The organism is Actinomadura sp. NPDC047616 (genome assembly GCF_040642915.1).
GTDB lineage: Bacteria > Actinomycetota > Actinomycetes > Streptosporangiales > Streptosporangiaceae > Spirillospora > Spirillospora miaoliensis.
Window position 1 is genome coordinate 57,672 of sequence record NZ_JBEYTB010000020.1, and the last position, 53,035, is coordinate 110,706.

The window sequence follows — 53,035 nt, forward strand, 5'->3', positions numbered from 1 at the left end:
GCCACGACGTCTCCCTCAACGGCCAGGAGCTGTTCTTCTCCCAGGTTCACCTGCACGGCGGCCCCGCCCCGGTGCGCCGGTTCCTGCCCGAGCTGATCGACCTGATCTGGCAGCGGAAGATCGATCCCGGCAGGGTCTTCGACCTCACCCTCCCGTTGGACCAGGCCGCCGAGGCCTACAGGGCCATGGACGAACGCCGCGCCATCAAGGCGCTCCTGACTCCCTGACCCCCGGCCGAAAAGAGAACTGCTTCGCGGATTACGGCTTGGCGAAGCCAGTGGAGCAGAAGTCCCAGATCTCGTCGGCGGTGATGGGATGCGCGGTCCCGTCCTCGGGAGCACCGCTGGACTGGGCGGTGAACATCACCGTCTGCATCGTCAGCGCGGCGGCGCGTCGCGGCGTGGTGCCCGAGCGCAGTTTCCCGGCGGCCTCGACATGGGTCATCAGCTCGGTGAACAGCGCCAGCAGCGGCGCGTGCGCGACCTTCACCTCGGCGGGGTGGGAGACCAGCAGCGGCGGCGCGAAGTCGGTGAACAGCGGGCGCTGCGCGGCCGGGTCGGGGCGGCACAGTTCGAACAGCGACTGGACGGCGACCTTGAGCCGTTCCACCGGGTCGGACGCGCCGGACGCGGCGGCGCGCAACTGGTCGGCCGTGCGGCGCAGGGCGTCCTCGAACAGCGCAAGCAGCAGTTCGTGCTTGCCGTCGAAGTGCTGGTAGAAGCTGCGCAGCGACTGGCGGGACCGGTCGACGACCTCCTGCACGGTGAAGTCGGTGGTGCCCTTCTCCGTGATGATCGCCTGCGCCGCGTCCAGGAACCGCTCCACCCGCTGCTCGGCGCGCAGCTTGGCGGCCCTGGTGGAGCGCTCGACCGCGCGCTGCTTCCAGGCCGGCTCCTCGCTGGGGGCGGCCACGGTCGGATCGGTCTCGTGCGCCATGTGTAGAACCTTACTGCACGTCAGTGGTAGTCCACCGTACCGCGATGTGCATGCGACGAACGGATTTGAGATCCGCACTCACATCTCACAAGAACCCAGCTTCCGAAAGTGACCCTAGTCACCCGGGTGTTCGCCGAGTACATCGCCTCGCTCTCCCAGCAGCCTGCGCCGTCCCCCGACGCCGACCCGGACACGCCCTGAGGCATCGGCTGGTCGCGATCGCGCCGACCATGGCGGAGGTGGTGCGGTACGCGGGAGGCCGGCTTTTCGACCGGGGGATGGCCGGGTGGGAGGTCACCGTCCTCACCGCGGCCCGCCCCGGCTGCCGGGCGGCGCGCATTCTCGGCGCCCGCGTCGTCGAGCTGGAGGCGGCGCCGGCCCGTCCGGTGCGCGGGCCGCGGCCGCGGACACTCGCGGTGTGCACGGGCCTGTACGCCACGGACGAGCGGATCCGCGACAGGCTGCTGGAGACCATGGCGACCGGCCGCCTGGCGGAGGTACGACTGTTCGGCGACCGGTGTCCGGAGGATCTCGACGGCGGCGGCGACCCGGTGCCGCACCGGCTGAGCGCGGCGGTGCGCACGTTCAAGGCCCACGCCGTCGCGGCGGCGTCCGCTCGATGTTCGTGGTCGACCTGACCGGGGGCGAGGTGGAGATGCGGGCGATCCCGAAGATGGGCCGCAACGCGGTCTCGTCCTACGAGCTGTTCATGGACGACTTCCGCGTCCCTAGGTCGGCGCTGGTCGGGGAGGAGGGCAGCGGGTTCAAGTACCTGCTGGACGGCATCAATCCCGAGCGGATCCTGCTCGCGCACGAGTCGCTGGGCATCGGCCGCGCGGCGCTGCGCCGGGCGGTGCGGTACGCGGGGGAGCGGGTCGTGTTCAACCAACCGATCGGCCAGAACCAGGGCATCGCGTGCCCCCTCGCCGAGGCGTCGATGCGCCTGGACGCGGGGCCCCTACCGTTCCACGTCGGCGGCGAGCAGCGCGGGCCTGGCACCCGGCGCCGCGGTGCCCTCCGCCCTGGACACCGACCCTCCGGCCGGCCCCGGCACCTGAGCCGCGCCCGCCTCCTCACGGGTGCGTCTGCCTCGGCAAGGTGAGGATTTCGGCTCCGTCGTCGGTGATGGCGATCGTGTGCTCGCTGTGGGCCGTCCGGCAGCCTGTCGCGCTGCGGAGCGTCCACCCGTCGGCATCGGTGACGAGCTCGGCGGTGTCCGCCATGACCCACGGCTCCAGGGCGAGCAGCAGCCCAGGGCGCAGTTTGTACCCACGGCCGGGCCGTCCGGTGTTCGAGACGTGCGGGTCCTGGTGCATCGTCGATCCGATGCCATGACCTCCGAACTCGGTGTTGATCGGATAGCCCGCCTCACTGAGGACCGAGCCGATGGCATGGGAGATGTCACCGATGCGGGCCCCGGGGCGGGCGGCGGCTATCCCCGCGCGCAACGCGCGTTCGGTCGCGCTGATCAGCGCGACGCTCTCCGGAGGCTTGGATTCGCCCACGATGAAACTGATGGCGGCGTCCGCGGCGACTCCACCTTTGGAGACGGCGAGGTCGAGGGTCAGCAGATCCCCGTCGGCGAGCGTGTAGTCGTACGGCCGTCCGTGGAGCACGGCGTCGTTGACGGCCGTGCAGATGTAGTGGCCGAACGGCCCGCGTCCGAAGGACGGCTCATAGTCGACGTAGCAGGACTGCGCTCCGGCCTCGACGATCATGGTCTTCGTCCACCGGTCGATGTCCAGGAGGTTCGTGCCGATCGTGCTACGGCTCTTCAGCGTCTGCAGAATGTCGGCGACCAGGGCGCCCGTGTCCCTTGCCTGAGCCAGCTGGGCGGGGCTCAAAATCTCGATCATGCGGCGCCCTCTCATGCAACCAATAACTATACCGGCCATACTATACCGGTACTAGAATCGGAATCATGGTCAGGTTGCCGCTCACTCCCGCAGAGGTCGAACGCGGACAGCGCCTCGGCGCCCTGCTACGCCGGGCCAGGGGAGAGCGCTCGATGCTCGAGACCGCGCTCGACGCACGTGTCTCGCCGGAGACCCTCCGGAAGATCGAGTCCGGCCGCGTGGCCACCCCTGCCTTCCCGACCATCGCGGCGATCGCCGAAGTCCTCGGCCTCTCCCTCGACGCGGTGTGGGCCGAGATCAACCAGCCCGAACGTGGTGGTGAACCGGCCGGCTCCGGTCACCGCACACGTCAGCGGACGGCCTCGTGAGCCTCAGTCCCACGGGTGCGTTGGAAGCGCCGGCGAGACACGAGGCGTGGGCGCGGCTCCAAGCAATGTCCCCGGTCACTGCGGCTTAGCCGAGGAGGCGGCGGGGGCAGGGGCGCCGCTCTGGAGACCGGGCGGCCGCCGTGTCCTTTGCCGTGTCCGTACCGTTGACGGCGCCGGGGGCTTGACGTCCCGCCAGGTGGCCCTGTGGTGCGGATGTGGTCGAACGCCGCTGGAAAACGGCGACGGGGGTCGCGCCCGGCCCGGTGCTCCTGGGGGCTCGGCCTGTTGTCACTGGTTTGTGTCGGTGCCGCTCGCTGGTCAACTGGGCTTGCCCAGGAACGAGCTGCGTGTGCGTGTTGGGGGCGTGGCCGGTTCGGTGGCAGGGGGAGTGGGGCGTCGACTTCGGTGGGGTGTGGGTGGCGGGGGTGGCCGGTGATCTGCTGCAGGTGTGATCTCGCCAGGGGCGGCACTGAGTTCACTGATCGGAGGTCATCATTCCTTCGAGCATCAAATGGAGATGAGTTCGAAAGTCGCTCACCACCTTCGGATGGTCCGTGCGAAGCATCCCGCGACGCCGGGCGAGCACTCCGGAGCCGAGAAAGCCGTGCACGGTCCACACCATCATGCCCAGCATGTAATAGACGTTGACGCGGTCCGGGACCGCGTCCCGGGTCTTCTGTGCGACCATCCGGAACAACAGCCGAGGATAACGATCCTCCAGGTCCACGATATCGGCCGCGTCGGCCACCCAGCGGTGCGCCCACAGCGCTCTGATGTAGGGATGGCTGACGTGGAAGTCAAGATAAGCGTCGGCGATGTGATGCACGCACTCACGGCCTGGTGGACAGCTGTCCGCCGCCGTTTTCAGGGCCGCCCACTCGGCCTCGAAGGCGCGCTGCATCACTGTCAGGTACAGTTGCCGCTTGTTTCCGGCCACGTCGGTAATCGTCGAAACGGGGACGCCCAGCGCGTCGCCGATCATTCCAAGTGACGTGCCATCGTAGCCGAGTTCCGCGAACAGTCTGGTCGCCGTATCGACGATCTGATCTATTTCAATGCTATTTTTCATCCTTTCATCCTATGCAGTGCCGGGCACGGGTTTATTATAACCTTGACAAGTAGATTCATATGGATCATTTACCTGCGGACCATTCCATGAAACATCAACTGCCGTGCTCCTGAGGTGCGCATCCTCAACGGTCCGGCGGGGCGATCGGAGCGGCGCATCGGTGGGCCAGGTCGGCCGGCTTCTGGCTGTCGCGGGGGCGAGCGGATCGTCGGTGCGCAGCAGCGCGGCCAATGGGTCGGTGCGAAGCTCGCGGACGACCGGGCCGGTGTGGTCGAACGGCCCGCGGGTCAGGGCGACGTCGACCGATCCGGCGCGCAGCCCGCAGGTGGGGTCGGTCAGGTCGGTCTCGCGGACGCGCACCTCGACGCGCGGGTGCCGCGGTGGTAGGCGTCGGCCAGCCGTGCCGCGCCCGGGTCGGTGCTGTCCCCCAGGAAGCTGACGGTGCAGCCGCCGCGGTCACACGTACGCGCTTCCGCGGCCTAGGTGAGCAGGGCGCGCGCCTCGTCGAGCAGCACTGCGCCCACTGGAGTGAGGGCCGAGGACCGGTTGATCGCTGACGTGTTGTGTCGGTCGTCGGACCGTCATGAATGTCAAGGGCGGCGTCGTCGGTGCCGTCGTGGAGGTCGGTCCTGGCCGGTCCTGTGAGTCGCTGGCGCATGGGCGAAAGCGTGACGGAGGGGCATCCGGCGCAGGACTACTTTCGCGGCCATTACGCCGCGGTGCGTGAGCGCATGGAACGCAGCGTCACCGAGCGCTGGGGCGTCCGGTTGCCGAGCGGACTCCGCGCGCCGCTGCGACGGCTCTGCTCGCGCTGCTGGACGGCATACAGCAGCAATGGCTGCTCGACCCCGAGCAGAACGACCACCCGGAAATCATCCGGGACGTGCTGATGGTCCTGTTCGGCACACGACCAGCGGAATGATGCCCTGACCGACTCGGCCTCCTGCCAGCGCAGCGCCCCGTCGTGACGCCATAGCGCCGGCCGGAGCCGGGTGGGGGAGGAGCCTGGCCGAGTGGAACGACAAGCCGGTGGCCCCGCCCAGGGAGATGAACCGGTCCGAGAGCCGCCCGGACCGGGGCGCGTGGCTTTTCGTTCTGGACGGCCGTTGTGTTATCGCGTTCGTGTGTGTTGGTAGTGGCCGTTCTCCATGGCGGGGGAGGTGTGCGGTCTCTCAGGAGCGGGTGGCGTGGTGCGGGTCGTCAGGGAGGGGGTTTCCCGCAGCCGTCCCTTCTGGATTTTGTTGGAGCCGGTGCGGGGCAGTTCGGCGACGATGTCGAGATGGGCGGGGATCTTGTACTTGGCCAGCCGGCCGGTCAGGAACGCCCGTAGTCCGGCGAGGTCCAGGTCGGCGCCGGGCGTGGTGACCACGAACGCACGGCCGGTCTCTCCCCATGTCGTGTCGGGGACGCCGACGACGGCGACCTCGGCGACGGCGGGGTGTTCGAAGATGGCGGCCTCGACCTCGGCCGGGTAGACGTTCTCCCCGCCGGAGATGTACATGTCCTTGACGCGGTCGATGATGTGGAAGAACCCGTCGGAGTCCACCCGGGCGATGTCGCCGGAGTGGAACCAGCCGCCTTCGGAGAACGCCCGGTCGGTGGCGACGGGGTCGTTCCAGTAGCCGGGGGTGACGTTCGGCCCCTGGATGATGACCTCGCCCGGTTCGCCGGGGTCGGTGTCGGTCAGGTCGGGGCGGACGCAACGGACGTTGGTGAAGAACACCGGGACCCCGGCCGAGCCCGCCTTGCGCAGGCTTTCGGCGGCCTCCAGGAACGTGGCGCCGGGGGCGGTCTCGGTGAGGCCGTAGCCCTGGCAGAACGTCAGCCCGCGTTCCTGGTAGGCGTGGATCAGGGAGACGGGGACGGAGGCGCCGCCGGCCATGAGGCTGCGCACGGACGACAGGTCGGCGTCTTTCCAGCGGGGTGACCGTGCCAGCGCGGCGAACATGGTGGTCACGCCGAACATCCAGGTGACGCGGTGCCGGGCGATGAGGTCGAAACACTCGTCCACGTCCCAGGACGGCATGATGACCGAGCGTCCGCCCTTGAGGAAGGTGGGCAGCAGGCACTGGTTGAGCGCCGCCACGTGGAACAGCGGGGCGCTGACCAGCGTGACCTCGTCCCCGGCGACGTCCACGCCGATCAGCAGGTTGTAGCAGTTCCACACCAGGTTGCCGTGGGTGAGCGTTGCGCCCTTGGGACGGCCCGTCGTTCCGGAGGTGTAGAGGACGCAGGCCACGTCGTCGTGGGAGACCGGCACGTCGATGGGCGCGGGGTCGCCGGCGGCGAGCCACTGTTCGTAATCCAGTTCGCCGTCCGCCGGGCCGTCCAGCGCGACCACCGTGTCCAGCCCGGCCGCCCGTTCGCAGGCGTGCACGACGGACGCGCACTGCGGGCCGTAGACGAGCACCGCCGCGCCGCTGTGGCCCAGCATGTAGTCGATCTCCGGTGCGGCGAGCCGGAAGTTCAGCGGGACGAAGATGCCGCCGAGCAGGTGCGTGGCGAACATGGTCTCCACGAACGCCGGGTGGTTCGGCCCCAGGTAGGCCACCCGGTCGCCCTTGCCGATCCCGGCGGCGCGCAGCCGGTCGGCCAGCCGGGTCGTGCGTTCGTGCACCTGTGCGTACGTCAGCGGGCGGTCCTCGAAGACGAGGGCGGTGCGGTCGGGCGACATCATGGCCCGCCTGGCCGGCCATCCCCCGAGCCCTGCGTTCAACACGGTCCTGTCACTCCTTTGCGTGGGGGCGGCCGGCCGCGCCCGTGGGCCTCTGCCTCGCGTGGACGGCCGGCGCGCCGGCCCCCGCGTCTCAGGCGTAGTGGCGGTAGACGGTGCGGGCGACGCAGGCGGGCTTGTCGGACCCGTCGATCTCGACGGTGAAGTCGCACAGCATCTGCACCCCGTTGCCGGCCACGTCCTCCACGGAGGCGACCTTGGCGCCGAGCCGGACCCGGGACCCGACGCGCACCGGGCTGGGGAAACGGACCTTCTCCAGGCCGTAGTTGATGCTCATCGCGGTGCCCTGGATGTCGAGCAGGGCGTTGAACAGGGGGATGACGAGGGAGAGGGTCAGGTAGCCGTGGGCGATGGTGCCGCCGAACGGTCCGTCCTGGGCCTTCTCGGCGTCCACGTGGATCCACTGGTGGTCGTCGGTGGCGTCGGCGAAGGTGTTCACCCGTTCCTGGGTGATCTCCAGCCAGTCGCTGTGCCCGAGGTCCTTGCCCGTAAGGGCCTTGATCTCGTCGAGTCCGTTGACGGTGAGCATGGGGGTCTCCTTCAGTCCGTGGTCAGGCCGAGCAGCCGGGCGGCGTTGTCCTTGAGGATCTTGGGACGGACCTCGGGCTTGATCTCGAGCTTGGCGAAGTCGGCCAGCCAGCGGTCCGGGGTGATGACGGGGTAGTCCGAGCCGAACAGCACCTTGTCCTTGAGCAGGCTGTTGGCGTACCGCACCAGCTGCGGCGGGAAGTACTTGGGCGACCAGCCCGACAGATCGATGTGGACGGTGGGCTTGTGGGTGGCGACCGCCAGCGCCTCGTCCTGCCAGGGGAACGACGGGTGCGCCAGGATGATCCGCAGCTCGGGGAAGTCCACGGCGACGTCGTCGACGAGCATCGGGTTGGAGTACTTCAGCCGGATGCCGCCGCCTCCCGGCACCCCCGCTCCGATGCCGGTCTGCCCGGTGTGGAACAGCGCGATCGCGCCGAGCTCCTCGATGGCCTCGTACAGCGGGTAGGCCATGGGGTCGTCGGGGGAGAAGCCCTGGATGCTGGGGTGGAACTTGAATCCCCGCACGCCGTACCGCTCGACCAGCCGGCGGGCCTCCCGCACGCCCGCCCTGCCCTTCCAGGGGTCGACGCTGGCGAACGGGATCAGCACGTCGGGATGCTCGGCGCAGCTCTCGGCGACCTCCTCGTTGGAGATCCGCGGCCACCCGGTGGCGTGCTCGGCGTCCACGGTGAACACCACCGCCGCCATCTTCCGCTCGCGGTAGTAGGCGGCCATCTCGTCGATGGTGGGCTGCCGGTGCCCGTGCGCCTTGAAGTACTCCTCGGAGGCGCCGAACAGCGCCGGGCTCAGCGACCCGTGACCGTCCTTGGAGATCTCGGCGTGGGTGTGCACGTCGATGGCGACGAGCTCGTCGACGTTGATCGCAGGCCCGCTCACTTCCGCGCCTCCGGGACGTTGGGGGCGGGAATGCCGTAGGTCTCCGGCTCGGCGCCGACGCCCGTGTGCCACTGCTCGGCGATCGCCTCGGCGCTCCAGCCGCCGTCGGCGAACGCCACCGTCTTCTCCTTCGGGTGCGCCCACAGCGCCAGCCGGTCCCCGCCGATGCCGATCGCCTGCCCGGTGACGTCCTTGGCGGCGTCGGAGGCCAGGAACGTGATCAGCCCGGTGACGTCCTCGACCGTGCCCAGGCCCTCGTCCTTGCGCAGCCACTCCGGCAGCGGGGCGCCGGTGCGCTCGGACTCGGCGATGACCGGGGCGAACGCCGGGATGGTCTTGGTCATCTCGGTGGCCGCGACCGGCACCACGGCGTTGACGGTGATGCCCGCCCTGGCCAGCTCCATCGCCCACGTGCGGGCCATCGCGGCGATGCCCGCCTTGGCCGCCGCGTAGTTGCTCTGGCCGAAGTTGCCGCGCTGCCCGGCGGGGGAGCCGATGAGGATGATCCGCCCGCCGTCGCCCTGCTCGCGCATCCGCACCGCCGCCGCCCGGGCGCAGGTGAACGTGCCGCGCAGGTGCACCTTGACGACCGCGTCGAAGTCCTCGTCGGTCATCTTCCACAGCACCCGGTCGCGCAGGATGCCGGCGTTGGTGACCAGCACGTCCAGCCGTCCGAACGCGCGCACGGCCGTCGCGACCAGCTCCTCGGCCGCCGCCGTGTCACCGACCGCGGCCACCACGCCGGTCGCCCGGCCGCCCGCCGAGGTGATCTGCTCCACCGCGGCGTCCACCGCCTGCGCGTCCACGTCGTTGACCACCACCGCCGCGCCCGCGGCGGCCAGCGCCCGCGCGTAGGCCAGGCCGAGGCCGCGCCCGCTCCCCGTGACGATCGCGACCCTGCCGTTCAGGTCCATGGTTTCCATCCTTCTGTCACACCCAGTGCGCAATCGACAGGAATCCTGTCGATTGACAGTCTTGTATCGGACAGGTTTCCTGTCAATCGTTCACTCGTGGTCGGTGGCAGGATCCTTCTAGCGGCAGCACAGCGCACCGACCGGCGCGACCAGGGAGCACACCGAATGACGACCACTCCGGCCGACCAGGACCGCACGCCCGACGTCAAGGCGCCGCCGTCGCTGCTCTACATGGTCAAACGGCTGGAACTGGCGGTCCGCTCGGGCCTGGAGGACCTGGTGCGGCCCGCGGGCGTCACCGCGCTGCAGTACACCGCCCTGACCGTGCTGGACCGGCACGACGGCCTGTCGGCGGCCCAGCTCGCCCGCGACTCGTTCGTCACCGCCCAGTCCATGGCCGACATGGTGCGCGCGCTGGAGAGCCGCGGCCTGATCCGCCGCGAGCGCAATCCCGCCAACCGGCGCGAACTGCTCATCCACCTCACCGACGCCGGCCGGGAACTGCTGGCCGACCTCGCCGATCCGGTCCGTGACCTGGAGGAGCGCATGATCGGCGACCTCAGCCCCCGGCAGGTGGAGCAGTTCCGGCAGGCCCTGTCCAGGACGTGGCACGCCCTGTCCTGAGTGCTACCCGCCGGCGCGCGCGGTGAGGCGCAGCGGCACCGACCTGGGGCCGAACTCCAGCCAGTTGAACATCTCCACCTCGCCGTCGAGGGCCACGCGGGCCGTGGTGTCGAGCAGGGCCCGCAGCGCGGCGGCCATCTCCAGCCGGGCCATGGCCGAGCCGGGGCAGCGGTGGGCGCCCCGGCCGAACGCCAGGTGGCGGTTGGGACGCCGGTCCAGGTCCAGCCGGTGGGAGTCGGCGAAGACGGCCTCGTCCCGGTTGGCCGAGGGGAACAGCATGGTGACCGGCTCACCGGCGCGGACGGTCCGGCCGCCGAGTTCGACGTCGCGGGTGGCGGTGCGGGCGAACACCCGGTAGGGGCGTACAGCCGGAGCATCTCCTCGATGGCGTTCGGCATCAGATCCGGCCGTTCCCGCAACCGCTGCTGCAGATCCGGGTCGCGGGCCAGGTGCACGGCGGTGCTGCCGAGCACCGCGTGCGGGGCGCCGATGCCCGCGACGATGGTCTGCCGGACCGTCCCGACCACGAGGTCGTCGGGGATCGGGCGGTCCGGGTCGCGGGCGGCCTCCAGCAGGCTGGTGACCATGTCGGTGTCCGGGTCGCCGGGGTCGCGGCGGCGTTCGTCGACGATCCTGCGGGCGATGCCGTACAACTCGTCGCTGGCCGCCCTGATACGGGGCCTGTCCATGTCCTGGATGGCGAAGCTGTACTCCACCCCGATGCGGCGGATCTCCAGTACCCGCTCGACCGGCAGGTCCAGGAAGAGCGCGAAGCACTGCGCGGCGAACGGCAGCGCGAACTCCGCGGAGTAGTCGCCGCCGCCGCGTTCCAGCATCGGCCGCAGCAGTTCGTGCGCCGCCTCGGCGAAGGCGGGCGCCAGGCGGCGCACCGCGGCGCGGCTCATCACCCGGTCCAGCGGGGCCCGGTAGACCCCGTGCTCGGGCGGGTCGTAGTGCAGCGGGGGCCGGCGGGCGCTGCGCGGCACGTGCGGGACGACGTTCTGCACGGCGGTGCTGAACGTGTCGCTGTCGCGGGCGACCCGTACGACGTCCTCGTAGCGGGTCACCGCCCAGAAGCCGCCGTAGGCGTCGCTCCACGGCACCGGGCAGCGCCGCCGCAGGCCGGCGTAGACCTCGTGGGAGCTGTCGAATGTCTCCGGTAGGCGGGGATCCCAGTCGGACGGGCGTTCGGCGGTCATCGCTTCCTTCCTCGGCGGGCGGGTCACAGCAGGTGGCGGCGGGCGAGGCGGGCGAGCGCCTCGATGCCGTAGACGACGACGGCGATCGCGATGACGATGGCGCAGGTGACGTCGTAGCGCAGGGTGGCGATGGACTCCTGCATCAGGTAGCCGACGCCGCCCGCGCCGACGATGCCCAGCACGATCGACTCGCGCAGCGCCAGGTCGGCGACGAACAGGCCGTTGCCGGTGAACGACGGCACGAACTGCGGCCAGATCCCGGCGGTGAACGCCTGCGGCCGGGTGGCGCCGACCGAGGTCAGCGCCTCGTGCGGGACCGGGTCGAGCCGTTCCAGGGAGTCGGTGAAGAACTTGGCGGCCAGCGCGGTGCAGGAGATCCACAGGGCCAGGAACCCGGCGAACGGGCCGAGCCCCAGCGCCGCCACGAACAGCAGCGCGTACACCAGGTCGGGGATGCCCCGCATGACCACCACCAGGGCGCGGACCAGCGCCGACAGCGGTCGCCAGGGAGCGACACCGGTCGCGGTGAGCAGGGCCAGCACCAGGCCGCCCAGCGTGCCGACGGAGGCGGCGCCCAGCGCCATGAGCAGGCTCTCCAGCACCCCCATGAAGATCTCGCCGGAGAATGCGGGCGGCCACATCCCGGTGAGCATCGCGCGCACGTTCGGCCAGGCGCCGGCCAGCCGGTCCAGGCTGAGGTCCAGCGACCACAGCGCGACCAGGAAGACCGCCACGGCCGTGCCCGACCCGGCCTACCGCAGCACGCGGTCGCGGTCCCAGCCGACGTCGTGACGGGCGCGCCTGCCGGCGGGCAGCGCCGCCGACCCGGCCGACCGGTCCTCCCCGCTGTGCCGGCGGATCGCCACCGACAGCAGTTCCAGCAGCAGGATCAGCACGATGATCACGCAGATGACGCCCGCCGCGCGCCGGTAGTCCAGGCTGCCCAGCGCCGTCTGCAGGGCCACCCCGATGCCGCCGGCCCCGACCACGCCGAGCACGGACGACGCCCGGATGTTGATGTCGAGCCGGTAGAGGACCACGGCGACGAGCGCGGGCAGCACGCGCGGCAGCACGTTGGAGAAGGCCACCTGCGTCTCGCGGGCCCCGCAGGCGCGGACCGCCTCGGCCGGGACCGGGTCGGCCTCCTCGATCGCGTCGGCCAGCAGCTTGGCGATCATGCCGACCGAGTGCACCGCGACCGCCAGCGCTCCGGCCAGCGGCCCCAGCCCGAACGCCCGCACGAACAGGATCGCGAACACCAGCGTCGGCACCGCCCGGGTCAGCACGATGACCAGCCGGGCCACCGGCCGGACCCGGCTGCGGCCGGGGCGGGTGTGCGCGGCGGCGAAGGCCAGCGGCACCGAGGCCAGCGCCGCCAGCCCGGTGCCCGCCACCGCGATCAGCAGGGTCTCGACGATCAGCGAGACGATGTCGCCGGCGGCCGGGAACGCCGGCGGCCGGGAACTCCGGCGGCAGCATCCGTTCCAGCAGCCGCCGGGTGTCGCCGAGCCCGGCTGCCAGCGTCAGCGGCGACAGGCCGATCCACCAGAACGTCACGCAGGTGACGGTCACGGCGGCGGTGAGCAGCCCGGCCGTGACGACGGCGCGGGCGCCCAGCGGCGGGCGCAGCGGCCCCGGGCCGGGAGCCTGCCGTTCGACGTGCACGGCCTGTTCGGCGCTAGTCATGGCGGGCGCCCGTCTCCTCGTAGACGGCCCGCAGCCGTTCCTCCGGGAGGGTGGCGGCGGGCTCGTCCAGCACGATCCGACCCGACCGCAGCGCCACCACCCGGTCGGCCGTGGACAGCGCCAGGTCGATCTGGTGGAGGCTGCACACGACGGAGATGCCGTCCTCGGCGCTGATCCGCTTGAGGGTGTCGAGCACCAGCACGCTGGCGGCCGGATCCAGCGAGGCGACCGGCTCGTCGGCCAGGATCAGCTCCGGGCGCTGCGCCAGCGTCCGGGCGACGGCGACCCGCTGCTGCTGGCCGCCCGACAGCGTGTCGCAGCGCTGGAAGCGCTTGTCGGCCAGGCCGACCCGGTCCAGCTGCTCCACCGCCCGTTCCCGCAGGGGGCGCGGGTAGGTCATCACGCCGTAGCGCGGCCAGCGCAGCGTGGCCAGCGCCCCCTTGAGCACGTTCTCCAGCGCCGACAGCCGCCCGACCAGGCCGAACTGCTGGAAGACGAACCCCACCCGGGCGCGCAGCGCCCGCAGCTCGCGGCGGGAGCAGCCGGCGGGGTCGGCCCCGAGCGTGCGGACGGTGCCGCGGTCGGGCAGGTGCATCCCGTTGACCAGCCGCAGCAGGGTCGACTTGCCGGCGCCCGAGGGGCCGACCAGCGCGACGAACTGGCCCTGCGGAACGGTCAGGTCGATGCCGTCGAGCACGACGCCGCCGCCGAAGCCCTTCTCGATCCCGGCGAGGTCCAGTACCGCCCCGCCGCCGATGTTCTTCATGACGGGCTCCTCAGTCACCGGAGGTGCAGACGTCGGCCTTGGTGACCTCGCAGATCCGGGCGATCGGCTGGTAGGTGCCGTCGTCGGCCGCGACGAAGGTCCAGGCGTTGGACGAACCGAGCGGGCAGGCCGTGGCGCCGGCCTGGTCGCCCCAGGCCGCCGGGCCCTTGATCTCCTTGCCCGCGCACAGCCCGGCGGAGGCCGCGCCGGTTGCGGTCAGCCCGGTCACGGTCTTGGTGATCTTGTCGCGCATGTCCTGCGGCAGCCAGGTGCCGACCACCACGGGCGGTCCCGGGATGAGCGGCGAGGTCCACACCTTGCGGACCTGGCCCGGCTTGAGCTGGCCCCGTGCCGGCAGCAGGGTGTCGACGAACACGTCGCCGACGAACGCGACGTCGCAGTCGCCGGCCAGCAGCGAGGCGACCGCCGTGTCGTGGCCCTTGGTGAACACGGTCTTGGCGTCCCCGCGCAGAACTGGCTGCTGGAGCACGGCTACGCCCTCGCCGGCACACGGCCGTACGGCGACGGCTGGGCCGTCGAGGAGACCATGCGGGACTCCGCCTCCACGCTGGCCGTCCTCGCCGAGGCTGCCGGGACGCCCGAGGCCACGCTGGCGTGGGGGTCCTCGATGGGCGGCAACATCGCCGCCGGCTTGGCCGAACGCAGGCCCGACCTCGTCGACGGCGCGCTGCCCTACTGCGCCTCGGTCGTCGGCCCGGTGGCCATGCTCAACCAGGCGCTCGACGCGTCGTTCGCCTTCAAGACCCTGCTGGCCCCCGGCAACACCGACATCAAGCTGACGCGGCTGTCGTCGGCCGAGGAGGAGACGCGCGGCAATACCGCCGCCCGCACGGTCCAAGCGTGGCGCGGGCCCGGTCCTGCTGTGACGGCATGAGCTACGAAGGTGGGCGGGCGCCGCGCAGGAACTGTTCGACTGCGGTCTCCACGAGTCCGTCGAGCATGAAGGCGGCAACGGCGACCGGTACGCGGGCGAGCGGCTGGCCTCGCACGGCCACCCCGCGCTGGCTTTCGCCTACTTCAGAGCCGGCGGCGATGCTCGCGGAGGAGGTCGGCGTCCGGTCTTGAGCGGCGCCTCGGTCAGACGGGGGTGTCGTCTGGTAGGTCCCACCGGCGTGCGCGTCCTCGGTCGGCGGCGCCTCGCCGCCGACCGGGGCGGCGGGCGGTGCGACGGCGCAGGACGCCTGGCCATGTGCCCCAACTGGCACGAGTTCGCCGCCGGCAACGAAGAGGGACCTGGGACAGGACGTCACCCAGTCACTCCCGACGCTCGCCTTGCCGGGCCGATAGCGGGCGGCGAACTCGACGCCGGGGATGCTCGGGAGCGAGGCCGGCGCCAGGCTGCGTCGGGCATGGTGACGGCGAGACGCCGGGCAGGCCGACTGGTCCGCTGGTCATGCTGTGATCAGGGCGGAGAGGTGGGCGAGCATCCGGTCGGTGTCGGGGGTGAGGCCGGTGAAGAGGCGGAAGGCGTGCGCTGCCTGGAAGACGACCATCCCCCCGCCGTCCAGGGTGCGGCAGCCTATCTCGCGGGCCTTTTCGAGCAGTTCGGTACGCAGCGGACGGTAGACGACGTCGGCGACCCACAGGTCCGGGTGGAGCAGTTCGGCCGGCACGGGGGAGCCGGGGTGGGCGGCCATGCCGATCGGGGTCGCGTTGACGAGGCCGTCCGCGTGCCGGAGCGCGGCAGGCAGGTCGGCGATGGCCGCTGAGCGGGCACGTCCCGCACCGAAGCGCTGCGTGAGTGCAGCGGCGAGCGCGTCGGCGCGGGCGGTGCGGGTGTCGACGAGGGTGACCTGGTCGGCGCCCATGGTGAGCAGTGCGTGCGCGACGGCGGCGCCGGCGCCTCCGGCGCCGACTTGCACGACCCGGTGCGTGGCGGCGTCGGGCAGGCCGCGGGCGAAGGATTCGGCGAAGCCCGTCCAGTCGGTGTTGTGGCCGATGGCCCGGTCGCCGTCGAAGGTCACGGTGTTGACGGCGCCGAGGCGGGCGGCGTCCGGTGACAGGTCGTCGAGGTGGTCGATCACTGTCTGTTTACACGGATGGGTGATGTTGAGTCCGGTGTAACCCAGCCGGCGGGCGGTGCGGACCAGGTCGCCCGCGGCGGTGGCGGCGACTCCGAGGTCGGAGATGTCGAGGATCTTGTAGAGGTAGCGCAGGCCGTGGTGGTGTGCCTCGCGCTCGTGCAGGGCGGGGCTGAGGGAGGAGCCGATCCCCGAGCCGATCAACCCGATGAGGTGCGCGGTCATCCCCGGCCCTCCTCGCCCATCAGCTCGGCCAGGTGGAGCAACGCCAGTTCGTAGCCGTGCGCGCTGGCGCCGCAGATCACGGCGTCGCTGACGGCGGCGCTGTGGGAGGTGTGCCGGAACGCCTCGCGGCGGTGGATGTTGGTCAGGTGGACCTCGACGATCGGGACGCCCGCGGTCGCGAGGGCGTCGCGCAGCGCGACGGACGTGTGCGCGTAGGCCGCCGGGTTGATCACGATCCCGTCGGCGCCCTCCTGGACGGCGTCCACCAGGGCTCCCTCATGGTTGCTCTGGCGGAAGTCCACACGCAGGCCGTGGTCCGCGGCGACCGCGTGGCAGCGGGCTTCGATCTCGGCCAGTGTGACGGTGCCGTAGAGTTCCGGCTCCCGCCGGCCGAGGAGGTTGAGGTTGGGGCCGTTCAGGACGAGGACGGTTGGTCGCATTGGTACCCCGATATCTGTGGTTTCAGGCGATGCGGGCGATGCGGTCGCGGAAGGGTCCCGACAGGCACGGGAAGCGTTCGAGGACCTCGGGGTCGTGGCCGGCCACGATCAGGTCCGGGCCATCGGCCAGCTCCTTGATCCGGTCGAACGCGCCGTACATGCCGGTCATGCTGTGCAGGATCGCGAACGGGCGGTCGGTTTCCAGGTTCTCGTAGAAGTGGGCGGCGTCGGAGGCGAGCACCACGTGGCCGCGGGCGGTACGGATCCGTACCACCTGCGTGCCGGCGGTGTGGCCGCCGACCAGGTGCACGCTCAGGCCCGGCACCACGTCGGCGTCCCCGTCCACGAGCCGCAGCCTGTCCCCGGCGGCGCGCAGGTGTGCGAGGTCGTCGTTGCTGACCAGCCAGCGTTCCCGTTCGATGCGGCGTGCCCACGGGCCGGTCCAGTACTCCAGTTCCGGCCGCTGGACGACGTATCGCGCATTCGTGAAGGCGGCGGCCGTGCCGGTGTGGTCGTTATGGAGGTGGGTCAGGACGACGTGGTCGACCGAGTCGGCGGCCACTCCCATGTCGGCCAGGAGCGTCACGGGCGAGGAGCGGTAGTCGATCCCGGCGAGCCGGTGGACCTGATCGGGGCTGATCCCGGCATCGACGACGATCGTGTGCCGGTCGGAGACCGCCAGCCAGACGTAGTACGCGGTCGGGTGCGGTTCGTTCCAGCGCTCGTCATAGCCGTGGAAGTGCTGGCCGCGCCGTCCGTCGCGGCGTGCGTAGCACAGGGCGTACACCCGGAAGGTGTCACCGCTCATGCCGGCTCCGCCGCTGCGGGGGCGGGGGAGGCGGCCGTCGGGCGGGTGCCGAGCTGCTCGGTGGGGACCTTGTAGGTCTCTCGGCCAGTCGCGACGGCGGCGACGTTGACCAGGCACAGAACGGCGGTGATGATCGAGACTCCCAGCCAGGCGTCCGGGCCGTCACCGGCGATGGCGCCGGCGATGCTGGGGGCGAAACCGGCGATCGCGAAGCCGATCTGAGTGCCGATGGCGGTGCCCGACAGCCGGACGCGGGCACTGAACATCTCCCCGTAGAAGGCGGGCCAGACGCCGCCGGTGGCGCTGTGCACGACACCGAACATCAGGATGCCGACCAGAAAGATCAGGGGGTAGTCGCCCTCGGAGATGGCCCACAGGTAGGCGAACATCAGCACCGCGCAGCCCAGCGAGCCGCCGATGAACACCGGTTTGCGCCCGATCCGGTCGGCGAGACCGCCGAAGAGCGGCAGCGCGACCAGTGCCGCCGCGTTGGCGAGCACACCGACCCACAGCATGGGCGTCTTCTCCAACTCCATCGTGTTGACCGCGTAGGAGAGCGCGTAGACGGTGAAGATCGTGCTGACCGAGGCGATGACGGCGGCGACCATCACGCGCAGCACGTCGGCCCAGTGGTCGCGGAACAGGACGGCCAGCGGCAGCCCGGCGACGGTGCCCTGGGCGGCCTCCTGCTCGAACACCGGGGTCTCGGCGAGCTTCTGGCGGATGACGTAGGCGGCCACCATGACGACCGCGCTGAGCCAGAACGGGACCCGCCAGCCCCAGCTCAGCAACTGGTCCTCGGGGAGCGCCGCGACCGGCAGGAAGATCGCGGTGGCCAGGATCTGGCCGGCCTGGGTGCCGTTCAGGGTGAAGCTGGTGTAGTAGGCGCGACGGTCGGCGGGAGCGTGCTCCAGCGTCATGGAGTTCGCGCCGGCCTGCTCGCCGCCCGCCGAGAAGCCCTGCGCCAGCCGCAGCAGCACCAGCAGGACCGGTGCCGGCAGGCCGACCTGGCCGTAGGTGGGGAGGCAGCCGACGAGAAACGTGGCGGCACCCATCAGCATGACGGTGAAGACCAGCACCTTCTTGCGACCGAACCGGTCACCGACGTGCCCCAGGACGAACGCGCCGACCGGCCGCGCGAGGTAACCGACGCCGAACGTGGCCAGCGCGAGCAGCGTGCCGGCGGCCGGGTCGGAGTCGGGAAAGAAGATCTTGCCGAACACCAGCGCCGCGGCGGTGCCGTAGATGAAGAAGTCGTAGTACTCCAGCGCGCTGCCGATCCAGGCGGCCAGTGCGGCCTTGCGGGGCTGGCCCTGCCCGGGCGGCCCCGTCGTGACGGCGGTGGGGTGGTCGCGCACGTGATGCTCCTCGGGGTGAGAGCCCGTAAGTACGAACTAGATAGTTAATTACCGGGCCGTCACGTATGTTCTGGTGTCCCGCATCACATGTCAAGAGATCAGAGCAACCTTCACCTCGGATGATGCCGACCGGGCGCCCGGATCAGCGGCGCCGTGGGCAAGGGGCGCCGCCCCGGCTGCGCGAGGGACCGACGTACGTCAGGTCAGGCTGCCGGGCAGGACGGAGCGGGGGATCGGCCCCTTGTCGCGACGGCCCCGCTGGGTCTCCTCCCAGGCGTGGACGAGGGTTCCGATGCTCCGGCTGAGGATGAACAGGCCGCGGGCCAGGGGAGCGGGGAAACCCAGCTCGGCGCACATGGTGGTGGCGCCGTGGGATCGGCTTACTGCCCTTGGCGGCAGGATCTCGTCGAGAAAGCGGACGCTATTGCTCCCGTCGCCGCCGTGATGGTCGCCCAGCGTGTCGCCTCGTCCCACAAGGCATCCCTGGGCATGTACGACCCAGGCGGAAGAGGCGGCCGGCGTGAACCCCTCCATGCATGCGGCCCTGCGCAGTGCCGCATCGTCCGCCGGCCGCGTGCTCAACGCGCTCAGCCGGTCTCGCCTCGCCCCGCCGACTGCCGGCGACCGCTCCCAGTGAGGTAGGCGACGACGGCCTCGCCGGTCATCTCGCGGTGCCGGGCGCGGTGCTCGGGGGCGGTCAGGTCGCGGCCGAACAGGGCGCCGAAGGTGTGCTGGTTGGAGATCCGGAAGAAGCACAGCGCGCTGATCATCATGTGCACGTCGATGGCGTCGGCGTCGGTGACGAAGTCGCCGCTCGCCCGTCCGGCCTCCAGGATCTGCGAGATGAGCCCGGTCACCGGTCCGCCGAGATTGGTCAGTATCTCGGACTTGCGCAGGTGCTCGGCATGGTGGATGTTCTCGATGCTGACCAGCTTGATGAAGTCCTGGTGGGCGTCGTGGTGGTCGAAGGTCAGTTCGGCCAGCGTGCGGATCGCCTCGACCGGCGCCAGGTGCTGGACGTCGATCGCGGACTCGGCCGTCCTGACCTCGGTGTAGGCCTTCTCCAGCACGGCGATGTACAGCTTCTCCTTGTTGCCGAAGTAGTAGTAGATCATCCGCTTGGTGGTGCGCATGAGCGCGGCCATCTCGTCCACCCGCGCGCCGGCGTAGCCCTTGCGCGCGAACTCCCGCTGGGCGACCTCCAGAATCTCGGCGCGAGTGCGTTCGGCGTCGCGCCGGCGCCCGTTCGAAGCGGGGGCAGGGGACTGGGACGACATGTGACTCCTGGAGAGGCTGCCGGACGACAGCCATCCTAGGACGATCGTGATCGGCTGCCTCGCCGACGGCCGCCCTGGTCCGCATACTGGGCGGCGAGCCGGACAGGGGCGTTGGGAGCGCCGTATCCGCGGTACCCGCCCAGGCGCTGGACGACCTCCAGGAAGATCCGTCCGGTGGTCGCGGTGTAGAAGTGCAGGAACTCGCCGTGGTCGTCGCGGTCGTACAGCAGGCCGAGTTCGCGCAGCAGGCGGTGCCGTTCGGCGCCCAGGTCGTACCGTGCCTCCAGGTCGTCGTAGTAGTTGTCCGGGATGGCCAGCTGTGCGGCTCCGGCGTCCCGCAGCCTGCGGAGGGTCGTGACGATGTCGGTGCTGGCCAGCGCCAGGTGCTGCCAGGCCACGTCGGGTGCGCCATCGTGCGCACCGACGTAGGCGACGTTCAGGGCGATCCGGACCCGCCCATCCTCGGTGGAGACCGCCCGGCTGCGCATCAGACCGTACGGGTCGGGCAGTTCGAGGCTCTCGTGCGGGCGCAGGCCCAGGACGCTGCGGTAGAACAGCGACGCCTCGTCGAAGTGGTGCCAGGGCTGTGTCAGCGCGACATGATCGATATGAGTGATCTCTCCGGTTCCGGCCTCGCCGGGGGCCTGACGGAAGTCGGCGGTCCAGCTCGGATGGTCGGGATGGCCGGTACGGCAGAAGAACAGCTCGGTGCCGTCCGGAGCGGCCACCGCGTCCAGCGGGACGTCCTCAGGGGCCCGCAACCGCGGCAGCACGGGGGCCAGCAGCGCCTCGGCGCGTTTGACGGCGGCGGCCGGGTCCGGTGATTCCAGCCCGATGGCACCGAGAACCGGGCCGTCCTGGCTTTCGGGACTGCCGGTGTTGAGCAGGATGCGGGCCTCGTTCTGTTCCCACAGCTCGACGGGTTTGTGCGCGTGCACGCCCGTGCGCGCGAATCCGAGCGCGGTCAGCAGGTCGCCCAGAGCCTCGGTGTCCGGCGTGGCCAGCTCGGCGAACGCGAACCCGCTCGGAACCACGGGAGAAGGCGCCCTGGAAAGCGCTGCCGGACGAGATGCGCGGTCGAGCCGATGGTCGACCGCCTCCTCCAGGGCGACGAGCGAGCGCATGGCGTCCTGCGCGGTGCGCATGGCCGCGGCCTGCCGGAAGATGTCGTTGAACACCTCCAGCGACAGCGGCCCGTCGTAGCCGGCGCGCAGGACGTGCCCGACCAGTCCGGCGACGTCCAGATCCCCCTGGCCGGGAAAACAGCGGTAGTGCCGGCTCCAGTACAGGACGTCCATCGGCAGTGCCGGGGCGTCGGCCAGTTGGAGGAAGAAGATCTTCTCGGCCGGAATCGTCTCGATGGCGTACGGGTCCACGTCGCGCGCCAGGATGTGGAAGCTGTCCAGGCACAGGCCCAGATTCGGGTGGTCGGCGGCCCGGACGATCCGCCATGCGTGCAGGTAGTCGCTGACATGGCGGCCCCAGGCCAGCGCCTCGTAGGCGATCCGGATCCCGTGCCGGGCGGCCCGCGCGGCCAGGACGTGCAGCTGTTCGGCCGCCAGCGCGTCGTCGTCCACCGAATCGGGGGAGACGCTGGAGCAGACCAGCATGCAGGTTGCTCCGAGCCGTTCCATCACCGCGAACTTGTGCTCGGCGCGCCGCAGGTTGCGTGCCAGCACGGGGGGCGGCACCGCTTCGAAGTCGCGGAACGGCTGGTACAGATCAATGGAAAGGCCCAGATCGGCGGCTCGGCTTCGCACGTCCTCCGGGCTCATCGGGCCGGTCACCAGGTCGTTCTCGAAGATCTCGACGCCGTCGAAGCCCGCAGCGCCGATCGCGGTCAGCTTGTCGGGCAGCGAGCCGCTCAGCGACACCGTGGCGATGGATCTGCGCATGTTCCGGACGCCTCCACTAATGAACGAACTAGTACGTTATCCTACCCGCCGACCCGTGAGCCGTTCTGGCCGCCGTTACCTCTGCCGCCTGGGATTGACTTCAAGCGCTTGAGGTGTGGTCTGCTGCCTGGCATGACGACCTTCACCATCCAGGACGTGTCTCGGCACAGCGGGCTGAGCGAGCCGACGCTGCGCTATTACGAAGATGTCGGGCTGATCGGGCCGGTCGACCGCGACGAGCACAGCGGGCACCGCCGTTACCGCCCCCGGGACCTCGACGTGATCGAGGTGCTGGCCTGTCTGCGCGCGGTCGGCGTCGGCATCGAGGACATGCGCACGTACCTGGCGAACCGTCCCCGCGGACGGGCGGCGGCGGCCGAGCAGCGCGATCTTCTGCTGCGGCATGCCGAGCGCATCGAGGCCGAGATCGCCGCCCACCAGGCCCGGCTGCGCTACCTGCGGGAGAAGGCGGCGTTGTGGGACGCCCGTGACCGCGGCGACACCGCCGCGGAGGCCGCGGCGGTGCGGCGTCTGGTGGATGCGGTCGGCGGCCTGGGGGTGCTGCGATGAGCCGGGTCCTGGTCACCGGCGGGTCCGGGTATGTGGGGACGCATCTGATCGCCGCGCTGCTGCGGGCCGGGCGCCCGGTACGCGCCACGGTGCGCTCGACGGCCCGCGAGGCCGACCTGCGCGCGGCGGTGCGCCGCGGCCGCGCCGACGACGCCGGACTGGAGGTCGTCGCCGCGGACCTGGCGGCCGACGACGGCTGGCCCGCCGCCGTGGCCGGGTGCGCGGAGGTCCATCACGTCGCCTCGCCCATTCCAGTCTCCCAGCCCGAGGACCCTGACGAGCTGATCGTCCCGGCCCGCGAGGGCACGCTGCGGGTGCTGCGTGCCGCGTGCGACGCGGGCGTCCGGCGCGTCGTGCTCACCTCGTCGTTCGCCGCGGTCGGGTACACCCCCAAACCGGGCGCCGAATTCACCGAGGACGACTGGACCGATCCCGACACCCCGGGACTGGCGCCCTACCCGCGCTCCAAGACGATCGCCGAGCGCGCCGCGTGGGACCTGATGAGGCGCGACGGCGGCGACACCGAACTCGTCGTCGTCAACCCGACGTTCATCCTCGGGCCTACCCTCACCACCGACCTGCGCTCCTCGACGCAACTGATCAAGGCGATGCTCGACGGGACGATGAGCGTCGCGCCCCGCCGGCGCTTCGGCGTCGTCGACGTGCGCGACGTGGTGGACCTGCACCTGCGCGCCATGGCCGCGCCCGAGGCCGCCGGCAAGCGCTTCCTCGCCGTCGCCGACGGCCCGGCGCTGAGCTTCCTGGAGGTCGCCGGCATCCTGCGCCGACGGCTCGGCGCCTCGCGCGTGCCCACGACGGAGGCGCCGGGGGACGACCCGCCGCGGCCGGTCATTCACAACGACCGGGCCCGCAAGGAACTCCGATGGCGCCCCCGCCTCGCCGAAACGACGATTGTGCAGACGGCCGAGAGCTTGCGTGACCTCGGCGTGTGGAAGCAGCACGAAGACGTTCACTGACACCTGACAGTTCAGGAAGTCACATGGCCTGGCTCGCACAAGAACGTCGCGGAGTTGGTCCGGCGCGCTTCGAACAGCACTGCGGTACGTGCGAAGAGACGGGGGCTCATGACCCTCTTCCATTCGTCGAGAGGCTGGATGAGCCATTCGGAATGCTCGGCCGGGTCGAGGACGATCCGGTCGAGATCGTCCGGGGTCAGGACCCCGCCGTCGAAGACGAAGCCGATCTTCGCGCAAGGCCATCCGGGCTCGGGCGCCAGGAAGTGCGTGAGCAGGAGGCGCGGCGGTTCCACGAAGTTGATGCCGGTCTCTTCCCGGCACTCGCGGACCGCCGTGGCGAACGGCGTGATGTCGCCGTGTTCGACGTTGCCGCCCGGGAACTGCCACGCCTCCACCTTCTGGGCAGAGCGCAAGGCGAAGGGGTTGCCGTGGACGTCGGTGAAGTAGAGGGCGGCGTACATCGTGGCATTCGGCAGCGTCTGGACGTACTGCTCGGGAGGGAGCCAACCCATGGAGCTTCTTTCTCCTGGCTAGAGGCGTCGCCGATGAGACGGCGCGCATGGTCGGGATGGATGCCGAGCGGATCGACGACATCCGCCATCACATCCTGAACGACACCGGATCAGACCGAGGTGTTCGGCGAGGGCAGACAGAGACGGTGTCCGGGCCGTTGGCGGCGATCGGCGGGTCACCATCAGTAGGCCGGGTAGGTGCGGCGGGCGGCGATGACGCCGACGGCCACGATGACGATCGTGGCCAGGAGCAGCAGGCCCAGGAAGGTGACGGGCTCGGGGTCGGTCAGCACGACGAGGACGGCGGTCGCGGCGGCGGGGGAATGCGGGGTGCGGGCCAAGGCCATGGAGCCGATGGCGAGGGCGCCGGCGAGGGCTGCCGTCCAAGGGGCGTCGCCGGCGAGGGCCAGGGCGCAGAAACCGACGCAGGCGGAGACGAACTGGCCCCCGATGACGTTGCGAGGTTGCGCCAGCGGCAGGGTGGGAGCGGCGAACACCAGGGCGGCGCTTGCGGCCAGCGGCGGCACGAGCACCGGCCGGTGCAAGACGTGACCGATCGCGACCAGCAGGGTGAGTGCGACGGCGCCGGCTGCGGTGGCGGTCGCGATGGCGGAGGCGGTGGGGCGTGCCGGAGCCTTGCCGGTGAGCGCCTGGGCGACGTCGTTGCGGGCGATGGGGATCACAGGGCTTCCTCGGGCGGACGTACAGGCGGGTTGAAACGGGACGGGATGGGTTCGCTCCAACGCAGTGGCGCGGCCCCGGCGATCTCGATGACGTCGGTTGCGGTGAACTCGACCAGCCGTTCGGCGCCGGGCACCGCGGCGGCATGCGCGGGATCCCAGTCGGTGCGCGCGGTGCCGGTGAGGTGCAGGACGGCGCCGGTGCGCCAGTCCGCAAACAGCAGCCCGGCCCGGGGCTGGACCTCCAGGTTGCCCAGGGTGTTGAACATGGCGTTGCCGGTGTAGTCGGGCCAGCGCAGCACGGTCCGTGACACCACTTCCACAAAGCCCGGGTTCCCGCCGCGGTGGGAGGCGTCGGCGTTGCCCTCGCGGTCGGAGGTGGCGATGAAGAAGGTGTCGGCGCCGCTGATCCACCGCTGCTGGTCGCCGGTCAATGCGCGGGACCGCCGCGGCGGGGCCGGAACAGCCGCTTCCCACCGCGATTCGCGTTTCTGGATGTACTTGGGGCAGTTCGAGTACACCTGGTCGAGCGTGACGTGCAGGCCGTGCGCGGTCGGGACGGCGTGGCCGTTCATCCGCATCCGCCGGTGCCGGGCCGGTTCGATCGCCAGCATCCCGACCGGCGCAGGTTCGGTGAGCCGGTCGTGCAGCGGGTCGCCCGCGGCCGGGCGGGCGTCGATGGTGAGGGTGCGGGCGTCCTCGGCGTGCAGGAAGCCGGGCCGTCCGGTGAGCAGCGTGGCCCACATCCGTCCCTGGGCGTCGGCGGCGCCGAGCACCAGCATCGGCTGCTGGAGCAGGAACTTGCGCGCCACCTCGGGGATCTCCGCGCGGACGGCACGGGCGGAGAACGCGCCCTGGTCCAGCAGGCCGGCGCGCCGCTGGGCGGCTCGTTCGCCTTCGTGGTAGACGTCGGCCGCCACAGCGGCCTCCTTTCGATGGGCCGGTGAAGGTTAGAAGAAACCGCAGGTCGGAGCTGCTCCACTGGGGGCGGGAGCGGTGTCGGCGCCGGTGGGCGCGTAGATCTCCAGGCGGGTCCCGTCGGGGTCGGTGAAGAAGATCCCGCCGGACGAGACGCCCTCGCCGTGCGGGACGACGCCGTCGTGGGCGAACTCGGCGCCCAGTTCGCGCAGCACCCGCTCGGCGGCCTTCACCTCGTCGATCGACTCGACCTGGAACGACAGGTGGTGCAGGCCGGCCGAGCGGGTCGCGAAGGCGGTGTCGCTCTGCTGCCACAGGGTCAGCACCAGCCGCCCGTCCCGTCCGAGAAAGGCCCAGCGGCGGCCGGCCTCCTTGCCTTCTGCCTGCACCTGGAACCCGAAGACGCGCAGGTAGAAGGGCAGCGACCGATCCAGATCGGTCACGTTCAGCCCCACGTGTCCCGTCTGCAGGGCCTTGATCGCGATCGTTTCCATGACACACCTCGCAAACCCGGGCTGTCTCGCCCGGCGATCGACCTAACTGTCTATCGGACGATAGATGGTTAGGCATTCGATCGTCAACCGGCTAAGTCGCGTTAGGTGGGTAGAATCGCCGTGTGGCGCAGGAACATCGATCCCAGCAGCGGGGCGCCGCGGACCCTCGTCCGCTGGTCGGCGAACCGCTGTGCCTGGACCTGCTCAACACGCGGTGGAACGACGACGGCGTCCGGCGCGACCTGCTCGACTCCACCGACGGTCTGGCCGTCTGGCTGCGTTCGGCCGGGCTGGACGACCGCGCGGTGGCCGACCAGGCGACGCTCGACGCCGCCCTGCAGACCCGCGGCATCCTCTTGGAGTTGCTGGACCGGGGCCCGTCCCCGCAAGCGATGGACGCGCTCAACCGGGTCCTGGAACGCGGTGCGCTGCACTACCGGCTCGGCCCCGGCGGCCCGGAGAGCCACCCGCGGACCGACGACCCCGCCTGGCTGCCGTCCTGGCTGGCCGCCACCGACTACCTGCGACTCATGGCCGACAGCCCCGGCCGCGTCAAACCCTGCGCGCACCCCAACTGCGTGCTGTACTTCTACGACACGACCAAAAGCGGAACCCGGCGCTGGTGCTCCATGGCCGTCTGCGGCAACCGCGCCAAAGCCGCCCGCCACTACGAGCGCGCCAAAACCGGACGTTAGCCCACGGCGTTCCACGTCGAACGCGACCAGCGCGCCCCGATCCGCCGACGTGGCCGTCCGGGCCGCGGGTGATCACGAGGTGTGCTCCTGCTGCGACCGGGGCTCATCCCGGCGAAGACCGCATGGAGGATGCGGCCGATGCAGGAGTGCCTCAGCGGCTGGTGGGTGATCGGCAATCTGTAGTGCCCGTGCTGCGAGAGGCGCTCTGCGGCTGGTTCGGGACACCCTGAGAATGACGACGTCTCCGCGAGCCGGCGTCTCAGAGCGGCAGAGCGAGCCCGGAGGGTTCAGGGGCGCAGCGCCCGCAGCACGGCATCGACCAGCGCGTCCGCGTACTCGGGCGTGAGCGGCCCGGTCCGCAGCAGCCAACGCTGGTAGACCGGTGCGTACAGCAGCTCCAGCGCCAGGTCGAGGTCGGCGTCCTCGGCGATCTGCCCGGCACGCTGCGCGCTGCGCAGCCGCTCCTTCTTGGCCTCGTCCACCGGCCCCGCCAGCTTGTCCCGATACTGGGCCGCCAGTTCCGGATCGGCCACGATCTCCATGTTGAGCGCCCGGATCGGCGCCTCGAACGCCGGGTCGGCGAATTCGGCGACGGTCGCCCGCATCACGGTCTTCAGGTCGGCCTCGATGTCTCCGGTGTCGGGCAGCGCCATCCCCTGCGTGTCCTCGCTCAACGCCAGGAACGAGTCGAAGACCACGGCCCCCTTGGACCGCCACCACCGGTAGATCGTCTGCTTGCCCACCCCCGCTCGCGCCGCGATGGCCTCGATGGAGAGCTTGGCGTACCCCACCTCGGTGACGAGTTCCCTGGCGGCTTGGAGGATGGCCTGCCGTGACCGTTCGCTGCGGCGCGCGGGATCGGGCTTCTTGTGCACGCGGACGATCCTACCCCATGCGAGACGAGACGGACCGTCTTGACAGACGGAGGGCAGGTGCCGCTAAGGTTTCGGCAAGACGGAACGAACCGTCTCGTCTCGTATACGGTGAGGAGTTGATCGGCATGCGCGTCTGGTTCATCACGGGTGCGTCGCGGGGGCTGGGCCGGGCGTTCGCCGAGGCGGCGCTGACCAGGGGAGATCGCGTGGTGGCCGCGGCCCGCGACGTCGAACCGCTGTCGGCGCTGCAGGCGGACCATCCCGACAGCCTGGTGTGCCTGCCGTTGGACGTCTCCGACCGCGCCGCGGTGCACGAGGGCGTGGAACGGGCGGCGGCGGCGTTCGGCCGGCTCGACATCGTGGTCAACAACGCCGGGACGATGTTGTACGGCATGATCGAAGAGGCCACCGAGGCCCAGATCAGGGCCCACTTCGACGTCAACGTCCTCGGTCAGATCTGGGTCACCCAGGCCGTGCTCCCCCACCTGCGGGCCCAGGGTTCGGGCCATATCCTCCTGGTCACGACCATGGGCACGGGCGGCGGCGTGGCCTCGGCCGGCCTGTACGCGGCGGGCAAGTCGGCGCTGGACTCCCTCGGTCAGGCGCTGGCCATGGAGGTCGAGCCCTTCGGCGTCAAGGTCACCATCGTCCAGCCGGGCGGCTACGACACCGGCCTGTTCACCATCGGCACCACGGCCACCACGCCCAACCCGGCCTACGACCCGGTCAGGGAGAAGCTGGCCGAGTTGTGGGGCGACGAGGCGGGACCGGACCCGAGCACCGCCGCGCCGGTCGTCATGGAACTGGTGGACCTGCCGCAGCCGCCCCTGCGTCTGATCGTCGGCGCGCAGTCCTTCGACCTGGTCCAGCAGATGAACCAGGCCAGGACCGAGGAGTACCGCGCCTGGGAACACCTCAGCCGCAAGGCCCCGGGCTGAGCCGCGTCGCGGGCCCGGCGGGGCAGCGTGCCGTCCGCGCCTTCCAGGCCCCGACCCACCGCGCATGTCCACCGCGTTCGCAACCTCTGACCTGACGCATCGCCTCAATCCGCGTGCCTCCAACGGCCTGGCCCACCTCCTCGACGGCTGTCAGGTGGGTTCCAGCAGCCTGGACGCCACCAGTTCCGGATCGTTGACGCGGTTCTTGGCGGCGGCCTTGGCGGCATCGAAACGGGTTTGGTGACGTCGCGGGCCGGGTGGTGACCAGTGGGGCGGCCAGGTTGGCGGCGGTGAACAGCAGCATCCGCAGGCTCGCTCCCGAACACCAGGGCCCTGTGGTCCTTACCAGGAGACGGCGTCGCAGCCGGTGTGGTCGGCGGGTTCGACCTGCAGGGTGGCGTGTGCGACACCATGCCGTTCGCGTAGCACCTGCAGGGCGCGGTCGAGCACCCCGTGGGTGGCGGTCTGGTCGGAGGTGACCAGGTGGGCGGTGGCCACGTGCATGCCCGACGTGAGCGTCCACAGATGCAGGTCGTGGACGTCCTGGACACCGTCGACCGCCCCCAGGTCGGCGGCCACCCGGCCCACGTTCACGCCCTCGGGAGCGTGCTGCCCCAGCACCGCCACCACCTGACGGCCCAGCGCCACGGCCCGCACCACCACGAACACACCGATGGCGATGGCGACCACGGTGTCGAACAGGACCTGGCCGGTGGCCGCCACCAGCACACCGGCGACGATCACCCCGACCGACCCCGCGGTGTCGGCCACAACCTCCAGATAGGCGCCCTTCACGTTGAGGCTCTCGGACGCCCCCGCGCGCAGCAGCACCATCGCCGCGACGTTGACCGCCAGGCCCAGCGCCCCCACCACCAGCATCGGCGTGGAGGAGACCTCGGCATGCTCGCCGATCCGTGTCAGCGCCTCGGCGACGATGTAGACGGCAACACCCACCATGACCAGCACGGCGAACCCCGAGGCGAACACCTCGGCCCGGTACGAGCCGTAGGTGCGTTGCCCGGTGGTGTCGGGGCGGGTGGCGATCCGGGTGGCCACGAGCGCTGCGCCCAGCGTGACGACGTCGGCCGCCATGTGCCCGGCGTCCGACAGCAGCGCCAGCGACCCCGACAGCAGCCCATACGCGAGCTCCACTCCGAAGAACCCGGCGATGAGCGCGAACGCGACAGCCAGCCGCCATCGATGCTCTCCGCCCGCGTGTCCGGCGGCATGAGCATGCCCGTGTCCGTGTCCCACCTGTGTCCTCCTTGGTGTTCGTGTGTCGTTTTGGGGGGCCGGTTGGTGCCGTGTGCGGTATCGCTGTCGGGGCCGCTTCAGACGTGGGTTAGTGCGAGGGTCGGCAGCATGCGGACGTGGGCGTCGGGGGAGTAGGCCATGCTGCCGGACCGACGGACGCTCACCACCTGGTGCGCGCAGCAGGCGCGGGGCCTCCACACCCCGACTCGCCCTGCCCGGTCACGGCGGCCAGACCCGACTCGCACATTTCGCCGCCTTCCAGCAGAGCGGTCAGCAGACGCAGCCGCCCGGGGTTGCCCAGCAGATGAATCACCGCCGCCAGGTCCTGGACGGCATGGACGTCCGACATCGCGTCGCAACCCAGCGTCACCTGTTCGGGAAAGGCCGCCCGGCTCGGGCATCCGTCCAGAACCATATCTGAACATCTGAGCTACTGTTCATATGAGAAACCATAACGGCACCGCTATCGACTCGTACAGAGGCCCCCGCGCCTGAACGCCGACCCGGAATGCGCCGCCGACTTCACAGCCCGGCTCGGCCACCGGGTGTCACTGTTCCGAGGTGACCCCCACGTCCCTGTGTGCGCAGTAGGGACCGCCGTTCAAATCAGCGATGGCGTCGACTTGAGCGCGCTGTCGGGTTGACAGCCGGGGCCTGCCATCAGCGTCGCTGGTTTGAGGTGACGCGCGTGAGCTCTTGGCGTGGGGTAGGGGCGGTCGCTCAAATCAGCGGTGGCGCCGACTTGAATGCGCTGCGGGGTTGACAGCCCGGGTCGGCCACCAGCGTCGCCGGTCGGAGGGGACGTTCGTGAATCCTTGGGCGCGGGGTAGGACCGCCGCTCAAAGTCGTCGGTGAGGGGCGAGGGCGTCCGGGGCCTTCAGGTCACTCCTATCGCGCACCACTGCGCGATGGGGATCTCATGGTTGGCGCAGCGGGCGTCGACGTGACGGCAGATCCAGCACACGCTCCCGGCATCGGCGAAGGAGTGGGCGCGGTCGCGCCGCCACGTGCCCAGCCGTGCAGGCCACGGCATCCCTCCCAGCCCGTGGGGACGGCGTGCGCTGATGTCGGGCCCCGCATCGTTCATGGGGGTATGTCCGCTGGTCAGGACGCTAGGGCGATCCTCTCGCCGTCGGACGTGGGGAGGGTGCCAGGCGTCCCTGGGGCGCCGCTGCCCGGGGCGGTCTCATCGTCGGAGCCGCCCCGTCCACCTACTGGACATACGTGACTAGCTGAGCCGGTATAAATTTCGGCGCCGGGTCCGCTCCGCAGTGCCCGCCCCTACGCTTGGGGCCATGAGCGACCGTGCGCTCCGCCCGCCATTGGACCCAGCCGAATGGGGCGCGGTGTCGGTGGGGTGGAGTTGCCCGTCCGTGTCCATCTGTGGCGGCTCGGCGATGCGTTCGCCGATGTCATCGCGGCCGATGCGTGGTGAACTGGCCCTGGCTTCGCGCCATCCTGTCATTGAGGCTGAGGTAGCGCTGTACGCCGACTGGGCGGGACAGCAGATGCTCGGCCAGTCGGCGCTGTACCTACGACGGGGCGACGACCGGCTCGGCTGGGAGGGCCTGCTGATGCGCGCTCGGAAGGCAATGGCGGACGATCCGCCGGCCGATACCCGTGAGACGCACGGCGCCGCCCTGCCGGTCTCGCCAGGAGGGGTGTGGAAGGTGGCGACGCGGGCGTGCACTTCCGGCACGGCGCCGCTGGAGACAGCCGAGCGGCACCGGTGGCAGGCCGGCCCGGGCGCTGCGCGGCAGTACCTGCAAGGCGACGAGCACGACGGGCGGCAGGACGGATGAGCAGGAACGACGGCCAGGACGAGACGCCCGGCGATGAGCGGGTCAAGGGCACAGCGGCGCTGCTGGTGAACGCCCGCGGCGAATACCTGCTGCACCTGCGGGATGACGTGCCGGGCATCTGCGATCCGGGCACCTGGTCCCTGATCGGCGGCAACCGCAAGGCGGGGGAGTCTCCCGAGGAGACGATCCGCCGTGAGTTGATGGAGGAGGCCGGGCTGTCCATTCCCGGCCTGCAGCGGTTCACCGTGGCGCGCAGTCTGGGGCCGGACGGCACGACGAAGGGCCACATCAATGTCTTCCGCGGGCGGTGGGACGGGGACGCGGCGGCTCTGCCGGTCACGGAGGGAATCATGTTCCACTGGTTCGCCGCGGCGGTCGTGCCCCGGCTGCGCATGAGCCCGTGGGCCCGCAGCGTCATCGAGTTGGACAGCGGCGTCACCAGGCGTCGCTTCGCACCGCAGGAGCCGTCCTGACTTCCGCGAGTGGCGCGCGCGGCGACGGCGAGGCGCCCACGTCCGGCGGCAGCGCGCCCACGTTCGGGGACGGGGCGGGCGGCATGACGTTGGAGGAACTCGGCCGGTGGGCTGCCTGGCAGGCCGATCGTCTGGCGGCTGTGTTCGGCCTGGCCGCCGACGACGCCAGGGACCGGGAGTTCTTCCTGCTGGCGCAGAGCGCCAAGCTCGGTGAGGAGGCGGGAGAACTGCAGAGGGAGGTGCTCGGGTTCGTGCGCTACCAGCGGGCCGACAAGCTCGGCGCCTTCACTCTCGAGTCGGCGGCCGGGGAGGTCGCCGATGTGATGATCTGCGCGGCGATCCTGGCCGCGCGCATGGGTATCGATCTCGACGCCGCCGTCCGGGCGAAGATGGCGAAGGTGGCGTTGTGAACGACACCCTGTCCGGTGGCTGACAGCGGCCATTCACACGAACTTGCCCTGTTGGGGATGTGCGGCTGGCGTTTCTGCCGAAGACGGGTCGAAAGAGGGTGCCGTGAGCGCGGGGCTCCTACCCCGGCGAGAAGGAGCCCGGCAGCCTGGCTGCGTCCGTTGGCGGCACGTGGGGACGCCGCTCCCGGCTGACGCACGTGCCGGTCTACGAGGTGAGACGCCGTTTCACGTTGAAGAAGTGGCTGACGGCGAAGACGATGCTCGCGGCGGCAGCCGTCCACACGACCGCCTGCCCGATGGTGGTGATCGTGTTGTTGCGGCCAGGTGGGAGCACCAACATCTGCGCGGCGGCGCCGACTGGCACGGTCAGTCGCGCCAGCAGGCCGGTCAGGGTGGGCCGCTTGATGCAGGCGCCTATGGCTCCCAAGGGAGGTCCGAACACGACGCCGGCGACCCACCAGAAGAATGGTTCGGACTGGCACCAGTGGGCGGCCCCGGCGCCGCGGATGGTGTCCACGACGCTGTAGGCGGTCGTGGCCGCGATCAACGCCAGAGCACCGGCGGCCGCACCCGTGGCGAGCGCTGCACGAGGGTTCTGTTCGGTGCGGGTGACCAGCCATCCCGTGGCGACCGCCAGCCCCGCCCAGGCCCAATCCGAGTCCAGCAGCACGCTGATGACCTCCAGCGGCGACACTCCGCTGGTGGTGGCCTCCCGGCTTTCCAGGTCGGCGAAGTGGCCGGAGAGGGCATTGACCAGGGAGGTCACCGCGCCGAATACCGCTCCGACTGCGAGGGCGCCCATCGCCGGCGTCACCAGACGGGTGGCCCTTGAACCGTCCCGTCGCTGCCGCTGACCGCCAGTCATGGATCGCCTTCCTCTGCGCAACCTGCCGAGGGTCTACCATCCGGCCGCGGCCAGCGCGGCGGACAGCCTCGGGGCGACCAGGGGAGCTTCGGCCAGGCCGGCGATGTGGTCCAGCCCTTCGAACTCGATGACCTCGAACCCGGCCTGTCGCAGTTGTTCGGAATGGTCGCGGACGCGGCATGCGATCGCGCTTCCCCCCACGTAGTCATACATCCGGCATGAGGGTTCGCCGTCCATCGAGCCGTACCAGAGGATCTTCGGTCCCTTCAGGCCGCCAGCATCTCGGCGTCGTCGCGGGCCGCCCACTCCCGGTACATCAGGACGCCCAGGTGGTGCTCGTCCGCCTTGTCTCGCAGCCCGGCCTGCAGCAGCGCCGCGCGAGCACCTTCGACATAGCCGAGCCAGTAGTCGGCGCCGGACAGCAGCGGAAAGCCGCCGACCATGAGGCCGACCGCCCGCTCGGTGGCACCCACCAGGAAACCCGCCAGCGCGGCCATGCCGGAGTAGCCTGCCAGGACGAAGTCACCCACGCTCGCGGCGTCCGCCACGGCGTGCAAGTCGGCGATCTCGACGTCGGTGGGGAAACGGGTCCAGCGTCGCGGCTCCCACGAGCCACCCGCCTCGTCCTCGGGTTCCATCACGCCGACGACCTGGCGGGGCTTGTAGCGCACAACCCGATACCCACTCGCCGCCAGTGCTCCGGCCAGCATCGAGTGCTCACTGCGCATTCTCGACGGGAAGATGACCGCAGGACCGTCGCCCTTCACCTCCTACCACAAGGTGAAACCGTCACGGGTGACTGTGCTCGCCACGATGCCCTCTCCCTTGATCAACACGCTGTGGTCAGCCTCCCAACCCGGCAGACCGTTGATCACTGGCGACACCCCGGACGGAACGGATCAACTCCGGCCACAAGCGGTCACGCCCTCGGCACTCCGGACGACCGGTACCCGAAGGCCTGTTCTGGTGGGGGATCGCCCACCGGAACACCGCCTGGCCGCCCCAAACCAGGCGGCATGCCCTCATCGCGCGAGCCGGACTGACGTGGCGTGCGGTTCTTCTCTGCCTTGGTGCTCGACGGCACCACCGAGGAAGCCCGCGCCGTCCTCGAAGGGCACGCGAGGCAGTCACGGGAGACGGCGGCCGCTGACCGGCCTGGCCACCGTGCACGACGAGGCCGCCGCCGGACGGCTGGCAGGCAAGACCGTCCTCATCCCCTGACAGGCGACTCCGTCCGGCCGCCGCCCATCGGTGGATGCGGTGTGGTCTTTACCGCTCGGGCGCATCGCGCCAGGCAGTCCCGTGCGTTACTTCCGCACGATTCCGCTGAGCACGCGGTGCCCGTTCGGGGCCTCGCGCCGGTGACGGACCGCTTGTCTCGCCCGAGCAGTCGCAGTTCCGGGCGGTCTGGCGGTGGGAGCCCGGCCGCCGGGCATTGGCGGCGGTTTGGACGGTGGTCGCGGCGCCGGTGGCCGAGCGCATTGAGGGCTGGAGCGTTGCTCGGCTGGGCGGTCCGCCATCGGTTCTTCACGACGTGCAAGGGACGGCGGCGGGCCGTGCACCTTTCCTCAGATCGTTCCGGTTGCGGCCAGAGCCGCGATCTCCTCGGTGGTCAGGCCGAGTGCGCCGTAGACCTCGGTGTTGTGCTGCCCGAGGGACGGGCCGACCGTGCGGACCTCGCCGGGCGTGTCGGAGAGCTTCGGGAAGACGCCCTGCATCGGGAAGTCGCCGAAATCCGGATGCGCCATCCGGATGATCGCCTCGCGGGCCTTGTAGTGCGGGTCGGCGAGCATGTCCCTGGCGCGGTAGGTGAGGCCCGCCGGGATGCCGTTCTCGTGGAGCAGTTCCAGGAGCGCGGACGACTCCTGGTCCGCCGTCCAGGCGGCGATGAGGTCGTCCAGTTCGCCGGCGTTGGCGCCGCGGGCGCCGTGCGTGGCGTAGCGCTCGTCGTCGGCGAGTTCCGGACGTCCCATGAGGGCGGCGAGCCGACGCCAGATCGTGTCGCGGTTCGCGGCGATGAGGACGGGACCGTCCTTGGTCGGGTACACGTTGCTGGGCGCGACGTTCGGCAGCACCGAGCCGGTGCGCTCCCGCTGGTAGCCGGCGATCTCCCATTCGGGGATCAGCGACTCCATCATCGCCAGCACCGCCTCGTACAGCGCCGAGTCGACGATCTGCCCGCGTCCGGTGCGGTGCCGGGCGTGCAGGGCGACGAGGGTGCCGAGCGCGGCGAACGTCCCGGCGAGCTCGTCGCCGAGGGAGATCCCGGCGCGGGACGGCGGCCGGTCGGGGTCGCCGGTGACGTACCGGATGCCGCCCATCGCCTCGCCGATCGAGCCGAACCCGGCCCGGGGCGCGTAGGGGCCGTCCTGCCCGTAGCCGGTGACCCGGGTGATGATCAGCCGCGGGTTGTCGGCGTGCAGGACCTCGGGCGCGAGGCCCCAGCGCTCCAGGGTGCCGGGACGGAAGTTCTCCACCAGGACGTCGGCCCCCGCGATGAGGCGCCGCGCCAGCGCCTGCCCCTCGGGGGTGCGCAGGTTGAGCGTGACCGACTTCTTGTTGCGGGCGAGGATCGGCCACCAGAGCGACTGTCCGTGCGGCTTCTCCCGGCCCCATTCGCGCATCGGGTCGCCGGCGCCCGGCGGCTCCACCTTGACGACCTCGGCGCCGAAGTCGCCGAGCAGCTGTCCGCAGAACGGCCCGGCCAGCAGCTGCCCCATCTCCACGACCTGCAGATCGCCGAGGGCGCCGGGAGCCGCGCCGCCGGTGCCGGGGGACGCGCCGCCGGGGCGGGGGGATGCGTCGTCGCTCATGTCTCCTCGTTCTAGTCCGCGGTGAGCTCGGCCGCCGCCGCGCGGATGTGCGACCGCATCACCGACTCGGCCCACGCGGGATCGCCCGCGGCGATGGCGGCGACCAGCTCCCGGTGGTGGTTCATGCTCCGTGCCAGCGCGTCCGCGCCGTACCGGCGGAACGTGCCGATGATCAGCGGCGCGTGCATGACCGAGGTCAGCATCGCCGGCAGCCGCCGGTTCCCCGACGCCTCGATCACCGCGGCGTGGAAGCGGGAGTTGAGCCGCGCGACCCTGGTCAGGTCGCCGTCGGCCGCCGCCCGTTCCATCTCCGCGCAGAGGTCGCGCAGGTCGGCGAGGACGGTCTCGTCCGGCCGCTGGCGGGCGGCACGCGCCGCCGCGTACGGCTCCAGCAGCGAGCGCAACTCGAAGATCTCCTCCAGGTCCGCGCTCGTCCACTGGACGACGCGGGCGCCGCGATGGGGGAGGACCTCGACAAGGCCGTCCGACCCGAGCCGCTGGAGCGCCTCCCGGACGGGGGTGCGCGACAGGCCCAGCGACTCGGCGAGCTCCGCCTCGCCGAGTCGGCTGCCGGCCGCGGCCTCGCCCGAGAGGATCATCTGGCGGACCGCCTCGTAGGCGGTGTCGGTGGCGCGGGGCATGAACTCTCCTTGCGTTATTGCATGCAATATAGTCGCGGGGACGGCTAAAACTCCAGTAAGGGGAAAGGATTGCATACAACAGTCCTGGAAGTTGGCCCGCGTGACGGCCTCCAGAACGAGCAGCGCACCCTTTCGCCCGAGGACAGGATCGCGTTCATCACCCGCTGCGTGGAAGCCGGGGCCCGCCGGATCGAGGCCGTCTCCTTCGTGAACCCGAGGCGCGTCCCGCAGATGGCCGGCGCGGAGGAGGTCATGGCAGGCGTCCCGCGCCGCGACGGCGTCGCCTACAGCGGGCTGGTCCTCAACCGGCGGGGCCTCGACCGGGCCCTCGCCGCCGGGGTGGACGAGGTCAACGTGGTCGTCGTCGCGTCGGACACGTTCTCCGTCCGCAACCAGGGGTGCACGACCGCGCAGATGCTGGACGCGTGGGACGAGATCGCCGCGGCCGCCGCCGACGCGGGCGTCCCGGCCGGGGTGACGATCGCGACCGCGTTCGGCTGCCCCTTCGAGGGCGAGACGCCCCCGGACCGCGTCGCGGAGATCGCGCGCCGCGCGCACGCCGCCGGGGCCTTCGAGATCGCGCTCGCCGACACGATCGGGGTCGGCGTCCCCGCGCAGGTCCGCGACCTGACCCGCCGGACGCGGGAGGCGGCCCCCGGCACGCCGCTGCGATTCCACTTCCACAACACCCGCAACACCGGCTACGCGAACGCGCTGACCGCGCTCGACGAGGGCGCCGCGACGCTGGACGCCAGCACCGGCGGCTTCGGCGGCTGCCCGTTCGCCCCGTCCGCCACCGGCAACATCGCGACCGAAGACCTCCTCTACGCCCTCCACCGCAGTGGCGTCGAGACGGGCATCGACATGGAGGCGGTGGCGGAGACGGGCGCCTGGCTCGGCGAACTGCTCGGCGAGCAGCCGCCCGCCCTGCTCGGCCGCGCGGGCCCGTTCCCGGGCTAGCGGGTGTTCAGGTAGGCGGGGTTGGCGACGGTCAGCTTGTCCCGGACGGACGCGCGGACGGACGCGACCACCTCGTCCATGCGCCCGTCCAGCGTGCCGTCGCGGACGGCCGCGGCCAGGGCGGCGTCGTCGGCGCAGCCCAGGGCGCGGAGGCGGTCGCGGTGCGCGACCCGGTGCCCGTCCGCGAGGAGCAGTTCGCGGCGGGCGATGCGGAGCGCGCCCGCCGCGACGCGCGCGTGGAAGCGCAGCCGGTCGTCCGGCTGCTCGGCCGAGAGCAGGAACCCGGTCACGGCGTCGATCAGCGCGTGCGCGGACGGCCGGTCGTGCGGCGCGGACCCCTCCGGCGCCGTGCCGGACGCGTCCAGCGGGTCGGCGACCTCCTCGGGCTCGGTCAGCCCGAGGGCCAGCAGGAGGTCGTGCTCCTGCTCGCAGACCTTCCGGCCGAGGACCGCGTACTCGATCGACGGATCGGAGCCGCTCAGGAAGCGCTCGGCCTGGTGCCGGCACAGGATCGTCCAGCGGAGCGTGCCGTACACCTCCCACCAGTGCAGCTCCCGCGGTGTGGGCGGGACGCCGCCCGCCGCCGCGTAACCGTCCAGCAGGTCCTCGCGGGTGCCGAAGCCGCCGGCCGGCAGCGGCGAGCCGAACCGCCACGCCTTCACGCACAGCCAGCCGAGGTCCTCGGCGGGGTCGCCGGCGTGGGCGAGTTCCCAGTCCAGGACGCCGCGCACACCCGACTCGTCGATCATCAGGTTGCCGTTGCGGAAGTCGCCGTGCACCAGGGAGCGGCGCCCGGACGACGGCGGACGGTGCTCGTCCAGCCAGCGGAGGGCCAGCTCGACGGCGGGCCGCGGTTCCTCGAACGCCCGGTAGTGCGCGGTGAGTTCGGCGAGCGGGTCGCCGGACGGCAGGCCGGGGATCCGATCCGGCGGGATCGTGTGGACCCGGGCGAGGATGCCGCCGAGCTCCCGGGCGAGGCGCGGCCTGACCTCGGCGAAGCGGTCGTCGCGCAGCAGCCGGCGCGGGATGGTCTCGCCGTCCAGCCGCTCCATGATCAGATACGGGGTGCCGAGCAGCGCGTCGCCGTGCCCGGCGAGACGGGGGACCGGCACGCCGGCCTCCGCGGCGGCGGCGAGGAGGGCGGCCTCCCGCGCCATGTCGCCCGCATTCAGGGCGGACGGGTCCGGAGCGGACGGGGGATCGCGGCGAAGGATGAGGGCGCGGCCGTCGGCCTCGAACGCCCACGTCTCGCGGCTCGCCCCGCCCGACAGGCGGCGCAGGCCCGTCACCTCGGCGGACAGCAACCCGGCGAGCGCCTCGCCCAAGCCGTTCGTGTCCGGGCCGCCCCTGCCCGCGCCGCTCATGCCCGGGCCGCCCGCTGTGCGGCGGCGAGCGCGCGCAGCGGGTCGCTGCCGCGCGTGTCCGCGTACTCCTCGATGCGGGCGATGCGGCCGGCGCCGTCCACGGTGACGAACAGGCACGCGGCCATCTCGATCGCGGTGCCGTCCGGGAGGGAACCGCGCAGGACATGCCGCTGGACGTAGCCGTCCGGCAGGGGGTCGCGCCTGATCTCCTCGTAGCGGAAGTCCGCCAGGTTCCGCGACAGCCAGCGGAGTGTGCGCAGGTTGTCCTCGACGTCCTGCTCGGCGCCGCCGCCCTCGCCGGGGCCGTTGTGCCAGATCTTCGCGTCCGGCGCGTAGAGGGAGCGGAGCGAGTCCACGTCCCCCGCGGTGATCGCGGTGATGAAACGGTCGGCGAGTTCCAAGGGGGGCTCCTTCGGGGCTGCGGGCCTTCAGGTCGGGAGGCCGAGGGCGCGGATGGTGAGGGCGTCCAGGGTGTCCAGGAGGCGCTCGGTGTCGGGGGTGTCCTCGCCCTGGACGAACCAGAGGTACAGGGAGTGATCCACCATGGCGGCCAGGGCGCGGGCGGCCATCTCGGCGTCGAGGTCCGCGTCGACGAGCCCGGCGCGCTGCCACCGCTCGATGGCCTTCGCCGACCGTCCGATCGCCCCGGCGCGATGTCTGCGCCGCATCTCCTGGAACTCGACGTTGAACGTCGCGACCTGCTCGATGATCGCCATCATCCTCGCGTTGCGCCGGTACGCCTCGTAGTAGGAGCGGTTGGCGCGGCGGACGCGGGCGGCCGGCGACGGGCCCGTGGACGGGACGAGGTCATGCTGCGTCATGTCCTGGAAGAGCCGGTCGGCGACCTCCAGGAACACCGCCTCCTTGGACGGAAAGTACGTGTAGAACGAGCCGTAGGCGACGTTGGCGCGGCGGGCGATGTGGGCGACCCGCGTGTCGAGGAACCCGCGCTCCTCGAACACCTCGCGGGCGGCGCAGAGGATGCGCTCCCGCGTCCGGGCGCCCCGCTCGGTCAGCGGTGCCTGCCCGGCCGCCTCCTCGATCGGTCCGGCTTTGCTGCGCATGTCCCGTGCCCCTCCCCATCGGCCCCCGCGCGGGGGTTGACAACCCGATGTTCCCAGGATCAGGATCCCGAGCATCGGCCAGAACTGACATGACTGTCAAGTCAACTCCGAGGAGGAGCGCGTGCCGGAGCAGCCATGCTGATCAGCGACATCGTCGAGTACGCGGCCCGCAAGCACCCCGCCCGCACCGCGCTCAGGTTCGAGGACCAGGCGATCACCTTCGCGCAACTGCGGGACCGCGTCCGGAAGGTCGCGAACGCCCTGCTGACCGTGGCGGAGGCGGGCGACCGCGTGGCCGTCCTCACCGGGAACAGGCCCGAGTACGTCGACCTGTACTACGGCGTTCCCGCCGCCGGGATGGCGCTGACGTTCCTCAACCACCGGCTGCACCCGTCCGAGATCGCCGCGCTCGCCGACCACGCGCAGGCGTCCGTGCTCGTCGTGAGCGGCGAGTACCTGGACGCGATGGCCGAGCACCGCGCCGCGATGCCGACCGTGAAGACCGTCATCGGCCTGGACGGCGGCGGCGACCGCGACTGGGCCGGCCTCGTCGGCGCCGCGCCCGCGTCCGAGCCGCCCCGCCCGGACGAGAACGCGCTGGCCTGGCTCGTCTACACGAGCGGCACCACCGGCAGGCCCAAGGGCGTCATGCTCAGCCACCGCAACCTCGTCGCGGGGGTCATGAGCTCCGCCGCCCACTGGGAGATCCCGGACGGCACCGTCTTCCTGTTCTGCTTCCCGCTGTGCCACGTCGGCGGCTACACGGTCCTGGTCAACCACCTGCGCGGCTGCACGGTCGGGATCGTCCGGTCGTACGACAACGAGACGTTCCTGCGGCTGGTCGCCGAATGGAAGGTCACCCAGACCGGCCTCGCGCCCACGATGATCGCGTTCCTGCTCGGCCATCCCGGGATCGGGGACCGCGACCTCGGCACGCTCCAGGCGATCGGGTACGGGGCGTCCGGCATCCCGGCGGAGGTGCTGCGGCGCGGGATGGAGGTCCTCGGCTGCGACTTCTACCAGGGCTTCGGCATGAGCGAGACCGGCGGCAACATCCTGTACTTCGGGATGGCCGAGCACCGCCGCGCCGCCGCCGGCGAGACCCACCTTCTCGCCGCCGCCGGACGCGCCATGGACATCGCCGACATCCGGATCGTCGACGCGGAGTTCCGCGACGTCCCGGACGGCGAGGCCGGCGAGATGCTCGTCCGCGGCGACCAGGTGATGACCGGCTACTGGCGGGAGCCGGAGCTGACCGCCGAGGCGTTCCGCGACGGCTGGCTGCGGACCGGCGACATCGTCCGCCGCGACGCCGAGGGAATGGTCTACATCGTCGACCGGATCAAGGACATGATCATCACGGGCGGGGAGAACGTCGCGTCCCGCGAGGTCGAGGAGGTGCTCCACCGTCACCCCGCCGTCGCGGACGCCGCCGTCTTCGGCGTCCCCGACCCGCGATGGGGCGAGTCCGTCGCCGCGGCCGTCGTGCTGCGGCCGGACGCGTCCGCCACCGCCGAGGAGATCATCGCGGCCTGCCGCGAGCATCTCGGCGGCTACAAGGTCCCGCGACGCGTCGAGTTCGTCGCGCAACTGCCGCGCAACGTCGCGGGCAAGATCCTCAAGCGGGAGCTGCGCGCCAGGTACAGGGAGGTCTCATGACGGGCCCGAAGAACACCGAATTCGAGCTGGGCGGCATCAACCATCTCGCGCTCGTGTCGTCCGACATGAAGCGCACCGTCGACTTCTACAGCGGCGTGCTGGGCATGCCGCTCATCAAGACCATCGACCTGCCGGCCGGCATGGGCCAGCACTTCTTCTTCGACTGCGGCGGCGGCGACTGCATCGCGTTCTTCTGGTTCCCGGACGCCCCGGACGGCGTGCCCGGCGTGTCCGCGCCCGCGGGCCGTCCCGAGCAGGGCGAACTGCTCAGCGCGGTCGGGTCGATGAACCACGTCGCGTTCCACGTCCCGCCGGAGAAGTTCGAGGAGTACCGGCGGCGGCTGAAGGACAAGGGCGTCACCGTCAGCCCGATCCTCAACCACGACGACAGCCCGCTGGGCATCGCCCCCGAGTTCGGCGAGGGCGTCTTCGTCCGGTCCTTCTACTTCCAGGACCCGGACGGCATCCTGCTGGAGTTCGCGTGCTGGACGCGGACGTTCACCGACGCCGACGTCTCCCACGAACCGAAGACCGCCGCCGACCGCACCGCCCCGAAGACCGGCCCCACGGCCGTCCCCACGGCGACGACGAAGGAGCAGCATGCCCCGACTGCGTGAGGTCCCCCGCGCCGAGGTCACCGACGAGCGCGTCCTCTTCTTCTACGACCACCTTTTCGGCCCCGACCGCGACCCCGCCGTCGACCACGGCACCGCCACCGGCTCCCCGGGCGACTGGTGGACGGTCTTCGCCCAGTCGCCCGACGTGTTCCGGCACGCCGTCCGCGGCTTCGCGCTCTACCGCAACGCCAGCCTCGACCCGGTGCTCCGCGAGCTCGGCCAGTGCCGGGCCGGCTGGGCGCGCGGCAGCCAGTTCGTGTTCTCCCAGCACTGCAAGCAGATGCGGGCGCTCGGCATGCCGGAGGAGAAGATCCAGGCGATCCCGCACTGGCAGACCGCCGACTGCTACTCGCGGCTGGAACGCGCCGTCCTGGCCTACACCGACGGGCTCGTGCTCGACGGCGGCCGCGTCCCCGACGAGGTGTTCGACATCCTCAAGGAGCACCTCCCCGACAGGGAGATCCTCCAGCTCACCTACATCACCTGCATGTACGACATGCACGCGACGATGTCGAAGGCGCTGCGCGTCGAGTTCGACGACCGCCCCGAGGCCGTCGTGGAGGTCGCCGCGCCGGAGGGCTACGGCAACCGCGACATCGCCGCCGACCTGACCGGGGAGGCGTGATGCTGTTCCCCGTGCCGGACCGGGTCCGGGACGTCCGCGACGCCGTCCACGCCTTCATGACCCAGCGGGTCGAGCCCGCCGAGCCGGTGCTGAACGCGGGCGGCGAGGAGTCCCGCGACGCCCTGCGCGACCTGCGCCGGCAGGCGAAGGAGGAGGGCCTCTGGGCGCTCGGGCACCCCAAGGAGCTGGGCGGCGGCGGCATGCCGTTCCTCGACTACGTCTACGTCAACGAGGTGCAGGGCCGCAGCGAGTGGGGCCAGCTCGCGCTCGGCACGTTCACGCTCCAGGACTCGCTCATGCTGCACAAGTACGCCAGCCCCCGCTGGCGCGAGCGCTACCTCGCCCCGATGGTGGCGGGGGAGGTGTCGCCGAGCTTCGCGATGACGGAGCCGTCCGTCGCCGGGTCCGACCCGACCGGCATCCGGACGACCGCCGAACTCGACGGCGACGAATGGGTCATCCGGGGACGCAAGTGGTTCACGACGGGCGCCGCCGACGCCGCGTACACCACCGTCATGTGCCGCACCGAGCAGGATCCGCCGAGCCCGCACCGCGCCTTCAGCATGATCATCGTGCCGACGGACACGCCGGGGTACCGGATCGTCCGCGAGACGCCGGTGCTCGGCCTGCACGGCGGCCACTACGAGGTGGCGTACGAGGACGTCCGCGTCCCGGCCGACAACCTCCTCGGCCCGCGCGGCCACGGCTTCGTCATCGCCCAGGACCGGCTCGGACCCGGCCGCATCTTCCACTGCATGCGCTGGCTCGGCCAGGCGCAGCGCGCGTTCGAGCTGATGTGCGCGCGCCTCGGCGTCCGCACCGCGTTCGGGGAGCCGCTGTCGGCCAAGCAGCTGATGCAGAAGCACGTGTTCGACTCCTACACCGAGATCCAGGCGGCCCGGCTCCTCACCCTCCAGGCCGCCGAGCGGATCGACGCCGGGGACCAGGCGCGCATCGAGATCGGCGCCATCAAGGTCGTCGGCGCCCGGATGATGCACAACGTCATCGACCGCGCCATCCAGGTCCACGGCGCGGCCGGCCTGACGGACGACCTGCCCCTGTCGCGGATGTACCGGCACGCCCGCGAGGGCCGCATCTACGACGGCCCGGACGAGGTTCACATCCAGAGCACCGCCCGCCGCATCCTCAAGGCGGCGACCGGCTGACCCGCGGCGTGCCGCCCTCCCGCCGCGCCGGCGGAGGGCGGCACGCCGCGACTCAAAACGCCGGATCAGGCGTAGTTGAGCTTCAGACCGGGGCGCGGCCAGTCCTCGACCTTCAGGAGGTGGCCGGTGCTCGACGCGGTGACGTATGCGGTGCGCATGTCGTCCCCGCCCCAGCAGATGTTCGTGATGCCCGGGTCGTCGTCCACGTCGATGTCCACGAACTCGACCAGCTTCCCGGACGGCGCGATCACCGAGATGCCCGCGTGCACCATGGACGCGACGCACACGTTGCCGTGCGCGTCCACGCCGAGCGAGTCGAAGTTCGTGTAGTCGGGCGCGGTGTAGAGGAAGTTGCCGCCGCCGGAGCCGCCGAGCGACCTGCCGCCCTTGATCTCGCCGGGCGCCGTGACGTCCCACCACCAGACGCGCGCGGTGTACGTCTCGCTGACGTACAGGCGCTTGCCGTCGGGGGACAGGCCGATGCCGTTCGGGCCCTCCATTCCGCCCGCGATCATCGTGATGGACGAGCCGTCCGCCTTCGCGTAGAACAGGCGGCCCTTGTCGCCGGTGACGCCGTCGCTCTTGCCGTAGTCGGTGAAGTAGATGCCGCCGTGGGCGTCGAAGACCAGGTCGTTCGGTCCGCGGAGCGGGACGCCGTCCGCCCCGGTGTAGAGGGTCTCGACGGAGCCGTCCGAGAGGTCGACGGCCTGGATGCTGCCGGTGGTGTAGTCGTCGGGGATGCCGCCCGCGAAGACGAAGCCGCCCACCTCGAAGCGGCGCAGGCCGCCGCAGTTGGCGATGTAGACCCGCCCGTCCGGGCCGAGCGCCGCGCCGTTCGGTCCGCCGCCGACCTCCGCCGCGACGGACGTGGTCCCGTCCGGGCGGACGCGGGTCAGCGTGCCGCGGTGGATCTCCACCACCAGGACGTCGCCGTCCGGGAGCGCGACCGGGCCCTCCGGGAACAGCAGCCCGCCGGCCAACTTGGTGATCTTCATCTTGGGTCCCTTCGGATGCCTGTGCCGCCCGCGACCGCCGGACGTGCCCCCGCCGGGCCGGGTGCCGGCGGCGGCGGTGCCGCCGGCCGCGCCGCTGACGGTGAGGCCCGCGACCAGCCCGAGCCCCGACATCACCGATCGCCGTGTGAGCCGCTCCATCGCCACCGTCCTTCGCGTGCGTGACCGCCGAGCACACGATTGCATGCGATCCATAGAGATTTCTAGCCCCTGGAGCGGACTGGAGGGCGAAGTTGTATGCAATGCTGTAGCTCGTCAGACGCTTCGGCCATCCGGGCAGCCCGACGGGAGAGTGCGGGCATGGTGCCTGCCGACGGAGCCGAAGCGCGGCTGCCCCTCCGCACCGCCGTGCGGTATGACGAGCCGTGGGGCAGGGATGCGGTCGGGGACGTCCAGCGGGCTTCACCGGCCAGGGGCCGGCGGCGGCCGCGGCGCGTGCGATCGACGCCGCGCCTGTTCAGGACAGGTCGTGCGAGAGCGCCCGGGCCGCCTCCTGCAGGAGCGGCACGGCCTTGCCGACGACCTGCTCGGTCATGCGGGCGGCGGGGCCGGAGACCGACAGCGCCAGGCGGGAGGGGGCGTCGGGCACCGCCACGGCGACGCAGCGGACGCCGACCTCCTGCTCGCCGTCATCGACGGCGTAGCCCTGCTCGGCGACCTGTTCCAGTTGCGCGGCGAACACCTCGGGGTCGGTGACGGTGTTGTCGGTCTGCCGTGGCATGCCGGTACGCCCCAGGATCTGACGTACCTCCGCACCCGGCATCCCGGCCATGATCGCCTTGCCCACGGCGGTGCAGTGCGGGAGGACACGCCGGCCGACCTCGGTGAACATCCGCATCGAGTGGCGGGAGGGGACCTGCGCGACGTAGACGATCTGGTCGCCGTCGAGCATGGCCAGGTTCGCCGACTCGCCCAGCTCGTCGACCAGCCGCACCAGGTGCGGCCGCGCCCACACGCTGAGCAGACGCGACGAGCTCTCGCCGAGCGGGATGAGCTTCGGGCCGAGGACGTACTGCCGGGACGGCTCCTGGCGCAGGTAGCCGAGGTCCACCAGGGTCCGCACCAGCCGGTGGATCGTGGGGAGGGGCAGGCCGGAGGCGGCCGCCAGCTGCGACAGGCCCATCATCCCGCCATGAGCGGCCAGGGTCTCAAGGAGCCCGAAGGCGCGCTCGATGGACTGCACTCCGCCGCGGGACCTGCGGTCCGCGCTGCCCGTGCCGGAGTCCGGGGTCGTCATGGTGGTCCCCTGCCGTGTCTCAGACGCTCGGTTTTTCGTATGGCGGAATCATAGTGGCCGCCTTGCGGCGGGACGGCGCGAGGAGGGGCATAGCTTTTTTCGACATGCAGATACTACTATCCGCATTACGGAAACCTCCGTGAAGTTCAGCCCCCCGCTCGCAGCCCAGTGAGGAACACATGCCGAACACCAGTCCCGGCTACGCCGTCACGGTCCGCGTCGAAACGCCCGCCAGCCCCGGTGCCACCAGCGCCCTGGTGGCCGCGGTGAGCGGAGCGGGCGGTTCCCTGACGGCGCTCGATGTCGTGGAGTCCCACGCCGGACGGCTCATCGTCGACGTCACCTGCGACGCCGTGGACGCGGCGCACGCCGACGCCGTCACCAAGGCCCTGCGCGAGGTCGAGGGCGTGTCGGTGCGCAAGGTCAGCGACCGCACCTTCCTCATGCACCTCGGCGGAAAGCTGGAGGTCAACCCGAAGGTGCCGATCAGGCACCGGGACGACCTGTCGCGCGCCTATACACCCGGCGTCGCCCGGGTCTGCCGCGCCATCGCCGACAATCCCGACGACGTCCGGCGGCTCACCATCAAGCGCAACACGGTCGCCGTCGTCACCGACGGGTCGGCGGTGCTCGGTCTCGGTGACATCGGCCCCGCGGCCGCGCTGCCCGTGATGGAGGGCAAGGCGGCGCTGTTCAAGCGGTTCGCCGGGGTCGACGCCTGGCCGGTGTGCCTGGACACCCGGGACACCGACGAGATCGTCCGGATCGTCCGCTCGATCGCGACCGTGTACGGCGGCATCAACCTCGAGGACATCGCGGCGCCGCGCTGCTTCGAGCTGGAGCGGCGGCTGCGAGAGGAACTCGACATCCCGGTCTTCCACGACGACCAGCACGGCACCGCCATCGTCGTGCTCGCCGCGCTGACCAACGCGCTGCGGGTCGTCGGCAAGGACAAGACGGGCCTGCGCGTGGTCGTCAGCGGAGTCGGCGCCGCCGGGCACGCCATCATCCGGCTGCTGCACGCCCAGGGCGTCCGCGACATCGTCGCCTGCGACCGGAAGGGCGCGGTGCACCGCGGCCGCGGCGGGCTCGACCCGGCGCGGCAGTGGATCGCCGACCACACCAACCCCCGCGGAGTCGCCGGCACGCTCGCCGAGGCGCTGGCGGGAGCCGACGTGTTCGTCGGCGTGTCCGCGCCGAACCTGCTGACCGGCGACGACATCGCCACGATGGCGCGGGACGCGATCGTCTTCGCCCTGGCCAACCCCGACCCGGAGGTCGACCCGTTCGCGGCCCGCGAGCACGCGGCGGTGGTGGCCACCGGCAGGTCGGACTTCCCGAACCAGATCAACAACGTGCTGGCCTTCCCCGGCTTCTTCCGGGGCATGCTCGACGCCGGGGCACGCGAGATCACCGAGGAGGTGATGCTCGCGGCGGCGACGGCCATCGCCGACTGCGTCGCGCCTGCGGAGCTCGACGCCGGCTACATCGTCCCGTCGGTGTTCGACGGCGACGTCGCGCCGGCGGTCGCGGCGGCGGTACGCGAGGCGGCGGGGCAGGGGGCGTAGCGGTGGACATGCGGCAGACGGCAGAAGGAGGAGCTCCCATGGACGTCCAGGCGACCCGGCGGGCGGTCGGCCGCAGAGCGACGCTTCTCGACGACCTGGCCGGCCTGGCCGACGATCTCGACGCGCGGCTGGCCGGGAGTGACCTGGCGCTGCTCGCCCGGTACCCCGGCGACCAGGCGCGGCGGCAGCCGGTGCACACCGTCTACGTCCCCGGCGACCGCTACGGCGCCGGGCTGGTACGCGGCTGGGGCGAACGGGCGGCCGCGGTCCTCGACGCCCACGTGTCCGGGCCCGCCGAGCTGGCGGCGGTCGCGGGCGTCCCCGCGGACCTGGCGGGCGACGTGCTGGGCCGGGTCCGCGCCAAGCTCGCCACCGAGCCGATCGAGGATCTGCGCATCGACTTCGAGGACGGCTACGGCGAGCGTCCCGACGAGCGGGAGGACGCCGACGTCGCCGCGGCCGCCGCGGCGCTGGCCGCCTCTGTCCGCGCCGGCACGGCGCCGCCGTACCACGGCATACGGTTCAAGGGCTTCGAACGTCCGACCCGCCGGCGTGGGCTGCGCACGCTGGCGCTGTTCGTGGGCGGCCTCGCGGCCGCGGACGCGCTGTCCGACGGGTTCGTGGTGACGCTGCCGAAGGTCACCGCCGTGGAGCAGGTCGAGGCGATGGTCACCGCCTGCGAGCGGGTGGAGTCCTCGCTCGGCCTGGCCCCCGGCACGCTGAGGTTCGAGGTCCAGGTGGAGACGCCGCAGTCGATCCTGGGCGCGGACGGCACGGTGCCGCTGGCGCGGATGATCCATGCCGCGGGCGGGCGCTGCGCCGGCCTGCACTACGGCACCTACGACTACTCCGCCTCGTGCGGGATCTCGGCGGCCTACCAGAGCATGGAGCATCCGGCCGCCGACCACGCCAAGGCGGTCATGCAGGTCGCCGCGGCCGGCACCGGCGTCTTCCTGTCGGACGGGTCGACCAACGTGCTGCCGGTCGGGTCACCGGAGGCGGTGAAGGACGCGTGGCGGCTGCACGCGCGGCTGGTGCGCCGGTCCCTGGAACGCGGCTACTACCAGGGCTGGGACCTGCATCCGGCCCAGCTCCCGACCCGGTACGCGGCGACGTACGCGTTCTACCGCGAGGGCCTCGCCACGACGGCGGCCCGGCTCCGCGCCTACGTCGGCGCGGGCGACTCGGGCTACCTCGACGAGCCCGCGACCGCCGCGGCGCTGGCCGGGTTCGTGCTGCGCGGGGTGGAGTGCGGCGCGGTGGACGCCGCCGAGGTCGACGCCCTGATCGGGGTGGACACCGGACGGCTGGCGGCGCTGGCCCGCCGGAGGGTCTAGCGGAGTAGCCTCGGGGCCATGCGCCTCGAGGCCGAGTTCACCACCGAACCCTTCCACGGGGAGGGGGATCCGCCGGCCCATGCGGTCGAGTCGTTGCGCGTGGCGCAGGCAGCCGGGCTGACCTGCGACTTCGGACCGCTGGGCACGTCCGTCAGCGGCGAGGACGACGTGCTGCTGCCCGCGCTGGCACGCGTCCTCGCCACCGCGCTCGCCCACGGCGCCAGCCGGATCACGCTCCAGGTCGACCGGGTCGACACGGGGAACGGCGCGCAGCGGGCCGATGGCTGACCACCCGCTGGACACCGGCCACCCCCTGCTCGTGGCGGTCGCGCCGCTGCTCGACCGCATCCGCGCGCGCGTCGTCGCACCGTCGGAGCTGACCGCGTCCGACGTGCCGCTGGTCTGGGAGGGGCACATCATCGCCGGCGTCCGGCTGCCCGCGCCGGGGGAGGGCAGGGACGCCGTCGGCGACCTCGGCCTGCTGCTCGCCGACCTCGAACGCGAACTCGGCGGCCCGCTGCGCGACCTGCCGCGAGCGGAGAAGCAGCGGGCGGTCCGGCTGCTGGAGGAGCGCGGGGCGTTCAGCTACCGCCGCTCGGCCGAGACGGTGGCCGACGCGCTGGGGGTGACCCGCTTCACCGTCTACAACTACCTGAACCGGAACCGCTCCTGAGCAGCCTCTTTCAACAAACCGTGGAAATTCCTTCAACGAAGCGTTGACGTGATGGCGACCACAGTGTCACTCTCATGGCACGTGCGGAAATTTAATTCCGCAATGCGAAAGAGAGGTTGCACTGTGACCCTCGACGAGTTCAACGCCGCGCCCGAGCGGGCGCTGGCGGACCACCTGCGGGCGTGCTGCGACGTCCCGCGCTGGGTCGCCGCCGTGAGCGGCGGACGGCCCTACCCCGACACCGAGACGCTCCTCGACACGGCCGACCGCGCCGCCCGCGACCTCACCCCGGCGGAGGTCGACCGCGCGCTGGCGGCGCACCCGCGCATCGGCGAGCGCGCCCGCGGCGACGACGCCTCGGCGGCCTGGTCGCGGCGGGAGCAGGCCGGCGTGGACCGTGACACGGTCACCGTCGCCGCGCTCGCCGAAGGCAACCGCGCCTACGAGGAGCGCTTCGGCCGGGTCTTCCTGATCTGCGCCACGGGACGGTCCGGTGCGCAGATCCTGGCCGAGCTGCGGGCCCGGCTCCGCAACGACCCCGCCACCGAGGCTGCCGTGGTCGCCGGCGAACTCCGCAAGATCGCACTACTCCGCCTGGCCGGCCTGGTCGGCGCCAACACAGCCACCCCGAACCAGCCCGCCGCCGCGCACCAGGCCACCAACACGGCGACGCAATGAGCGCGCGGAGTGCGATTACCACCCATGTCCTGGACACCACGCGGGGGCGGCCGGCGGTGGGAGTGCCGGTCCGCCTGTGCCGCGTCGTCGGCGACCAGACCACCGTCCTCGCGTCGGCGTACACCGACGCGGACGGCAGGGTGTCCCGGCTCGGCCCCGACCGGGTCGAGCCCGGCACCTACACGCTCCGGTACGACACGGCGGCCTACTTCGCCGCCACCGGCCAGAGCGGTTGGAGGTCGGCCTCACCTTCACGCTGACCGACGCCACGCAGCACTACCACGTGCCGGTCCTGCTGAGCCCGTTCGCCTACTCGACCTACCGAGGGAGCTGACCCCGATGGCCATCGTCCTGGGCCCCAACCAGTACGGAAAAGCACAGAGCCACCTCGTCCGCGTCCACCGTGACACCCCCCGGCACGAGATCCGCGACCTGACCGTCTCCAGCGCGCTGCGCGGCGACTTCACCCTCTCGCACGTGGACGGCGACCAGTCCGACGTGCTCCCCACCGACACCCAGAAGAACACCGTCTTCGCGTTCGCCCGGGAGAAGGGCGTCGGCGCGATCGAGGACTTCGCGCTCACCCTGGCCGACCACTTCATCGCCCAGACACCCGCCGCCGACGGCGCCCGGGTCGAGATCAGCGAGGTGCCCTGGCAGCGCATCGATATCGATGGCGGTGGCGACGGGCACGACCACGCCTTCGTGCGCAGCGGCATCGGCACCCGCACGACGGTCGTCAACGTGGACGGGCGCGGCGCCGACCGCAGGGCCCATGTCGTCTCCGGCATCCAGGACGTCACCCTCCTGAAGTCCACCGGTTCGGAGTTCCACGGCTTCCTCAAGGACAGGTACACGACGCTGCAGGAGACCGACGACCGGATCCTGGCCACCGACCTGGTCGCGCGGTGGCGCTACGACCACACCGACGTGGACTGGGACGCCGCCTACGAGTCGGTCAGGGCGCTGCTGCTCAAGCAGTTCGCCGAGATCCACAGCCACGCCCTGCAGCAGACGCTCTACGGCATGGGGCAGGCGGTGCTGGAGAAGCATCCCGAGGTCGCCGAGATCAAGTTCTCCGCGCCCAACAAGCACCACTTCCTCGTCGACCTGGCGCCGTTCGGCCTGGAGAACCCGAACGAGGTGTTCTACGCGGCCGACCGCCCCTTCGGGCTGATCGAGGCCTGCGTGGTCCGCGACGACGCGTCCGACCCGGGCTTGGCCTGGCACGCCGTACCCGGCTGGGTCTGACCGGCCGGCCGAGGAGCATCGATGGGACACGGCAAGGACACCGGGGAGACACCCGCCCCGGCACGGCCCGAGGACGAGCGGCTTCCGTTCGGGCAGCTGCTCGCCTACGGAACCCAGCACGTCCTCACCATGTACGGCGGGCTCATCGCGCCGCCGCTCATCGTCGGCGGCGCGGCGGGCCTCAAGCCCGCCGACATCGCGCTGCTGGTCACCGCGGGCATCTTCGTCAGCGGCCTGGCGACGCTGCTGCAGGCGCTCGGCCTCGGCCCCTTCGGGGCCCGGCTGCCGATCGTGCAGGGCATCTCGTTCGCCGCCGTCTCGACGATGGTGGCGATCGCCGGTCATGACGGGGTCCGCTCCGTGTTCGGCGCGATCATGGTGGCCGGGGTCATCGGCGTGGTGGTCTCGTCGTTCTTCGCGCATCTGGTGCGGCTCTTCCCCCCGGTGGTCACCGGCTCGATCATCAGCGTCATCGGCATCTCGCTGCTGCCCGTGGCGTTCGACTGGGCGCTCGGCGGCCGCGGGACGTCCGGCTACGGCGATCCGGGCAACATCGCGCTGGCCGGGGTGACGCTGCTGGTCATCCTCGTGATCAGCAGGCTGTTCCAGGGGTTCGTCTCGCGGCTGTCCATCCTGATCGGCATCGTGGCCGGCACGCTCATCGCCGTCCCCTGGGGCAAGGCCGACTTCTCCGGCATCGGCGAGGGCAAGGCGGTCTCGCTCCCGCCGGTCTTCGCCTTCGGCACGCCGGTCTTCCACGCCGGCGCGATCGTGGCGATGACCATCGTGGTGCTGGTGATCATGACGGAGACGATGGCCGACATCGTGGCCATCGGCGAGATCGTGGGCACGCCCGTCGACCACCGCAGGGTCGCCGGCGGGCTGCGCGCGGACATGCTGTCCTCCACGGTGGCGCCGGTGGTCGGGGCCTTCCCGGCCAGCGCGTTCGCGCAGAACGTCGGCCTGGTCGCGATCACGGGTATCAAGAGCCGGTTCGCCGTCGCGGCCGGCGGCGGCGTGCTGGTGGTGCTCGGCTTGGTGCCGCTGTTCGGCAGGGTGGTCGCGGCGATCCCGGCGCCCGTCCTCGGCGGCGCGGGCCTGGTCCTGTTCGGCAGCGTCGCGGCCTCCGGTATCCGCACGCTGTCGCGGGTCGAGTACGGCGACAACCTCAACATCGTCATCGTGGCCGTCTCACTCGGCATGGGCATGGTGCCGATCGCGCGGCCCGAGTTCTGGGACGGGTTCCCCGACGGCGTGGCCGTGATCCTGGACTCTGGGATC

The 53,035-nt window shown here is 71.4% G+C and carries 64 protein-coding genes and 2 pseudogenes (2 of these 66 only partly in view); 28 read left to right on the forward strand and 38 right to left on the reverse strand.

Translation table 11 applies throughout. From position 1 onward, the window contains the following. Positions 1 to 227 carry the 3' end of a zinc-dependent alcohol dehydrogenase family protein gene (locus tag ABZ801_RS35670; RefSeq protein ID WP_360706742.1) on the forward strand. Its footprint begins 796 nt before the window's first position, so the window shows 227 of its 1,023 coding nt (coding positions 797-1,023); its start codon lies beyond the left edge, outside the window; its stop codon occupies positions 225 to 227. Positions 228 to 258: 31 nt separating this feature from the next. On the opposite strand, the gene ABZ801_RS35675 is transcribed toward ABZ801_RS35670, so the two are convergent. Next, entirely contained in the window at positions 259 to 936 is a 678-nt protein-coding gene (locus tag ABZ801_RS35675) for a TetR/AcrR family transcriptional regulator (protein ID WP_360706744.1), read from the reverse strand. A 230-nt stretch (positions 937 to 1,166) separates the two neighbouring features. On the opposite strand from ABZ801_RS35675, the gene ABZ801_RS35680 reads away from it, so the two are divergent. Further along, positions 1,167 to 1,574, forward strand: a complete 408-nt coding sequence (locus ABZ801_RS35680) for a hypothetical protein (RefSeq protein WP_360706747.1) — start codon at positions 1,167 to 1,169, stop codon at positions 1,572 to 1,574. Next, a complete protein-coding gene (locus ABZ801_RS35685; protein ID WP_360706750.1) occupies positions 1,556 to 2,038 on the forward strand; it encodes an acyl-CoA dehydrogenase family protein in 483 nt (160 codons plus the stop codon). Before ABZ801_RS35680 ends, ABZ801_RS35685 begins: the two co-directional genes overlap by 19 nt. On the opposite strand, the gene map is transcribed toward ABZ801_RS35685, so the two are convergent. Further along, a complete protein-coding gene (gene map, locus ABZ801_RS35690; RefSeq protein WP_360706752.1) occupies positions 2,010 to 2,792 on the reverse strand; it encodes a type I methionyl aminopeptidase in 783 nt (260 codons plus the stop codon). The two genes, ABZ801_RS35685 and map, sit on opposite strands and share 29 nt — an antisense overlap. Positions 2,793 to 2,857: 65 nt before the next feature. Here map and ABZ801_RS35695 point away from each other — a divergent pair, with 65 nt between their 5' ends. After that, positions 2,858 to 3,160: a helix-turn-helix transcriptional regulator gene (locus tag ABZ801_RS35695; RefSeq protein WP_360706755.1), complete on the forward strand. Its 303-nt coding sequence runs from the start codon at positions 2,858 to 2,860 to the stop codon at positions 3,158 to 3,160. A gap of 475 nt (positions 3,161 to 3,635) precedes the next feature. On the opposite strand, the gene ABZ801_RS35700 is transcribed toward ABZ801_RS35695, so the two are convergent. From ABZ801_RS35700 to ABZ801_RS35730, 7 genes are all read right to left on the reverse strand, one after another. Then, positions 3,636 to 4,229 carry a TetR/AcrR family transcriptional regulator gene (locus ABZ801_RS35700; RefSeq protein ID WP_360706758.1) on the reverse strand — a complete coding sequence of 198 codons (594 nt, stop codon included), beginning with the start codon at positions 4,227 to 4,229 and terminating at the stop codon, positions 3,636 to 3,638. Positions 4,230 to 4,238: 9 nt separating this feature from the next. Beyond that, entirely contained in the window at positions 4,239 to 4,676 is a 438-nt protein-coding gene (locus tag ABZ801_RS35705; protein ID WP_360707012.1) for a LysR substrate-binding domain-containing protein, read from the reverse strand. A 262-nt stretch (positions 4,677 to 4,938) separates the two neighbouring features. Then, positions 4,939 to 5,094, reverse strand: coding sequence for a hypothetical protein (locus ABZ801_RS35710; RefSeq protein ID WP_360706761.1), 156 nt, complete (start codon positions 5,092 to 5,094; stop codon positions 4,939 to 4,941). Between the two features lie 246 nt (positions 5,095 to 5,340). Then, entirely contained in the window at positions 5,341 to 6,948 is a 1,608-nt protein-coding gene (locus tag ABZ801_RS35715) for a long-chain fatty acid--CoA ligase (RefSeq protein ID WP_360706764.1), read from the reverse strand. 88 nt (positions 6,949 to 7,036) lie between these two features. After that, positions 7,037 to 7,492 carry a MaoC family dehydratase gene (locus ABZ801_RS35720; protein WP_360706767.1) on the reverse strand — a complete coding sequence of 152 codons (456 nt, stop codon included), beginning with the start codon at positions 7,490 to 7,492 and terminating at the stop codon, positions 7,037 to 7,039. 11 nt (positions 7,493 to 7,503) lie between these two features. Continuing rightward, positions 7,504 to 8,391: an amidohydrolase family protein gene (locus tag ABZ801_RS35725; RefSeq protein WP_360706770.1), complete on the reverse strand. Its 888-nt coding sequence runs from the start codon at positions 8,389 to 8,391 to the stop codon at positions 7,504 to 7,506. After that, on the reverse strand, positions 8,388 to 9,305 hold the full coding sequence (locus tag ABZ801_RS35730; protein WP_360706772.1) for an SDR family NAD(P)-dependent oxidoreductase: 918 nt from the start codon (positions 9,303 to 9,305) through the stop codon (positions 8,388 to 8,390). Before ABZ801_RS35730 ends, ABZ801_RS35725 begins: the two co-directional genes overlap by 4 nt. Before the next feature lie 165 nt (positions 9,306 to 9,470). Between ABZ801_RS35730 and ABZ801_RS35735 the strand changes: the two genes are divergently transcribed. Beyond that, positions 9,471 to 9,929 carry a MarR family transcriptional regulator gene (locus ABZ801_RS35735; protein ID WP_360706775.1) on the forward strand — a complete coding sequence of 153 codons (459 nt, stop codon included), beginning with the start codon at positions 9,471 to 9,473 and terminating at the stop codon, positions 9,927 to 9,929. Between the two features lie 3 nt (positions 9,930 to 9,932). Here ABZ801_RS35735 and ABZ801_RS35740 read toward each other — a convergent pair whose 3' ends face one another. Continuing rightward, positions 9,933 to 10,280, reverse strand: coding sequence for a cytochrome P450 (locus ABZ801_RS35740; RefSeq protein WP_360706777.1), 348 nt, complete (start codon positions 10,278 to 10,280; stop codon positions 9,933 to 9,935). A gap of 108 nt (positions 10,281 to 10,388) precedes the next feature. Between ABZ801_RS35740 and ABZ801_RS35745 the strand changes: the two genes are divergently transcribed. Then, positions 10,389 to 10,742, forward strand: a complete 354-nt coding sequence (locus ABZ801_RS35745) for a hypothetical protein (RefSeq protein ID WP_360706780.1) — start codon at positions 10,389 to 10,391, stop codon at positions 10,740 to 10,742. A gap of 409 nt (positions 10,743 to 11,151) precedes the next feature. On the opposite strand, the gene ABZ801_RS35750 is transcribed toward ABZ801_RS35745, so the two are convergent. From ABZ801_RS35750 to ABZ801_RS35765, 4 genes and pseudogenes are all read right to left on the reverse strand, one after another. Next, entirely contained in the window at positions 11,152 to 11,862 is a 711-nt protein-coding gene (locus ABZ801_RS35750; protein ID WP_360706783.1) for an ABC transporter permease subunit, read from the reverse strand. Between the two features lie 18 nt (positions 11,863 to 11,880). Next, positions 11,881 to 12,573, reverse strand: a pseudogene (gene phnE, locus ABZ801_RS35755) (phosphonate ABC transporter, permease protein PhnE); the annotation flags it as partial. Between the two features lie 233 nt (positions 12,574 to 12,806). Then, complete coding sequence (phnC, locus tag ABZ801_RS35760; protein ID WP_360706786.1) at positions 12,807 to 13,580, reverse strand: phosphonate ABC transporter ATP-binding protein; 774 nt, start codon at positions 13,578 to 13,580, stop codon at positions 12,807 to 12,809. 10 nt (positions 13,581 to 13,590) lie between these two features. Continuing rightward, positions 13,591 to 14,031 carry a PhnD/SsuA/transferrin family substrate-binding protein gene (locus ABZ801_RS35765; protein ID WP_360706789.1) on the reverse strand — a complete coding sequence of 147 codons (441 nt, stop codon included), beginning with the start codon at positions 14,029 to 14,031 and terminating at the stop codon, positions 13,591 to 13,593. Between ABZ801_RS35765 and ABZ801_RS35770 the strand changes: the two genes are divergently transcribed. Next, positions 14,014 to 14,475 (forward strand): alpha/beta hydrolase, encoded by a 462-nt coding sequence (locus ABZ801_RS35770; RefSeq protein ID WP_360706792.1) that lies wholly within the window; start codon positions 14,014 to 14,016, stop codon positions 14,473 to 14,475. The genes ABZ801_RS35765 and ABZ801_RS35770 overlap by 18 nt on opposite strands. Positions 14,476 to 14,992: 517 nt before the next feature. Here the strand turns inward: ABZ801_RS35770 and ABZ801_RS35775 are convergent. From ABZ801_RS35775 to ABZ801_RS35805, 7 genes are all read right to left on the reverse strand, one after another. After that, positions 14,993 to 15,847, reverse strand: coding sequence for a shikimate dehydrogenase (locus ABZ801_RS35775; protein ID WP_360706794.1), 855 nt, complete (start codon positions 15,845 to 15,847; stop codon positions 14,993 to 14,995). Further along, a complete protein-coding gene (aroQ, locus tag ABZ801_RS35780) occupies positions 15,844 to 16,287 on the reverse strand; it encodes a type II 3-dehydroquinate dehydratase (protein ID WP_360706797.1) in 444 nt (147 codons plus the stop codon). Before aroQ ends, ABZ801_RS35775 begins: the two co-directional genes overlap by 4 nt. A gap of 22 nt (positions 16,288 to 16,309) precedes the next feature. Further along, positions 16,310 to 17,095 carry an N-acyl homoserine lactonase family protein gene (locus ABZ801_RS35785; protein WP_360706800.1) on the reverse strand — a complete coding sequence of 262 codons (786 nt, stop codon included), beginning with the start codon at positions 17,093 to 17,095 and terminating at the stop codon, positions 16,310 to 16,312. Then, entirely contained in the window at positions 17,092 to 18,453 is a 1,362-nt protein-coding gene (locus ABZ801_RS35790) for an MFS transporter (RefSeq protein WP_360706803.1), read from the reverse strand. The genes ABZ801_RS35785 and ABZ801_RS35790 overlap by 4 nt, the downstream gene beginning before the upstream one ends. A 198-nt stretch (positions 18,454 to 18,651) precedes the next feature. After that, positions 18,652 to 18,927 carry a hypothetical protein gene (locus ABZ801_RS35795; RefSeq protein WP_360706806.1) on the reverse strand — a complete coding sequence of 92 codons (276 nt, stop codon included), beginning with the start codon at positions 18,925 to 18,927 and terminating at the stop codon, positions 18,652 to 18,654. Positions 18,928 to 19,040: 113 nt separating this feature from the next. After that, positions 19,041 to 19,730 (reverse strand): TetR/AcrR family transcriptional regulator, encoded by a 690-nt coding sequence (locus ABZ801_RS35800; RefSeq protein WP_360706809.1) that lies wholly within the window; start codon positions 19,728 to 19,730, stop codon positions 19,041 to 19,043. Positions 19,731 to 19,765: 35 nt separating this feature from the next. Beyond that, on the reverse strand, positions 19,766 to 21,625 hold the full coding sequence (locus ABZ801_RS35805) for a TIM barrel protein (RefSeq protein ID WP_360706812.1): 1,860 nt from the start codon (positions 21,623 to 21,625) through the stop codon (positions 19,766 to 19,768). Between the two features lie 132 nt (positions 21,626 to 21,757). Here ABZ801_RS35805 and ABZ801_RS35810 point away from each other — a divergent pair, with 132 nt between their 5' ends. Both ABZ801_RS35810 and ABZ801_RS35815 read left to right on the forward strand, forming a co-directional pair. Beyond that, positions 21,758 to 22,195 (forward strand): MerR family transcriptional regulator, encoded by a 438-nt coding sequence (locus ABZ801_RS35810; RefSeq protein ID WP_344939589.1) that lies wholly within the window; start codon positions 21,758 to 21,760, stop codon positions 22,193 to 22,195. Then, positions 22,192 to 23,172: an NAD-dependent epimerase/dehydratase family protein gene (locus ABZ801_RS35815; protein ID WP_360706815.1), complete on the forward strand. Its 981-nt coding sequence runs from the start codon at positions 22,192 to 22,194 to the stop codon at positions 23,170 to 23,172. The genes ABZ801_RS35810 and ABZ801_RS35815 overlap by 4 nt, the downstream gene beginning before the upstream one ends. An 11-nt stretch (positions 23,173 to 23,183) precedes the next feature. On the opposite strand, the gene ABZ801_RS35820 is transcribed toward ABZ801_RS35815, so the two are convergent. The 4 genes from ABZ801_RS35820 to ABZ801_RS35835 form a co-directional block, all read right to left on the reverse strand. Continuing rightward, positions 23,184 to 23,633, reverse strand: coding sequence for an NUDIX hydrolase (locus ABZ801_RS35820; protein WP_360706817.1), 450 nt, complete (start codon positions 23,631 to 23,633; stop codon positions 23,184 to 23,186). Positions 23,634 to 23,866: 233 nt separating this feature from the next. After that, entirely contained in the window at positions 23,867 to 24,367 is a 501-nt protein-coding gene (locus tag ABZ801_RS35825; protein WP_360706820.1) for an HPP family protein, read from the reverse strand. After that, positions 24,364 to 25,284: a pyridoxamine 5'-phosphate oxidase family protein gene (locus ABZ801_RS35830; protein WP_360706823.1), complete on the reverse strand. Its 921-nt coding sequence runs from the start codon at positions 25,282 to 25,284 to the stop codon at positions 24,364 to 24,366. The genes ABZ801_RS35825 and ABZ801_RS35830 overlap by 4 nt, the downstream gene beginning before the upstream one ends. Positions 25,285 to 25,314: 30 nt before the next feature. Further along, positions 25,315 to 25,767, reverse strand: coding sequence for a VOC family protein (locus ABZ801_RS35835; protein ID WP_360707015.1), 453 nt, complete (start codon positions 25,765 to 25,767; stop codon positions 25,315 to 25,317). 131 nt (positions 25,768 to 25,898) lie between these two features. Between ABZ801_RS35835 and ABZ801_RS35840 the strand changes: the two genes are divergently transcribed. Further along, on the forward strand, positions 25,899 to 26,471 hold the full coding sequence (locus tag ABZ801_RS35840; RefSeq protein WP_360706826.1) for a CGNR zinc finger domain-containing protein: 573 nt from the start codon (positions 25,899 to 25,901) through the stop codon (positions 26,469 to 26,471). Between the two features lie 287 nt (positions 26,472 to 26,758). On the opposite strand, the gene ABZ801_RS35845 is transcribed toward ABZ801_RS35840, so the two are convergent. Beyond that, a complete protein-coding gene (locus ABZ801_RS35845; RefSeq protein ID WP_344939574.1) occupies positions 26,759 to 27,346 on the reverse strand; it encodes a TetR/AcrR family transcriptional regulator in 588 nt (195 codons plus the stop codon). Between the two features lie 125 nt (positions 27,347 to 27,471). Here ABZ801_RS35845 and ABZ801_RS35850 point away from each other — a divergent pair, with 125 nt between their 5' ends. Both ABZ801_RS35850 and ABZ801_RS35855 read left to right on the forward strand, forming a co-directional pair. Continuing rightward, positions 27,472 to 28,284, forward strand: a complete 813-nt coding sequence (locus ABZ801_RS35850; protein ID WP_360706830.1) for an SDR family NAD(P)-dependent oxidoreductase — start codon at positions 27,472 to 27,474, stop codon at positions 28,282 to 28,284. A gap of 64 nt (positions 28,285 to 28,348) precedes the next feature. Continuing rightward, entirely contained in the window at positions 28,349 to 28,528 is a 180-nt protein-coding gene (locus ABZ801_RS35855; protein WP_360706833.1) for a hypothetical protein, read from the forward strand. Between the two features lie 98 nt (positions 28,529 to 28,626). Here ABZ801_RS35855 and ABZ801_RS35860 read toward each other — a convergent pair whose 3' ends face one another. Both ABZ801_RS35860 and ABZ801_RS35865 read right to left on the reverse strand, forming a co-directional pair. Then, positions 28,627 to 29,538 carry a cation diffusion facilitator family transporter gene (locus ABZ801_RS35860; protein WP_360706836.1) on the reverse strand — a complete coding sequence of 304 codons (912 nt, stop codon included), beginning with the start codon at positions 29,536 to 29,538 and terminating at the stop codon, positions 28,627 to 28,629. 160 nt (positions 29,539 to 29,698) lie between these two features. Beyond that, complete coding sequence (locus ABZ801_RS35865) at positions 29,699 to 29,887, reverse strand: helix-turn-helix transcriptional regulator (RefSeq protein WP_360706839.1); 189 nt, start codon at positions 29,885 to 29,887, stop codon at positions 29,699 to 29,701. A gap of 946 nt (positions 29,888 to 30,833) precedes the next feature. On the opposite strand from ABZ801_RS35865, the gene ABZ801_RS35870 reads away from it, so the two are divergent. From ABZ801_RS35870 to ABZ801_RS35880, 3 genes are all read left to right on the forward strand, one after another. Further along, a complete protein-coding gene (locus ABZ801_RS35870) occupies positions 30,834 to 31,340 on the forward strand; it encodes a hypothetical protein (protein WP_360706842.1) in 507 nt (168 codons plus the stop codon). After that, positions 31,337 to 31,813, forward strand: a complete 477-nt coding sequence (locus tag ABZ801_RS35875) for an NUDIX domain-containing protein (protein WP_360706845.1) — start codon at positions 31,337 to 31,339, stop codon at positions 31,811 to 31,813. The genes ABZ801_RS35870 and ABZ801_RS35875 overlap by 4 nt, the downstream gene beginning before the upstream one ends. Before the next feature lie 83 nt (positions 31,814 to 31,896). Continuing rightward, positions 31,897 to 32,223 (forward strand): hypothetical protein, encoded by a 327-nt coding sequence (locus ABZ801_RS35880; protein ID WP_360706848.1) that lies wholly within the window; start codon positions 31,897 to 31,899, stop codon positions 32,221 to 32,223. A 205-nt stretch (positions 32,224 to 32,428) separates the two neighbouring features. On the opposite strand, the gene ABZ801_RS35885 is transcribed toward ABZ801_RS35880, so the two are convergent. From ABZ801_RS35885 to ABZ801_RS35905, 5 genes are all read right to left on the reverse strand, one after another. Next, complete coding sequence (locus tag ABZ801_RS35885) at positions 32,429 to 33,088, reverse strand: DUF6518 family protein (RefSeq protein WP_360706851.1); 660 nt, start codon at positions 33,086 to 33,088, stop codon at positions 32,429 to 32,431. A gap of 33 nt (positions 33,089 to 33,121) precedes the next feature. After that, on the reverse strand, positions 33,122 to 33,301 hold the full coding sequence (locus tag ABZ801_RS35890; protein ID WP_360706854.1) for a hypothetical protein: 180 nt from the start codon (positions 33,299 to 33,301) through the stop codon (positions 33,122 to 33,124). 53 nt (positions 33,302 to 33,354) lie between these two features. Next, on the reverse strand, positions 33,355 to 33,816 hold the full coding sequence (locus tag ABZ801_RS35895) for a hypothetical protein (protein ID WP_360706857.1): 462 nt from the start codon (positions 33,814 to 33,816) through the stop codon (positions 33,355 to 33,357). An 840-nt stretch (positions 33,817 to 34,656) separates the two neighbouring features. After that, a complete protein-coding gene (locus ABZ801_RS35900; protein ID WP_360706860.1) occupies positions 34,657 to 35,901 on the reverse strand; it encodes a CoA transferase in 1,245 nt (414 codons plus the stop codon). Between the two features lie 11 nt (positions 35,902 to 35,912). Further along, the gene (locus tag ABZ801_RS35905; protein WP_360706863.1) at positions 35,913 to 36,542 is read right to left on the reverse strand and encodes a GntR family transcriptional regulator; all 630 of its coding nucleotides are present in this window, start codon (positions 36,540 to 36,542) and stop codon (positions 35,913 to 35,915) included. 69 nt (positions 36,543 to 36,611) lie between these two features. Here ABZ801_RS35905 and ABZ801_RS35910 point away from each other — a divergent pair, with 69 nt between their 5' ends. Next, positions 36,612 to 37,502, forward strand: a complete 891-nt coding sequence (locus ABZ801_RS35910; protein ID WP_360706866.1) for a hydroxymethylglutaryl-CoA lyase — start codon at positions 36,612 to 36,614, stop codon at positions 37,500 to 37,502. Here the strand turns inward: ABZ801_RS35910 and ABZ801_RS35915 are convergent. The 3 genes from ABZ801_RS35915 to ABZ801_RS35925 are packed head-to-tail and all read right to left on the reverse strand — an operon-like array spanning position 37,499 to position 39,930. Further along, complete coding sequence (locus ABZ801_RS35915) at positions 37,499 to 38,866, reverse strand: phosphotransferase family protein (RefSeq protein WP_360706869.1); 1,368 nt, start codon at positions 38,864 to 38,866, stop codon at positions 37,499 to 37,501. The genes ABZ801_RS35910 and ABZ801_RS35915 overlap by 4 nt on opposite strands. Next, positions 38,863 to 39,267, reverse strand: a complete 405-nt coding sequence (locus tag ABZ801_RS35920; protein ID WP_360706872.1) for a nuclear transport factor 2 family protein — start codon at positions 39,265 to 39,267, stop codon at positions 38,863 to 38,865. Before ABZ801_RS35920 ends, ABZ801_RS35915 begins: the two co-directional genes overlap by 4 nt. Before the next feature lie 27 nt (positions 39,268 to 39,294). Beyond that, positions 39,295 to 39,930 (reverse strand): TetR/AcrR family transcriptional regulator, encoded by a 636-nt coding sequence (locus ABZ801_RS35925; RefSeq protein WP_344939549.1) that lies wholly within the window; start codon positions 39,928 to 39,930, stop codon positions 39,295 to 39,297. Positions 39,931 to 40,065: 135 nt separating this feature from the next. On the opposite strand from ABZ801_RS35925, the gene ABZ801_RS35930 reads away from it, so the two are divergent. Genes ABZ801_RS35930 through ABZ801_RS35945 form a run of 4 tightly spaced genes read left to right on the forward strand, consistent with a single transcriptional unit; the run spans position 40,066 to position 43,997 of the window. After that, the gene (locus tag ABZ801_RS35930) at positions 40,066 to 41,589 is read left to right on the forward strand and encodes a long-chain-fatty-acid--CoA ligase (protein ID WP_360706875.1); all 1,524 of its coding nucleotides are present in this window, start codon (positions 40,066 to 40,068) and stop codon (positions 41,587 to 41,589) included. Further along, positions 41,586 to 42,206, forward strand: a complete 621-nt coding sequence (locus tag ABZ801_RS35935; protein ID WP_360706878.1) for a VOC family protein — start codon at positions 41,586 to 41,588, stop codon at positions 42,204 to 42,206. The genes ABZ801_RS35930 and ABZ801_RS35935 overlap by 4 nt, the downstream gene beginning before the upstream one ends. Then, positions 42,190 to 42,831, forward strand: a complete 642-nt coding sequence (locus ABZ801_RS35940) for a carboxymuconolactone decarboxylase family protein (protein ID WP_344939543.1) — start codon at positions 42,190 to 42,192, stop codon at positions 42,829 to 42,831. Before ABZ801_RS35935 ends, ABZ801_RS35940 begins: the two co-directional genes overlap by 17 nt. Beyond that, positions 42,831 to 43,997, forward strand: coding sequence for an acyl-CoA dehydrogenase family protein (locus ABZ801_RS35945; protein ID WP_360706881.1), 1,167 nt, complete (start codon positions 42,831 to 42,833; stop codon positions 43,995 to 43,997). Before ABZ801_RS35940 ends, ABZ801_RS35945 begins: the two co-directional genes overlap by 1 nt. 65 nt (positions 43,998 to 44,062) lie before the next feature. Here ABZ801_RS35945 and ABZ801_RS35950 read toward each other — a convergent pair whose 3' ends face one another. Both ABZ801_RS35950 and ABZ801_RS35955 read right to left on the reverse strand, forming a co-directional pair. Continuing rightward, positions 44,063 to 45,151: an SMP-30/gluconolactonase/LRE family protein gene (locus tag ABZ801_RS35950; RefSeq protein WP_360706884.1), complete on the reverse strand. Its 1,089-nt coding sequence runs from the start codon at positions 45,149 to 45,151 to the stop codon at positions 44,063 to 44,065. 316 nt (positions 45,152 to 45,467) lie between these two features. After that, positions 45,468 to 46,247, reverse strand: coding sequence for an IclR family transcriptional regulator (locus ABZ801_RS35955; RefSeq protein WP_360706887.1), 780 nt, complete (start codon positions 46,245 to 46,247; stop codon positions 45,468 to 45,470). A gap of 179 nt (positions 46,248 to 46,426) precedes the next feature. On the opposite strand from ABZ801_RS35955, the gene ABZ801_RS35960 reads away from it, so the two are divergent. The 8 genes and pseudogenes from ABZ801_RS35960 to ABZ801_RS35995 form a co-directional block, all read left to right on the forward strand. After that, the gene (locus tag ABZ801_RS35960) at positions 46,427 to 47,815 is read left to right on the forward strand and encodes an NAD-dependent malic enzyme (RefSeq protein ID WP_360706889.1); all 1,389 of its coding nucleotides are present in this window, start codon (positions 46,427 to 46,429) and stop codon (positions 47,813 to 47,815) included. A gap of 38 nt (positions 47,816 to 47,853) precedes the next feature. Next, positions 47,854 to 49,152, forward strand: a complete 1,299-nt coding sequence (locus ABZ801_RS35965; protein WP_360706892.1) for an aldolase/citrate lyase family protein — start codon at positions 47,854 to 47,856, stop codon at positions 49,150 to 49,152. Positions 49,153 to 49,170: 18 nt separating this feature from the next. Next, on the forward strand, positions 49,171 to 49,440 hold the full coding sequence (locus tag ABZ801_RS35970) for a hypothetical protein (RefSeq protein ID WP_360706895.1): 270 nt from the start codon (positions 49,171 to 49,173) through the stop codon (positions 49,438 to 49,440). After that, positions 49,433 to 49,825 (forward strand): helix-turn-helix domain-containing protein, encoded by a 393-nt coding sequence (locus ABZ801_RS35975; RefSeq protein WP_344939528.1) that lies wholly within the window; start codon positions 49,433 to 49,435, stop codon positions 49,823 to 49,825. Before ABZ801_RS35970 ends, ABZ801_RS35975 begins: the two co-directional genes overlap by 8 nt. 123 nt (positions 49,826 to 49,948) lie before the next feature. Beyond that, positions 49,949 to 50,503 (forward strand): 2-oxo-4-hydroxy-4-carboxy-5-ureidoimidazoline decarboxylase, encoded by a 555-nt coding sequence (gene uraD, locus ABZ801_RS35980; RefSeq protein WP_360706898.1) that lies wholly within the window; start codon positions 49,949 to 49,951, stop codon positions 50,501 to 50,503. Then, positions 50,500 to 50,837 (forward strand): annotated as a pseudogene (gene uraH / locus ABZ801_RS35985) (hydroxyisourate hydrolase). The gene uraD and the pseudogene uraH overlap by 4 nt, the downstream one beginning before the upstream one ends. 5 nt (positions 50,838 to 50,842) lie before the next feature. Continuing rightward, positions 50,843 to 51,754, forward strand: a complete 912-nt coding sequence (pucL, locus tag ABZ801_RS35990; RefSeq protein ID WP_360706901.1) for a factor-independent urate hydroxylase — start codon at positions 50,843 to 50,845, stop codon at positions 51,752 to 51,754. Between the two features lie 21 nt (positions 51,755 to 51,775). After that, on the forward strand, positions 51,776 to 53,035 hold the 5' portion of the coding sequence (locus tag ABZ801_RS35995; RefSeq protein WP_360706903.1) for a nucleobase:cation symporter-2 family protein. The gene runs 180 nt beyond the window's last position; the window shows 1,260 of its 1,440 coding nt (coding positions 1-1,260); it begins with the start codon at positions 51,776 to 51,778; its stop codon lies off the right edge, out of view.

Excerpts from the sequence above, each read along its gene's own strand:
- map (WP_360706752.1), bottom strand. The coding sequence starts at position 2,792 with ATGATCGAGATTTTGAGCCCCGCCCAGCTGGCTCAGGCAAGGGACACG.
- ABZ801_RS35890 (WP_360706854.1), bottom strand. The coding sequence starts at position 33,301 with ATGTATGACTACGTGGGGGGAAGCGCGATCGCATGCCGCGTCCGCGAC.
- pucL (WP_360706901.1), top strand. The coding sequence starts at position 50,843 with ATGGCCATCGTCCTGGGCCCCAACCAGTACGGAAAAGCACAGAGCCAC.
- ABZ801_RS35820 (WP_360706817.1), bottom strand. The coding sequence starts at position 23,633 with ATGTACGCCGCCCTCTACTTCACCGACGTCCACGGCAACCCCTTCGCC.
- ABZ801_RS35680 (WP_360706747.1), top strand. The coding sequence starts at position 1,167 with ATGGCGGAGGTGGTGCGGTACGCGGGAGGCCGGCTTTTCGACCGGGGG.
- ABZ801_RS35815 (WP_360706815.1), top strand. The coding sequence starts at position 22,192 with ATGAGCCGGGTCCTGGTCACCGGCGGGTCCGGGTATGTGGGGACGCAT.
- ABZ801_RS35870 (WP_360706842.1), top strand. The coding sequence starts at position 30,834 with ATGAGCGACCGTGCGCTCCGCCCGCCATTGGACCCAGCCGAATGGGGC.
- aroQ (WP_360706797.1), bottom strand. The coding sequence starts at position 16,287 with ATGCGACCAACCGTCCTCGTCCTGAACGGCCCCAACCTCAACCTCCTC.
- ABZ801_RS35735 (WP_360706775.1), top strand. The coding sequence starts at position 9,471 with ATGACGACCACTCCGGCCGACCAGGACCGCACGCCCGACGTCAAGGCG.
- ABZ801_RS35675 (WP_360706744.1), bottom strand. The coding sequence starts at position 936 with ATGGCGCACGAGACCGATCCGACCGTGGCCGCCCCCAGCGAGGAGCCG.
- ABZ801_RS35935 (WP_360706878.1), top strand. The coding sequence starts at position 41,586 with ATGACGGGCCCGAAGAACACCGAATTCGAGCTGGGCGGCATCAACCAT.
- ABZ801_RS35955 (WP_360706887.1), bottom strand. The coding sequence starts at position 46,247 with ATGACGACCCCGGACTCCGGCACGGGCAGCGCGGACCGCAGGTCCCGC.
- ABZ801_RS35800 (WP_360706809.1), bottom strand. The coding sequence starts at position 19,730 with ATGTCGTCCCAGTCCCCTGCCCCCGCTTCGAACGGGCGCCGGCGCGAC.
- ABZ801_RS35850 (WP_360706830.1), top strand. The coding sequence starts at position 27,472 with ATGCGCGTCTGGTTCATCACGGGTGCGTCGCGGGGGCTGGGCCGGGCG.
- ABZ801_RS35700 (WP_360706758.1), bottom strand. The coding sequence starts at position 4,229 with ATGAAAAATAGCATTGAAATAGATCAGATCGTCGATACGGCGACCAGA.
- ABZ801_RS35720 (WP_360706767.1), bottom strand. The coding sequence starts at position 7,492 with ATGCTCACCGTCAACGGACTCGACGAGATCAAGGCCCTTACGGGCAAG.
- ABZ801_RS35875 (WP_360706845.1), top strand. The coding sequence starts at position 31,337 with ATGAGCAGGAACGACGGCCAGGACGAGACGCCCGGCGATGAGCGGGTC.
- ABZ801_RS35930 (WP_360706875.1), top strand. The coding sequence starts at position 40,066 with ATGCTGATCAGCGACATCGTCGAGTACGCGGCCCGCAAGCACCCCGCC.
- ABZ801_RS35915 (WP_360706869.1), bottom strand. The coding sequence starts at position 38,866 with ATGAGCGGCGCGGGCAGGGGCGGCCCGGACACGAACGGCTTGGGCGAG.
- ABZ801_RS35855 (WP_360706833.1), top strand. The coding sequence starts at position 28,349 with ATGTCCACCGCGTTCGCAACCTCTGACCTGACGCATCGCCTCAATCCG.
- ABZ801_RS35970 (WP_360706895.1), top strand. The coding sequence starts at position 49,171 with ATGCGCCTCGAGGCCGAGTTCACCACCGAACCCTTCCACGGGGAGGGG.
- ABZ801_RS35730 (WP_360706772.1), bottom strand. The coding sequence starts at position 9,305 with ATGGACCTGAACGGCAGGGTCGCGATCGTCACGGGGAGCGGGCGCGGC.
- ABZ801_RS35960 (WP_360706889.1), top strand. The coding sequence starts at position 46,427 with ATGCCGAACACCAGTCCCGGCTACGCCGTCACGGTCCGCGTCGAAACG.
- ABZ801_RS35940 (WP_344939543.1), top strand. The coding sequence starts at position 42,190 with ATGCCCCGACTGCGTGAGGTCCCCCGCGCCGAGGTCACCGACGAGCGC.
- ABZ801_RS35905 (WP_360706863.1), bottom strand. The coding sequence starts at position 36,542 with ATGCCCCGCGCCACCGACACCGCCTACGAGGCGGTCCGCCAGATGATC.
- ABZ801_RS35885 (WP_360706851.1), bottom strand. The coding sequence starts at position 33,088 with ATGACTGGCGGTCAGCGGCAGCGACGGGACGGTTCAAGGGCCACCCGT.
- ABZ801_RS35950 (WP_360706884.1), bottom strand. The coding sequence starts at position 45,151 with ATGGAGCGGCTCACACGGCGATCGGTGATGTCGGGGCTCGGGCTGGTC.
- ABZ801_RS35785 (WP_360706800.1), bottom strand. The coding sequence starts at position 17,095 with ATGAGCGGTGACACCTTCCGGGTGTACGCCCTGTGCTACGCACGCCGC.
- ABZ801_RS35695 (WP_360706755.1), top strand. The coding sequence starts at position 2,858 with ATGGTCAGGTTGCCGCTCACTCCCGCAGAGGTCGAACGCGGACAGCGC.
- phnC (WP_360706786.1), bottom strand. The coding sequence starts at position 13,580 with ATGAAGAACATCGGCGGCGGGGCGGTACTGGACCTCGCCGGGATCGAG.
- ABZ801_RS35925 (WP_344939549.1), bottom strand. The coding sequence starts at position 39,930 with ATGCGCAGCAAAGCCGGACCGATCGAGGAGGCGGCCGGGCAGGCACCG.
- ABZ801_RS35965 (WP_360706892.1), top strand. The coding sequence starts at position 47,854 with ATGGACGTCCAGGCGACCCGGCGGGCGGTCGGCCGCAGAGCGACGCTT.
- ABZ801_RS35775 (WP_360706794.1), bottom strand. The coding sequence starts at position 15,847 with ATGACCGCGCACCTCATCGGGTTGATCGGCTCGGGGATCGGCTCCTCC.
- ABZ801_RS35880 (WP_360706848.1), top strand. The coding sequence starts at position 31,897 with ATGACGTTGGAGGAACTCGGCCGGTGGGCTGCCTGGCAGGCCGATCGT.
- ABZ801_RS35810 (WP_344939589.1), top strand. The coding sequence starts at position 21,758 with ATGACGACCTTCACCATCCAGGACGTGTCTCGGCACAGCGGGCTGAGC.
- ABZ801_RS35685 (WP_360706750.1), top strand. The coding sequence starts at position 1,556 with ATGTTCGTGGTCGACCTGACCGGGGGCGAGGTGGAGATGCGGGCGATC.
- ABZ801_RS35805 (WP_360706812.1), bottom strand. The coding sequence starts at position 21,625 with ATGCGCAGATCCATCGCCACGGTGTCGCTGAGCGGCTCGCTGCCCGAC.
- ABZ801_RS35865 (WP_360706839.1), bottom strand. The coding sequence starts at position 29,887 with ATGTCGGACGTCCATGCCGTCCAGGACCTGGCGGCGGTGATTCATCTG.
- ABZ801_RS35945 (WP_360706881.1), top strand. The coding sequence starts at position 42,831 with ATGCTGTTCCCCGTGCCGGACCGGGTCCGGGACGTCCGCGACGCCGTC.
- ABZ801_RS35895 (WP_360706857.1), bottom strand. The coding sequence starts at position 33,816 with ATGCGCAGTGAGCACTCGATGCTGGCCGGAGCACTGGCGGCGAGTGGG.
- ABZ801_RS35975 (WP_344939528.1), top strand. The coding sequence starts at position 49,433 with ATGGCTGACCACCCGCTGGACACCGGCCACCCCCTGCTCGTGGCGGTC.
- ABZ801_RS35900 (WP_360706860.1), bottom strand. The coding sequence starts at position 35,901 with ATGAGCGACGACGCATCCCCCCGCCCCGGCGGCGCGTCCCCCGGCACC.